Raw genomic sequence first — 57,671 nt, 5'->3', positions numbered from 1 at the left:
AAAGGTTATAATACTCTTCGGGAACGTTTAGTGGACCATGAGGAGCGTTTGTAGAAAGGTATAAAAAGAATGGTTGATCTTTTTTCTCTTCCATATATTTCATGGCTTCATCAAAGAACACATCTGTACAGTAACCTTTGAAACGTTCTGGTTTTCCATTTCTTAAGTACACATCATCAAAGTAGTCGTTGTCCCAGAAATCGGGAGTTTGACCAATTCCGCCAGCACTATGATATAAAGCCGTTTCAAAACCTCTATTCTCTGGTAAATAAGGGTAGGCATCACCCAAGTGCCACTTCCCAAAAAGAGCAGTTGCATATCCATTATCTTGGAAAACTTGAGGCATAGCAGTGAATTTCTCTCTCAATAAATTACAACCTGCAATTGTATGCCAAACACCCGCTCTATGTCCTTCCATACCTGTCATTAGTGCTGATCGTGAAGGAGCACAAGTAGACCCCGCATGGAAATTATCAAAAGCAATGCCTTGATTTTTTAATCGATCCATCGCAGGTGTTTTGATGATTTTATTCCCATGAGCGGCAATGTCACCATAACCCTGATCGTCCGTAATGATTATAATTACATTAGGTTTATCTGTAGGTTTCTTATCATTTGACCTTACTTCTTTATGGAAGACCACAAGAGCAAATAGGCCAAACAAAAGTTTATTCCATGTTCTCATTCGACATTTCATTTCAATTGTTCGAAGAATAATAATTTATGTTGGCAAGGTAGTGTGACAACAACACCTCACTTGTGTACTCTTATGTTAGAAATGACCAATTAATTTTATTACCTCCTAATTTTTAGTTTTTACACCCTTTTTTGCAGAAAATATCCTCATGATTTTCATTTCAAATATGATTATTTACAGATTATCCTTTTTTTTGTATTGAAATTAACCATTATAATTTAAGCAGATTCAACCAAAATGACTCCTAAATATATTATCAGTTCATGCCTTGTAGGTGTAAAATGCAGATACAATGCCACTTGCTCATCCACCGTCAATTTAGAAAAAATGATTGAAACAGGTGAGGCCATTCCAGTTTGTCCAGAAGTGATTGCCGGTTTATCGACACCAAGAGAACCTGTAGAACTTCAGCAAACAGATAACGGTATAAAGGTAACGAGTAAACAAGGGAATGAATACACCCAACAGTTTTTGAATGCGGCAGATGAGGTTTTAAAAATCTGTAAGGAAAATAATATTACGGATGCCATTCTGCAGGCAAGAAGCCCTTCGTGTGGGTTTGGAAAAATCTATGATGGTACTTTTTCTGGTAAACTGATTGAAGGGAATGGGGTAGTGGCTGATAAACTTTTTAAAAATGGTGTGAATGTGGTGACGGATGAGGAGTTTAAATCAGAAAAGTAATGGCTAATTCATAGCTGTCTTAGTTCAATAACAAAGTATATTTACATAATGTATAGAAAGCAAACTCTTAAATGTTATTTAAATTTATTGTAATACTTATTTAAGTGCTATATTTACACCAAATCTAATTTTATTTTTTAGCTAAAAACAAAAATGACAAAATATTTACTTCTACTCTTAAGTATAGGGTTTACATCATGCGTATCGACCTCCCAGAAAAACTTAAAAAAGAATCCCTTAATTCAAGGAGATGTTCACCAGATCATTGAGAAAAAGTATAATACTAAACTTAGTGAAGGCAAGTATGTTTTGGTGGATGAAGGCATTCCCTCACGTTACATTTATACTTACAATGAACAAAATGTGATGACCAAAAGAGAGATAACAAACCAAGATGGTAGAGTCGTTTGGCATATTGATTATATCAATAATGATAATGGTATTGTAAAAACTTCTTCTAGTTTCTATGAGGACTTATTAGAATCAAAATACGAGAATAAGATTATCGATGATAAAATTGTGGAAACAAAGCATTTTGATTTAAATGGTAAACTCACAAGAACTCAATTAAAAGAATATGAAGGCGATAAGCTTTCAAAGCTAACAGAAATAAAACAGAATGGGACTCTATCTCTTACTGCTTTCTTTGAGCATAAGGACGGTTTTTTATCTAGAATTATAGAAAAGGACCCTTCTGATAAGGTTATAAATAGTATCAATTATAATCGTGATAATTTTGGATATATCACGAAAATAGTTGTTGAAAAAAATGGGGTAACTGAAGTGAGAATCTTCCAGTATGATTATGATCAAAAACAGAATTGGGTGAAGAAATATTGCTTTGATGAAGATAGCATTTTACAAGTGGTTGCCGTTCGTGATATTATTTATGCTGATAGTAAAAACCAAAAAATTACTAGTAAGACCTTTTTAGGGGAATGGCAGATTGTAGCTACAGAATCAGATCGACTTGTTTTTAATGAGGATCAAACTTTTAAGATGAGCGAAAAGTGGAATGAAGAGATAACAGGTACTTGGTCCATAGATGAAAAAGCACAACTACTTACGTTGATACAAGAAAATCAAAAGGAGTTGAATTTCAATATTTCTTCAAAAGGTAGTAGCCTTTACCTTGAAAATACAGAGGGTGACATATCAATACAATTGGAACGTAATGCACCTGCCATCGATATGGATTTTGACAAAAAAGTAGAAGAAGCGTTTTTTATGCATAAATGGCAAATGGAAGGACGTGAAAATCAATATATAGAGTTTTTATCAGATAATATTTTGTTAGAATTACGTCCTGATAGGGAACCTAAGGAAGACTATTGGGAATTGGACGAAGAGCGATGTATTCTCCGAATTGGAGAAGGAAGAAGAAAAACGGAACTCCATTATCGTTTTGATGACAATGAATTGAAGTTTTATGATGATAATAAGGAAGTTGTTCAAATCTTTATCAAAGTAGAGAAAGAAATAGCAAATTAAAGTCAATATTAAACTTTCAATGTCGACAGAATTTGAATTAAATCAGAACCTCTTTACTTTCATTTTTTATTTGGAAGTAGGGAGGTTTTTCTGTTATAAAAAAACTAAGTTACTAAACCCTTCATAACATGAAACTTACAATAATACATTAGCTTCCAACCAAAAAGAATTAGATGGTGTTTTATTAAAAGTAATACATTACTCAAAAGCAATAAATCATTAGAACTATGAACTATATTCTTTCAATCTTAATTATCTTTTTAGTCTCAACTTCACTTACTTCTGCTCAGAACCCTATTGATTATATTTCTTCTACTTTCTATAAAATGGACATTTCAGAATACAGTGGTGGTGAATTTCAATTAACGGTTAATGCGAAATCAGATATTTTAGATCCAAGAGCAGGATCTCATCTTTCAGTGAGAATTGATGGAGAGGGGGAAAAAATGCTTTCGTATAAAGGAAGTAATAAACCTATTAAGGGGAATGAATGGAAAAAATATAGTCTTAGGGGTAAAATAGATAGTAATGGCCAATTTCTTTTAGTCTCAACTCAATGTTTTTTTAACGGGAAATTTTACTACACTAATTTCGCTTTAAAATTAAGAAAGAAAGGAGGGAAATGGCAAAGTATTATGATACCTAATTCAAACTTTAAAGTAAATCACGAAAACCATACTACTCAACAATTTACCCAACCTGCAAACTGTAAAATTTCCGTTCAGAATATTGGTTCGGATAGTTCCTTTCTTCTCATCGATGCAAGTGAAATTATATTACATGGCTACAATGATAACGCAGGCCATTTTGTCAATACCAGAAATATAAAACTCTATTATGAAGTTTATGGTGAAGGAGAGCCCCTTCTTTTACTGCATGGAAACTCTCAATCTATTAAAGATTTTGCTGCTCAAATTCCTGAATTATCTAAAAAATATAAAGTAATAGCCGTTGATACAAGAGGTCATGGTCAATCTACAGAAGATGGGACACCACTTTCGTATGAATTATTTGCAGATGATATGCTTGCTTTGATAAATCATCTAAAAATAGATAAAGTCAATGTGTTGGGATGGAGTGATGGTGGGAATACAGCATTAATAATGGGGATGAAAGCTCCTGAAAACTTGAATAAATTAGCAGTGATGGGAGCTGTTTTATACAATGATTCAACTTCAGTCAAACTTGAAATCAATGATGAATTGAATCAATTAATCAAAACTTCAGGCAGTGAGAATTCTTTTCAAAAGCGTTTATTGTATCTTTTGAAAGAAGAACCAAACATTAATCCAGATGAGCTGAAAAAAATCACTTGCCCTACTTTAGTAATGGCAGGAGAGGATGATTATATTTTTGAAAGCCATACGAGACTCATCGCAGAAAAAATTGAAAATGCCACATTACATATTTTTAAAGGAGGTAGGCATGAAGAGCCAATGCGAAACCCTCAACGATTTAATAGTACAGTATTGTCTTTTTTTGATGGGAAAATAAATGAGAATTAAACGTTAAGTACTAAATAAATAGTAGCTTTTATTTTGTCTAAAGTACAGAAAGGATCATTTCTTTTGAATAAATCGGGGAAAAAAGTATCCATACTTTTTTATAAGTTCTTTGGGAGTAATATATTAGCCTTTCTGTGATAAAAACTAAATTATAATGTAACGCTGCAAACTCATTGTGCAGGCTAATTACGAACTTATTTCATGAAATTACTAACTGCTTTTTTAGTCTTTCTATCTGTTTATTCCTCCGCTCAAACAACTCAACAGATAGATAAAGAAATTAACTATGCCTACGATATTTTTAGGGATAGAAAATATCGTGAAGCCTTATCTATATTTTTAAGGTGCGTTGATACTGATCCTCGAATTGAAAAAAGATCACTCTATCAAAATTGTATTGGCCACATTTATGGTAAAGAGCTTTTAATGCTTGACTCTGGTATTTATTGGATCGAAAAATCAATAGAAACGATTGAAAATGATACATCTGGGACACATCATTTTACGTATGTGCGTAATCATAATAAGATATCACAAATGTATTCACATAAAGGGGATTATGTAAATAGGGAATATTATATAAGAAAGGGAGCAAACATATTTCTTGATTGTCCTGAGAAATATAAATACTCACAAAATATTCTGAGAAAATTGAATAATCTTTTTTACCGAAGAAAAGAGTATCACCTTAGTGAGCAAGCAGTGAGTTTGTATTTGGAATTAATTGAGGATGATGATAAATATCCAATACTAGCAGATCACTTGAGTTTATGGGTGAAAATTGATAACCCAGAAAAAATACAGGAAACTCTTCAAGAGATTGAGTATTTCCTTGTTAACGATTATGTGAGAAATAAACACGGTTATAGTGGCATACACTTTTACTATTTAGGACTGTACGCACAGAGCAAGAACAAGTATGAGGAAGCCATTAACTTTTATAAGAAATACCTTGTACTGAAGAAGGATCGAGAGTTAAATAATTACACAGACTATTTTCAATCAATAGATGAATATTATTCTGCACTGTTTTATTCCGCTAGGACATTAAAACGAATCGCTCAATGTTACAAGTTTTTGGGCGATAGAAATAATGAAGGAAAGTACTTGAAAGAGTCATTAGGAGTATTGAGAGAGGGACATCATTATAAAGATGTGGAAATTACTTTTGTAACAGCTGAGATTTATCGAGAATTAGAGCTTTATGAAAGAGAGAACAATGTAGATTATATTAAGAACACCTCTAATCTTTATTTAGACTCAGCTCAGCTTTTTATTGATAGTTTCATCGCTGAATATAACTTAAAAGATACTTCACAATTAATTGTCAACGAGCTTTTACATCAGAAGTATTATTATGCTGTTTTTTCAGAACAGACATCACAAAAAAAACAGTTGTATTGGGATAGTTATTTGCTGTTTAAACAGTTCCTAAAGAAGCAATATTTAGATAAAGACCATCTCTATCAGTTCTCCTCCAGAAAAAAAATACAAGACAATATCATTAGCTTTTTTGCCGAAGAATACCTGAAAGATCATCAAATAGAAGATCTTTTGCGTGTATTGGAAATAATTGAAAATTCGAAATCGAATATACTTTATAAGCGAAGTCAAGGGTTTGGAGATATTACTTTGGAAGAATATTTAGAGGCTGATGATTTGGATCAATTAAGGAACAGAACCAACAACCCTCCTTTACTTTCTTCTTCTGAGATGAAATCATTTTTTGGAGAAAACTATAATGAGAAGGCTTTTGTCAGCTATTACCCCTTAGAAAATCAACTCGTCATTATTTCTTATGTCGACGGGCAGTTTGATCTGGAGTTGAAGCCTTTTCCAGCGAATTGGATAACCTTAATAGCTACAGTTCATAAGGAGTTAAAAACGTCAATTTTAAATTCTAATAACTCGATTGGTAAACAGCTTTCTGCATTGGGATCGTTTTTATTGCCAAAAGCATTATTGGATTCAGAGATAGAAAGAGTGGTTTTCTCCCCTGCAAATGAACTCTCTGAAATCCCTTTTGATATTCTAAAATATCATGACGCTTACTTTCTAGAAAAATGGGCTTCTTCATACAGCTTCTCATTGCATCACGAGTTTGTGACTGATCAGAAAACAGCCTCTGATGATTTAAGAATTATGGGAGTTGCTCCTTACAACAAAATCAATCTACCTTATTCTAAAAAAGAAGTGGATGAATTCTCTGATTTTGTATTGAGTGATACCTCAGCTACATTATCAAATACATTACGGTATAGTAAGGATTATAATGTATTACATTTTGCTACGCATACTACAATCAACGAAAATATTGAGAATTCAAAGATTGATTTCTATCCTACAAATGGTGTAAACGGTGATTTATTTTTGAGTGAAATTGATAAAATAGATCTTTCGCATCTTGACCTAGTCACGCTGAGTAGCTGTCATTCTGCAGACGGTCCCTATATTGGTGGAGAAGGGACTTTAAGCCTTCAAAGAGTATTTGCTTATTCTAATGTAAAAGCAATTGTAGCAAGTAAATGGGAAGTAAATGATCAGGTTTCAGCTTTAATTATGAAGTCATTTTATGAAAATATTCAAAAGGGATATCCTTTAGATAAGGCACTTCAAAAAGCAAGATTGGAACTCCTGGAAGATAATAAAGCCATGAGAGCAAACCCTTTATATTGGGGTAATTTTGTACTCTATGGAAAAACTACTGCTTTGACTTCTTCTGGTTTTGAGAAGTTTTTTGAGGAGCTTTTGGATTAATATTTATCCCTCACTAACCAATCAATGGGTTGATGAGGGATAAAATATTTTACAATTCTTCTTCTTTAAAAGTCACATACCAACCACTGCCATAGGTTGAAACATAAAACTTATCAGGAGTATAATTGTCGATAGCTATATCATTAATACGATCCGATTGCCCGTTTCCTTTATTTATTTTTACCCATGTTTTTCCCGCATCTTTGGAAAGGTAGGTGCCTGGGTTTTTCCTTTTGTTACTAACATTCGGCAAGGTAGAAATGAGGATGACATTGTGATCATAAAGAGCTGTTTCTACTCTGACCGTCCAAGGATAATCAAAGATTTTCTCCCAAGTTTTCATGCCATCAGAACTCCTCCATAAACCACCATCGTTAATACCACTTTTCTTGCATCCAGCGGTGATATAGGCATTCCCCTTTTTATCAAAATGAATATCATTGATACCAAATGCACCTGAAATTTCTTTTGTAGAACCTACTTTTTGCCAAGTGTCACCGCCGTCTTTTGATTTAAAAAGACCGCCATTTTTATTTTGAATGGTAGCGAAAAGGACATTAGCTTTTTTAGGGTGTGTGGCAATAGCTGAAACATCAGGGGCAATAGGAAGGCCGTTATTGATACTTTCCCATGTTTTACCGCCGTCTTTGGAGCGGTGTACTCCAAAACCCGTTTGAGAATCGCCTACATACTCTAAGCCTCTCGCATTTTTTGGAACATGGAAATACATAATATCAGGGTTTTCAATATTGAAAGTGATATTCAATTGATGAACAGATTGATCTCCGCTGTGTGCTTTTACATTCCATTTTAGGATGGCAACTCCATGTGATTGCCATGTTTTACCAGCATCAGTAGTTCTAAATAATTCTCCTCTGTTATGTTGTCTAAAAAACAGTGCGTATCTGATTTTTGTATCGTTAGGATGAATAGCAAAAGTACTTAAAGATTGTTCATGTTCTGTGAATTTATGTACAGAAGCCGATTGTGCACCTTTTCTGATTTCTTTTCCTAGGTCATTGGTGATCCAAAGGCTATTTTCACCTGCAGCGCAAAATACTTGATGTGGTAGGTCGGGGTGTTGGTAGAAACCGTGTCCTGGAAGGTTTGAATTACCACCTCCAACATAATTTCCGTTGCCGATTTCTATATCATCAATATCTACCCAAGTGTCTCCTTTGTCATAAGAAAACAGTGAAATTTTAGCCATTTGAGTATGCAGAATACTTCCATCACAATTAAAGCGGACGAAATTACAGCCCTTACGATCATAAGGATCTCTTGCCATCCATCTTTTAAGGTATTTCAAATCAATATTATTACCAATTGGATTGTTTCTTTTTGTCCAATAGTCAGCATCTTTTGAATCAGCTTCCCAATTTTGTCCATTTCTAAACGTCACAAACCAATGCTTCCCTCCATCTTTTGTTCTCCAAAGTTGCCCAGGCATAAAATTATTTCTTGAGGCATTAGAGTATTCATTATTGACATAAATATTGTTGATGTCATTGGGGTCCACTTCTATGGTATTGAATCGTTGTGTGATAGAAGAAGGTAATTCGGGGAATGCCATTTTAGCCTCTTTATCTTTCATGCCGAAATAATAGGCAATGGCATGATAGTAACTTTTCATGATGGATGAAATTGGCTTGAACTGTCGCATATCAATGGCAATATCTCCACTGATATTTACCCAGCTTTCACCTTCATCATCACTTCTGAAAATACCCCCTTTATCATCTTTTACAGTCTTTTCATCTTTCTTCCAAGTGACATTATTGATTACAAATAATGTGAGCTTTTTTGTTTTGGAATCATAGTGATACGTGAAACTTCTCATCACTTCATGCTCCAAACCTTTTGATTTTTGTTGCCAAGTTTTACCACCATTTGTTGATTTATAAAAACCTCTATTAGTACTTGCATAGATGGTTTTTGAAGCGTTAGGATCTACCAAAATTGATTCTACTTCCGTCTTAGGGTGAATACCGTTGACAATCAGCTTCCAAGTTTTGCCACCGTTTGTCGTCTTATAAATTTGCCCTTGACTTTTGGGGTGAATATTAGCTCCGTGAGGTTTTGACTGAGGAAATAAAGCCCTGCCGAGTTCTCTCATTTTACCTCCGCCTACATACCAAACTTGATCGTCTTTTGGATCTACGGTGATACAGGCCATGAATTTTTTATCAAACTGAGGTTCAAGTATGTTTTGCCAAGTTGCCCCTTTATTATGTGTTACATAAATGCCATTGTTGTTTCTGTCTGTACAAAAACCAAAGTCAGGATTTTGTCTTGAGAAATCAACGCTTCTAAATTCTCTAGGCCCTCTTAAACCTTCATTCAGGCCAGGACCATCGGGATCTAATACACTTTCATACGTAAAACCGCCATCTGTAGATCGATAGGAGTTCCCCATATTTGGACCAATAAAAAGTACTTTTGGATCTGTTGGGTGCCAAAAGGCGGATTTATTGTTGCCACTCATTCCCGGACCAAATTGATACCATTGATAGGAGGGGTCAGATGCGACATCTTTTTCTTTTAGAGAATGGAAAAAGTGTTCCCCATCTTGCCCGAAGCAAGACAGAGAACACATCATCCATAGGATTGGATAGAGTATTTTTCTCATTTTTATTCTTTTAGGAATTTGAAATGTTTTTGATCGTTTTGTGTTTCAATAACAAGCAGATACATTCCTCTAGGGAGTGATTCTGTGTTGATGACTAACTTATTATTATTGATAAATTGATTGCAATTATGAAGCTGACCATTGATATCAAAAATGGTAGCTTTTTGAAGGTATTCAATAGAATAATTTCCTTTAACATAGATTTTCCCAGAAGTAGGATTGGGGTAAACAACCCAATTAATGTCAATTTCATTCGGAATGTTTAGAGGTTCTTCAATGACAGAAATTGAGGTCATGGTTTCTATTTCTGAACCTTTCAAACGAGCATAGATAGTAGTTGCACCTTCACCTTTTCCTTTCACTTTACCTGAAGTAGAAACAGTCGCAACATTTTCATCATCACTAAAGTATTCAATACCTCTGAAGTAAGCGTTTTCTGGGTAAACAACAGCTTTCAAAAGCTTTGTGGCGCCGGGTTTGATTTCAATGTTTTCCTCTTCAAAATAAATCATTTCTGGTTCGATGATTTCTTTAGTATTCAAAGCCATGTACCAACCACTTCCATAGGTAGAAGCATAGTATTTTCCAGGTATAAATTGATCTATAGCAATATCATTGACTCTATCAGATTGACCATTTCCAGTATTGATTTTCTCCCAAGTATCACCGGCGTCTTTTGATAAATAAACCCCAGCATTTCTTCTATTAATAGTAGTGTTGGCCAAAGTAGAAACCATAATGACATTAGGATCATATTGGGCAATTTCCACACGGTTGGTCCATGGGTAATCAAAGATTCTATTCCATGTCTCCATATTGTCTTCACTTACCCAAAGTCCACCATCATCAGCATCTCCATTTTTTGAGCCTGAAGTGATATATACTTTTCCGTTACTGAAGCGAATGTCATTGATGCCAAATGATTTTGAAATGTCTAAGGTAGAAGCCACCTTTTCCCATGTCGTGCCTTGGTTTTCTGATTTGTACAAACCGCCATTGGAATGTTGAACGCAGGCATAAATAGTGGTGGTGTTATCAGGGTCTAATGCAATTCTTGTAACATCAGGCTCATTAGGTAAACCACTATTGACTTCTTGCCAATTCACGCCTCCATCTGTAGATCTATGAACCCCAAATCCTGTTACAGAATTACCGACAAATTCAATATTGTTGGCTCTCTTCGGAACACAAAAATAAAGATTGTCAGTATCGTTAGGATCAATTGTCAATTGCATTTGGTGAACAGATTGATCACCACCTCCTTCTGCGATTTCCCATTCTGGAATAGCCACACCAATTGCTTCCCAAGTGGTGCCAGCATCCAATGATCTTAGGCATTCTCCTCTGTGATGTTGTCTAAAAAATAAAGCATAATGTTTGTCGGTATCATGAGGATCAATAGCATAAGAACTAATCGATTGCTCTGCATCAGTGAGGGATTTATATTGCACTGCTTGAGCTCCTTCTCTGATATGATTTCCTTCGTCATTGGTTATCCAAAGGGAGTTTTCACCTGCCATACAATACACCTCATTCAAATCTGGGTGTTGGAAGAAACCATGTCCTGGAACATTGCTGTTTCCTGCTCCAACAAAATTATTTGAATTGGGAGTTACTTCAATATCATCTATGTCTACCCAAGTATCGCCTTTATCATAAGACATCAATGAGACTTTAGCCATGTTGGCATGTAAAACCGTTCCGTCAGCACTAAAACGAGCAAAGTTGGTTCCTTTTCTTTCATAGTCGTCACGCACCATCCAATGCTTCAGATAGTTAAGACTGATATTGCTTCCCATAGGATTTCCTCTTCCTTCCCAATAGCTCTTGTCAGGAGAGTCGCTTTCCCAGTTTTTACCATTTCTTAGCGTGATGTACCAATGCTCACCACCATCTTTTGTTCTCCAAAGTTGCCCAGGTTTAAAGTTGTTTTTTGAAGCATTTGAATATTCATTGTTGAGATAAATATTGTCCACATCATTCGGATCAACTTCTATGGTATTAAAACGCTGTGTAATTTTTGTGGGAAGATTAGGATACTGTGCTACAGCATCATTATAGGAAAGGCCAAAAAAGTGTGCTACTGTGTTGTAGTAGCTTTTTTTAATGCCTGTATTTGATTCAAATTGGGTTAAATCCAAAGCTAAATCACCATTGATTTTTTCCCAAGTTTCTCCTCTGTCCGTACTTTTAAAAATACCACCTCCGGCGTCTGTGACCGTTTGTCCATCTGCTTTCCAAACAATATCATTGATCACAAAAAGAATGTATTTATTCGTTTCTTTATTGTGGAAATAGGTCATGGCTCTCATCACATCATGATCAAAACCTTCCGTCTTTTTGACCCAGTTTTTACCACCATCTGTACTTTTATAAAAACCACGGTTTGTACTTGCAAATACGATAGCCGAATTCTTAGGATCTACCAAAACGGTTTCAACTTCCGTTTTAGCATGAATGCCATTGTTCATCAATGTCCAAGTCACACCTTTATCAATACTTTTCCAAATTTTACCTTGACTAGCAGGATCAATATAAGTGCCGTGAGGATCGCTTTTAGGGAATAATACTCTACCAAAATCACGCATTTTTCCTCCACCAACATACCAAATATCTTCATTATTTGGATCAACACAGACTGATGAAACATAAACCCCATCAAAAGGATCACCATTGATCAATTGCCAGGTTTTTCCTTTGTTGACTGTTTTATAAATCCCAATATTTCTTCTATCCGTAGCAAAACCAAAATCAGGGTTTTGTCTTGAAAAATCAATGCTGTAAAGTTCTCTAGGGCCACGTTCACCTGTATCCATACCACTTGCATCAGCATTGAGCATGGATTCATACGTATGTCCTTTATCTTGAGTCCTGTATACGTTACCCATATTAGGACCGATAAAAAGTGTGTTTTCATCTGTCGGGTGCCAGAAGGCTACTTTATTATTGCCACTCATACCTGGACCAAACTGCGTCCATTTTACATTAGGGTTTGAGGTGACTGTTTTGGTTTTAAGATCTTGGAAGAAATCATCTCCAAGTTTCTTCACTAAAAAATTATCGAATAATAATTCACCATTTCCGGAGGAGTGAGGGTGAAAAGAAAAAAGTACGTAGCCATTAGGGTCACTAACAGTGGGAGTAAAGCTGAATTTTACTTGTACCCAATCTGTACTTTCCAACGCATCCATATTCACTTGACCAATCTTAGTACCATCGGCCGAGAAAAATTTAATATTCGAATTACGGTTATCTGTTGCGTTTAATGCTTTGTAGTAGAAAGAAACTTTATAAACTTTACCTTCTTCCCATTGTATATTTTTGAAAGTAGTAAAGTTACATTTTTGACCTGTAGCATTGAATTTAATCCTACAACTGTAATTCCCTTCAAATTGATCCGAATCGTATCTTTCAAAAATGGGTAAACCATTGTATATACTCGATTCCCATTCGATATCTACATCGTTTTCAAACCCTGAGAAAAACAAGGTTTTAGGGTCAGATGTAGTAAGTGTAGCAAGTTGAATTCCATCATCGCTCCAAGCAGAAGAGAGTGAAGCCAATGATAGTAGTATAAGTAATAAGTATTTCTTTTTCATTTCATTTGTTATTTTACGTAGGGGCAGACCTATGTGTCTGCCCGCCGAACCACAATCCGTCCATTTCGTCCACAGATCTTCAAGCACGACCTACCCAGTGTACCACAAGTCATCCATTTTTCTCAAATACAAACTATTACCATTATTGATGTATTAGTTTTAATTTGATAGGACAAGTGGTACAGCGGGTAGACACATAGGTCTACCCCTACGTTAGGTTAATTTTGAGAGAACACAAGGTGATCTACTAACAATTGTGGTGTTTCATTGGGTTCAGCAATGAAATCAAACTGTACATTAGCATTAATGAATTCTTTGGAAATTGGCTCATTAGAGAAGTACGTGATTTTCACCCATTCACCATCTACCAATTGATCTTGGAAAGTTTTATTCATTGAACTACCTGAATCTTCATCCTTCAATGTCACTTTTAAAACCTTGATATTTCCAATGGCTTTAGCATAGAACTCAAAAGTATAATTGTATTCTGAAGTGATAGGGAAGTAGCCCTCCTTCATCTCGATCGTTAGCTTTGATCCATTGCCATTATTGTGCTGATAAGGTTCAAAATCAACTTGTAGATAATGATCGCCGTCTACAGCTGTACTACCATCTTTAATGACAGACATTCCACCAGAACCTACCCATTTTCCATCATTAAATGGAGCGTAAGTACCGTTTTCAAAACTTCCATTCGTGAAGAAATTATGCTGATAACCTTCTACCTCTTTGTCTGTAAATTCCTCCAGTTTCACACCATCAACAGATTGTACATCTCCGCTTTGATTGTTATGAGTGTAAGTCACATATAACTTTGAGAAAGTAGGATCAACAAATAGAATTAAAGTATTATTTACTTCTCCTGATGGGGCTAAATGATTAATTGCAATGGCGTTTCCATCTGCATCTTTGATAGAGAAATTATTGACAGTGTTGTCGTTGATTTCATCCAAATCTAAATCTCTATTGAATTTCACGAAGATGTTTCCTTCTTCACTCTGTGTCATTTGATCCACTCTGAATGGGATTGTTGAAGGAACAACTTCAATTAAACTATTTTTATAAAGCGTACTGGCAGTTCCTTTTACAGGTTCTTTACGAGAAGCCGTTAGACCAATGTCATAAGTTCCAGGTTTCACAAACTCCATTCTTGCCACTGAATCAGTAAAGTTCTGATCTAAAGATGTATGCCATTTGAAGGTGTCAGGAGATCCTTTGCTTGTACTTTTGAAAGTGACAAAAGCACCTGATTCCATAATGTATTTTCCGTTGGAAATAATATAATCACCCTCTACATCAATCACTTCAAAATCAGTAGTAATAGCTGAATCATAAACGGTTACATAGAAAGTAGAATCATAGTTTAATTCTTCATTACCAAAATCTAACTTGATTTTTACGGGTACAACACCTGTATTTTCAAATCTCACATGAGCAATATGTTCTGTCAATACAGTATCATCATTGTTAGTGAAATAGGATGGTCCATCAATGGTCCATTCTCTAACATATTCACCTCTAGATGCATCTGTGAAGGAGAAATTTCCTCCCACAGTAGTGACCAGATCATTGGGATCAGATTCTGTACTGAAAACGTAGATATCTGTGATTTTATCATACTCAAAGTCCGGCCTACAAGAGAAGGCTGTCATTAAGCAGAAAAGTATCGTTAAGATGTTTGTTCCTTTTAATTTCATTTTACTTCAATTTATAGGTTAGGATTAGAAAGTACTTCGTCAATTGGAATAGGGAAGTAGTTGTGATAATCTGGCGTATAACTCGCAGAAGCATCTTGGAATTCTTGTATTACTGCTTCACCATTTGGCCCCTCAGTGGCATCTTCAGGTAATTCATACAAGATCTGCTTATTCATGTAGTATTTCTTTTTCGCCAAACGATCATATTGCTCTTTGATTTTACCCCATCTTCTCATGTCAATCCAGCGCGTATCATGACCTTCAAACATCAATTCCAATGGTCTTTCAACATACATGATATGATCCATTAGTTTTTCTGCTGTATTGTACTCATTGTGGTCCAAAGGCATTACTGCCGAACGCGTTCTGATTCTGTTGATATAATGCACTGCTTCGAAAGTACCGGCACTACCGTTATTTTTGATCAAGCATTCAGCATACAATAAATAAACATCAGCTAAACGGATCACTCTTTCATTAATACCTGAAACAGTTTTTGTACCTAGCGCTTCATATTCATCCCACCAATTTTGGAATTTTCTCAAATAAGAAGATTCTTTATTTTTGAAAGTACCATGTACATCTCTAGGTTCTTTTTGGTAATAATCAAAATCATCATCCGCCATGACAATAGAATATTGAGAACGTAATGAATGTGTTAAACCATCATTTCTAGGATCAGTAGGGTCCATTTCATCTTTTTGGAAAAGCATTGTGATCCAATAAGATGGCATAGATAAACGGTTGCCATTGGCTCCACTTGGGGCTAAGAAAACACCTCTTCTTGTCCCTTCAGTACCTGTAGGTCCATCAACAATAACTCCACCACCATTTGGTTTTTGAGTGTCTGAAAAAGAAACTTCAAAGATAGATTCAGAATTGAACTCATGTTCTTTATCAAAGTTCCAGCTGATGTCTGAAGTCAATTGATATAAATCTTCTCTGTCAATGATCATTTTGAATTCATTCTGCGCTTTTACGTATTCATGTTCATTGATATACACCTGACCTAAAAAGGCAGTAGCGGCACCCCAAGTAGCTCTTCCTTTGTACTTGTCTTCCCAAGTTTCAGGCAGTCTTTCTTGAGCATAAGTTAAATCTCTGATGATCAATTCAAGTACCTCTTCTTTAGGGCTCAATGGTTTTGCAATTTCTTCCTTGTTTTGCGCCACAGTTGTATGAAGAATTACGGAACCATGATTATAAGTACTATACAACCAATAGTAGCAAATACCTCTAATAAAGTGTGCCTCCGCCAAGAATAATTCTCTCGACTCATCACTGATTTCAATGATGTCCGGCACTCTATCCAACACCTGATTTGCTCTAAGTATTGTCGTATACAGATCAGCCCATTTCAGTTTTACAATACTTGTATTGTCGTTGAAAAGTAGCTTTGAAAGCTCTACATATTGGTCATTCCAAATACTCGGGCGACCAATATCAGACCTTGTTGGCATTTGAGCGGCAGAGTTGCCACCCATTGAACCGTGATTCTGTAAACCACTGTACGATGCCATCAATCCCATAAATGCTTCTTGTTCATTTTTCCAGAACTCACGTTCTTCTATGGTATTCTTATTTTCTATATCAAACCAATTCTGACACCCGAAAAGGGCGAAAGCAATCAGTAATCCTATATTTATTCTTATTAGATTTTTCATCATTAGTAGTTTTAGAATTGTAATGAAAGACCTGCTCTGTAAGTAGCGGCAACAGGATATTTACCTGTGTCAACACCACGATAGAAGACATTTTTTGAACCGACCTCTGGGTCGTAACCTGTATAGTTTGTAAACACAAATGGATTTTGAGCACTTACATATACTCTGAAATTATTTATGCCCAATTTGCTTACCGTTTGCTGTGGAAGAGTATAACCAAAAGTGATGTTTTGGATTTTCAAATAAGAACCATCTTCTAAGAAGAAATCAGAATAAGTTCTGATGTTCATATGAGATGAACTTCTTCTTGGAGTAGGGATATCTGAAGTAGGGTTCTCAGGTGACCAAGCATTCACCAACTCTTTACTTGTCTTTTGCTGATGTGCATAGGCTCTTGTACCGTTGTAAATTTTAGCACCATATGAACCGAATAGCATCACGCTCAAATCAAAACCTTTATAGCCTAATGCCACTGAAAGACCTGCTTCCCAAAGTGGTGTTCCGCTTCCTTGGTATACTCTATCGTCTTGACCGATTTCACCGTCACCATTTACATCCACATATTTCAAGTCACCGATTTTGGCCGTAGGAATCATTTTTTGATACTCAATCAATTCCTCTTCTGTTTTAATAGTTCCATCCGTTGGGATTAAGAAAAATGCACCTGCTTCATAACCTGGAATTAAGAAAGTAGTAGGTTCAGAAGAATTACCTAAAGGACGTCCACCCGGAACGGATTCCATGGTAGGAGCCAAAGCAGTTACTTCGTTGAAATTTCTTGTGAACGTACCATTTACAGTCAGTTTCAGTTTATTGATATGTGTATTATAACCTAATCCTAATTCAATACCTTGGTTGGTTAAGTTACCCACATTTTGCCACATTTTATTGTAGTTACCTGTGATAGTACCTCCTGCTGAAGGTGGAAGTTCTACAGGCAATAGCATATCTCTTTTTTCTGATCTGTATAAATCAAAATTAAAGAAGAAACGACCAGAGAATAACTCACCATCTAAACCGATGTTTTGTGAAATGTTGGTTTCCCAAGTAATGTTTTCATCCACATAAGTAGGGTTCGTAGCACCAGGGTAGAGAATATCATTTTCTCCAATTCCTAATACATAATCTACTTGTGGTGTAATGATGGAAACGTAAGGTAAATCAGCAATTAAGTTACCCAAACCTTGACCCGCTTTATCGCTACCTGTTTCACCATAACCGGCTCTAAGTTTTAAATTACTGATGGTTGGTTTTAAAGCTTCAAAGAATTTTTCCTCACTGATGTTCCAACCTGCTGAGAATGACTTGAAGTTACCCCAGTTGTTGCTTGGATGGAATCTTGAAGAACCGTCTCTACGAATACTTGCACTGACCATATATTTACCAGCGTAGCTGTATTGCACACGACCTAATAAACCAATGTTAGAACTTGCTGCATAACGTTGGTCTACTCCTCTGACATCTTGTGCTACACCAAGGTTAGGAATATTGTTTGGCATATTCATAGCATGTACCATTCTTCTGTTGGCCTCAGCTGTTTCCCAAGTATTACCGGCTAATAGACTTACATTATGTTTACCCCATTTTTTATTATAAGTGCCGGTATATTCTTGAATAGTTCTCAAGTTGAACGTGTCAATAAAGCGAAGCTCATTCAAAGGTTTTGAAGCACGTGTAATATACTCTCCATTGTTGCTGTAAACATCGAAAGTAGGGCTAAACCAATAATCATTCGTAGTAGAGTACGAACCACCAATGTTGGCATTCAGCTTTAGTCCTTTCAACACTTCATACGTGATTTTAGCATTACCATTATAATTGTTGCCCGTAGTTTCATTCGTTTCATTGATACGAGCCAAAAGGTTGGTCATTCTCTCAGGGTTACTACCTTCAATCACATATTCATCATTTCTGCTGATGCCAGCTCTAAAAGGATCTTGACGAAGTGCTTGATACTGAATGTTATTTGGAGGATTGTCCTTATAACTGTTTTGGTACCCCATATTGATTTGCACCTTCAACTTATCTTTCTCAAAAGTAGTATTCGCTCTCAATGTTTTTCTTTGGTAAGCCGAAGAAATTTGAATACCCTGCTGATCAAATAAAGTACCTACAATAGAGTAAGTAAGATTCTTAGAACCACCCGATAATCTTAAAGAGTGATTTTGAATAGGGGCCATATCTACCTGAAGCTCTCTCAACCAATCTGTATTATAATGCATTGCATTCGGGTTGTTGTCCAATGGATTGGGAGTACTAGGATCACCTTTCCACATCAAATGGTTGATATACATAGCGTCAGTGGTGTTGGCAAGGTGGATATCAGAAGTGATTTTCTGTACACCATAGTAAGAATCAAAAGTCACTGACATTTTCCCTTTCTCACCTCTTTTTGTAGTGATCAAAACCACACCTGCAGAGGCTCTTGAACCATAGATTGCCGCTGAAGCACCATCTTTCAATACTTCAATAGACTCAATCTCTTGAGGTGCAATGTTAGGATTTGTCGTATACGTCACACCATCTACAACATAAAGCGGTTCTGAACCTCCCTCTTGGAAAGAAGAAACACCTCTAATCGTAATCGTAGCGTTTTCACCAGGAGCACCTGATTCTGAACTTACACTTACACCTGCCATTTGTCCTTGAATCGCCGTTGCCAGATCTGATGTTGCCAAGCTGTTAATCTGATCAGATTTCACTTGAGCAACAGAACCTGTTACCTCACGCTTTTCTTGTTGGCCATAACCAATAACCACTACTTCTTCCAATGATTCTGTATCCAACTCCATTTGAAGATTTAGCTCCGCTTTTTTGCTAACCTCAATTTCAACTGGCTTATAACCGATATATGAAAAGACAATGACACTGCCTTTTTCATCCACCATAAGGTTATATCGCCCGTCAAAATCAGTGACAGTACCGGTAGTTGTACCTTTAATCAAAACATTTACTCCTGGTATAGGAGCCTGTTCTTCATCTACAATAGTACCGCTTACCTGAAAGGCTTTTTGAGCATAGAGTTTTGAGGTCATTCCCACAGTCAATAGAATGCCTATCAAAAGCATTTTCCGAAATAGAAGTTGATAAATTACTGATAATTTTCTTTTCATTTCATAAAAAAATTAATTCTTAATAATGACTCAAATCTAAGCGTACATCTGACACCTATTGCGTACGAATACCCCTAAAAAATGGGGGTGGTAAATATCCCTTTGGTAAATAAAAAAATCCCTTTTCAAAAGCTCCAAAAATTATTTCCCCCTACTTTCATGGAAGTGTCCTATGTTGATGTTTAAGTCATTGATAATAAGAATTGTAATTGTTTGTTTTTTGAATTTTCAAGGAACAGAATGGGGTATTAATACAACACCCTATTCCGCTTCTGCATCTTCTACTTCCTCTTCTTTTTTCTTTTTATTGCGCAAGAAATGAGAAGGTGGAACACCAAATTCTTTTTTGAAACAGTTTCTGAAATACTTCAAATCACTGAATCCAACCTCATAGGTGACATCACTAACGCCATACCTTCCCATCTTCAAGAGTTGGGCTGCGCGTTTTAATCGGATATTTCTAATGAATATTTTGGCGGTCTGCTCTGTCAACGCTTTCAACTTTTGATTCAATCGGAGAGGAGTAGTGCCATATTCATAAGCCAACTTCTCAACGGTAAACTTAGGATCGGAAATATTTTCCTCCACAATGGCCACTAAACGATTTAAGAAACGCTCATCAATAGATGTAAAGGTCACTTCACTTGGTTGTGTATCAATATTGGTTCTGAAATTCTTTTGCAGACGCTTTCTGTTTTCCACCAAAGTATTGATTCTCGCAAGCAATACTTCTGTATTAAAAGGTTTAGTGACATAGGCATCCACACCGTATTCATACCCTTTCAGTTTACTATCGTTGGAATTCTTTGCTGTCAATAAGATGATAGGTAAGTGACAAACTTGTGCATCCTCACGGATTTTCTTGGTCAATTCATAACCGTCCATCACTGGCATCATAATATCAGAAAGAATAAGGTTTGGCATCACTTCCTTGGCCAATTGGAATGCTTTCTCTCCATCATCCGCTTTATACACTTTGAAGTTGTCTTTTAGTAATTCATACAAAAGATCAAGAATGGCAGGGTTGTCATCAGCAATCACAATCTTAGGCTTTGTTGTAAGGCTCAATTCCTCTTCTTGTGCTGATAATTCCTCTTCTTCTTCATATTCAATCACAATATCCTCTTCAGGAACCGCTTCAATTTTCACATCATTTTCATAAGCCACTTCATTGAGTGGGAATTGAATTTTAAATGTTGAACCTATATTCTTTTCACTTTCTACTGTTATACTACCATGATGCAATTCCACCAAACTTTTTGTAAACGAAAGCCCGATACCCGTTCCTTCACTTTTACTTTTTTCTTTGGATTGACTTTTTACTTGATAGAAAGGCTCAAATAAGTATTTCAAATGTTCCTCCGAAATACCAAACCCTGTATCTTTCACTTCAATAATAACATCTTCATGGACCTGCTCAATCAAGATTTTCACCTGCCCAGCATACGTAAACTTAAAAGCATTGGAAAGGAGGTTATTCAATATTTTTTTGAGTTTGTCTTGATCAAAGAAACCTCGAATAGAATGCGTTTTAATGTCCAATGAGAAATCTACTCTTTCATGATTGGCAAATTCTTTAAACGAATGATAGATCTGCTCTGTAAACAGTACCCAATCTCCCTTTTTCACTTGCAATGCCATGTGTCCTTGCTCCATTTTACGGAAATCTAAAAGCTGATTGACAAGGTTCATTAAGTGATTCACATTCTTATGAATCAACTTATAATACTTCTCTTTTTCTAAAGAAGAATATGCACTTCCTTTACTAATAAGCTGTTCGATAGGCGTATGAATCAGTGTCAAAGGCGTACGCAACTCATGAGAAATATTAGTGAAGAATTGCAACTTCATCTGACTCAAATGCTCTAATTTTTCTCTTTCAAACTGCTCCAACTCCAATTGATGTCTCTTCTGAACTGTAATTAAAGAGAACCTAGAGAAAAGGTAAACAAAGAAAATTATAGCGATAGCGTAAAGGATTTTAGCCCAAATTGTCGACCACCAAGGAGAAGCAATTTCAATATCTAAGAACAATGATTTAGGGTTCCAGATATTATCACCATTCGAGGCCTTTACTTCTAATGTATAATTTCCGGGAGACAAATTCGTGTATTTTGCGATTCTGAAATCAGCATCCGTTGTGATCCATTCCTTATCAAAACCATTCAGTTTGTACTTGTATTTATTCTTGTAAGGTGAACCGAAGTGCAAACCAGAGAATTGTACTGCAAAGCTATTTTGATTGTGATTCAATTCAATTTTTTGAGTGTATTGAATATTCTTTTTCAATATCACATTACCATCCAATGTATCGTTAACATGTATGGTCTTGTTCAATACGCTTAATTCCGTAAAAACGAGGTCGCCAACCAAATAATCGTCTACAATTTCGTGAGGGGTGAAATAATTAATACCGTTTACGCCACCAAACATCAAATCCCCATTTTTCAACTTACAGCCTGCCAGATCACTGAACTCATTGTCTTGTAAACCATCACTGATATTGTAGTTTTTGATTTCCCTAGAATCTAAGTTGATCTTTGTGATACCATTATTACTACTGATCCAAAGGTTTTGATAATCATCTTCCAAAATTGCTTTGATGATATTACTTGGAAGACCATCTTTTATTTTAATGTGTTCAAAGGAAATACCACTTCCATTGATATTGTTGGGGTTGAAAATACTCAAACCGCCACCCATTGTACCGATCCATATTTCACCATTAGAGGCTTCAAAAACAGGTAATACATAATTATATGAAAGACTATTTTTGACATTTGAATCATGTTGGTAAAGTTCAAATTCAGGTTTTTCCTTCATTTTTTGATCCCTAGAGATAAAAACCAAACCTTCCGAACTGCCTACCCATAAATTACCATACGTATCAATCAGAATACTGCGTATTAATTTGATTTTGCCATTTTGAAGATCTTTTGTATTGGTAATATTGGTCCATTCAATCTTGCCTTCCTTTTTCACTCCTCTTAGCAAACCATTGCCATAAGTACCTATCCAAATCACATCTTTTCCATCGCTTTGAATTGAAAAAGCTGGAGATTCTTCATTAGCAGTAAGGATATTTTCTTTCGTAATATCTTTAAAACCCTTTAAATCTTGGTCAAAATCAAGGCTATATACTTTTCCTTTTTTTCTAATTCCAAAAATCAATTCATTATCCCATTCTGTAATAGCAAAAATGGTATTGGTTTTAATTTTCTCAAACGTCAATTTCTTATAACCATGATCTAGACCTTCAGCAGTATTTTCCAACACATTTAATGCACCACCCTGAGTACCTACCCAAATTCTACCCTTTCGATCTTCATAAATTGATCTGATTTTGTTGTAGGAAATGCTGGTTTTATCGTTGGTTTTGTAGATGTCCTTAAATCGCTTTCCATTCGGGTTGTACTTGATCACGCCCCCGCCTTTCGTACCAATCCAAATCACACCCAATTTATCTTTATAAACTTCAGTAATAATATTGATTTTCAGAGCATCAAAATTCTCACTGTCAATGTGTTTTTTCTGTACATAAAGCCCTGAAGCCTCATCATATTCCATAAACATCAATCCTTTACGGGTTCCTCCAAGCATATGTTTGTTAGGATCAATACAAAGTGTATTAAAACGTGCAGTAGAAACTTTTCTTAAAGTAGATTTCTCTTCATTGAATAACTGAATACCATGTGGCCCGCAAAAAAACACTCCTTCCTCTGACTCTTTAATGTCTTTGATAGGAGGGATTTTAGTATTCGAAATTTCTTTAAAAGTATAAGAAGGTTGGTTGTTGGAAGGTTTGATAGTGATTTGCAACCCTTTCTTGGTACCAATCCAAAGGTTGCCATTTCTATCATTAAAAAGTTTGGTCACATGATTGGATAAAATACTCTTTGAATTATGGTGGTTAGCATAGTATTTTTTTGCTTTGATTTTATCCTTCGTCAATTCCTCTGCAAGTAGACAATTTAGCCCTTTTGTTGTACCTACCCATAAGTTGCCATCTTCATCCAATGCTAACGAATGAACATTGTTAGAGCTCAGTATTTTTGATCCTTGTGAATTTCTAAAAGAAGTCATTTCTCCCGTCTCCAAATTCAAACGACAAATGCCCGAATTCAATAATCCGATCCAAAGGTTGTTGTACTGATCTTCTTGAAAACAACTAATAATATTGGACGTCAACTGATGGGTGTCCATGCTATAATTAGTGAAACTATACCCATCAAATTTACTGATACCGGCATTCGTACCAAACCACATCAAGCCCTTACTATCTTGGTAAATGCTTGTGATGTCATTTTGTACTAAACCATTTTTTGTAGAGTACAATTGAATATCAAAAACAATTTCATTTTCCTCTGCATGTAATTGTAATGTCAGTAACGACAAAAGCAATAGGGTAATTTTAGTAATTATATTCCTGTTGATTATGGAGTAGTTATTTTTCATAAATTCATTTCATTAAGTATGTGCGAAGAACCAAAAAATCTTCTCAGGAGTGGTGTTTAGACCCCTTTTGAAGGAATAACAAATTCAAGTAGTGTAATTATTTACAAGGGTGAAATTAGTATTATTTATCCCTATTATTTGCCCTATCGGGTACTTTTAAAAAATAACACCCGCTAATCAGCAGTAAAATCAAGTGGTTTTATATTCAAGGGTAGTCGTATTTAGTTTAAAAAATGATTCTACCACAAAAATAAGGTTTATGTGATAATATTATCTATTGATGTAATGAATACATAGGTTGTTAAAGGATAATATTTATTAAAAATCAAGTTCATCAGGGGAGATTATTTCAAAAAGGTCAATCTCTTTAAAAAACCGCTTGTTTTTTGGACGATGGATTATTACCCCAATTGGTTTACTAAAATTCTCTAACCTTCCCACCGTATCAATCTACATTTGTTTCAAGCAATACGGAAAATGTATTTCTGATTGTTTTTTGAAATCAAATCTAAGAGTCGTGGACTTAAGTACTAAGACAGATGAAGATGGATGTTTCGTAGACCCATAATTGAAATTATGGGCTTTTGGGAAGACACCTCAATTATCAACTTTAAATGATACTATCAGGCCTATCAATATGGATATAGGAGCTTGTGAATTATTGCAACATTTCAAGTTGATAATTTTAGCTGAAAAGAAGGATAGCTTCCCAAAAGCCCATGACTTCAGTCGTGGTGCACGGTATTTTGCTCCATTTCTTTTGTCCCAGTATTCCACAAAAAAATAAGATAGTATGAAATTAATGAAAACACTTTCGCTGTCTGTCATGTGTGCATTGGGTGCTTGCCAAATGCAACCAAAACAGCAAGAACTAAAATCAACAGAAAAATATACTGAAGATTGGGAATCATTATCGAAAGTAAATAAATCACCAGATTGGTTTAGAGATGCCAAGTTTGGTATTTATACACACTGGGGCCCCATCTCTGGCGCCTTTGTAAATATGAAGCCAAAACAGAAAATGGCAGGGTGGCATGGTATGATGATGTATGGTAAAAACGGGATTCCAAACTGGAGAACGGGTAAACTACCAAAAAATAAAGATGGATCAGTAAATAATAACCCAACGACTAACTATTTGCATCATGTAGAGCAATTTGGTGATCCTGCAGAGTTTGGTTATAAATATTTGATCGAAAATTTCAAGCCTACAGGTTTTGATCCTCAAAAATGGGCTGATCTTTTTGAAAAATCAGGGGCTAAATATGCAGGTCCAGTGGCTATGCACCATGATAACTTTGCAATGTGGGACAGTGAGGCTACACGCTGGAACTCTATGAACTATGGCGGAGTAGATGTTTCTAAAGAATTAAAATCTGAGGTAGAGAAAAGAGGAATGAAGTTTATCGCTTCTTTCCACCATGCTTTCACATGGAAATATTTCGCTCCAGCACATGAGTACGGAGGAGTTGATCCTGAAGATTATGATTTGTATACTGATCCACACGATTATTATAACAATGAGCCAACGGAAAGATTCTACAAAGAATGGTGGGCGAAGTTGAAAGAATATATTGATAACTACCAACCGGATATCATTTGGTTTGACTGGTGGTTGGAAAATATGAATGAGGAAAGCAGAAAGAAATTCTTGGCTTACTATTATAATAAAGGTGAGGAGTGGAACAAGGAAGTAGCTGTTCTTTTCAAAGAAGAGACATTCCCAGAAATCACTGCGGTTCGTGACTACGAAAGAGGTAGACCTAATCAACCTAAAAAAGATGTTTGGATTACTGATACTTCTCCAGGAACATGGTTCTACAGATCAAATGCAAAATTTGTTTCTTCTGATGAGTTGGTCGATATCTTAATTGATATTGTGGCTAAAAACGGTAACATGCTTTTAAATGTACCTCCAAACCCTGACGGAACAATTCCTCAAGAAATGGAAGACCTATTATTAGATATGGGTAACTGGTTAGCGGTTAACGGTGATGCAATTTATGGTACAAGACCATGGACAATTTTCGGTGAAGGCCCAACAAGAATTCCAGCAGGAGGTCATAAAGTGGAAAGAAAGAAAATCAGATACAAAGAGAATGATATCCGTTTCACGAAAAAGAGCAACAGTGAATTCTACGCTTTAGTAATGGATACACCAAAAGGTGACATCAAGATTAAATCATTGAGTACGGCCATTGGTCTATTGAATAACAAGATCGAAAAAGTAACACTTTTAGGTAGTAATGAAGAATTGAAGTGGGAAAGAACAGACGAAGGGCTAGTGATCAAAAGGCCAAAGTCATTCCCAACAGAATTCGCTCATGCATTTAGAATCTTATGCGAAGGCTACAAAGAAACTGAATTGGGAGGAGAATTCGAGCAAACGTTGTAATTGTCCGTACGGCTCGTAGGGGTAGACCTATGTGTCTACCCACCAAATCAAATGTAGGTTAGATACATGTTTCTACCCCTCACGTACCACCACCAAATCAAATATGGGTAGACATATAGGTCTACCCCTACGTCATTAAATATGCTATGAAATGAAAATAAAAATGATCAAGGCTCTAGCAGTTTGCTTAACATTTTTCGCCATTTATAGTTTTTCGATGATTACAACCCATTCCGAAAAACCACAGTATTTTGCTTACGATACGAATTGGGAATCTGTACAGAGTTATAAAGTACCTCAATGGTTTAAAGATGCCAAATTGGGTATTTTTGTCGATTGGGGAATATATAATGTGCCAAAAATCAAAACGCCTTATTATGCTAGATTGATGGATTTTGATAGTGTGCAGTACAATGCCAATGGTAAAGTCATCAATAATGCTCCACATCCTTTACATAATTTTCATGTACAAACGTATGGTCCCACTGCAAAGTACGAGGATTTTATTCCATTATATACTGCACAGTATTTTAATGCAGACGATTGGGCTAGAGCATTCAAAGCATCAGGTGCGAAGTATGTGATCTCAGTGGCTGAACATCACGATGGTTTTGCCATGTACAATTCTCAACATACGGATTTCAATAGCCTTAATATGGGGCCCAAAAGGGATTTGACCCAAGAGCTCATCCAGGCGACAAAAAAGCAAAATCTAAAAGTAGGTTTATCCTCTCATTTTGCTTTCAATTGGAATTTCCATACCTCTAATTCTGACCAACAAAAAGCAAATCAAAAACTAGATTTAGCATCACAATATCCTTCTCAGGCAGTGAGCCAAACTTTTATTGATCATTGGTGGGGTAGAACCAAGGATATTATCGATCAATATGAACCTGATGTGATGTGGTTTGATTTTTATATGAATAAAAATGAGTTCAAACCCTATCATGAAAAATTAGCCCTTTACTATTACAACAAAGGGATTGATTGGAATAGAGAAGTGGTTTTACAGTCCCAAGATAAATACAGCAATGCCCTTCCTAAAGGCACAAATGTGATGAATTTCAATTACTCAAAAGTGAAAGAAATCAAGGAAGAAAAGTGGCAGGCCAATATTCCATTGGTCAAATACATGGATTATGAAACGGGTGAAGGAAAACACAAAAAGACCCGAAGAGTGATTGAAGATTTTGTAGATATTATCAGCAAAAACGGTAATGCACTTTTACATATTTTCCCCAATGCAGACGGAACTATTCCAGACCAACAAATTCAAGTATTAGAGGAAGTTGGAGTATGGATGAATATCAATCAGAAGGCAATTTATGGAGCAACTACTTGGGTAACCTACGGTAAAGGAACGATGACCACCTACAAAGGTGCTTTTTCGAAACAATTTAACCTTAATTATTCTACTCAGGATAGTTACCGTTTCACGAAAAACAATAATAAACTTTATGTCTTTTTGATGAATAATTCTGAAGATGGAGTACTGGAAGTGACTGACCTAGGAAATGAAGACAATGAACTAAATATCAGACATATCAACTTGTTAGGTACTGAAGAGGAAGTGGAATGGAAGCAAACAGAAAAAGGTCTTTCCATTTTTATCTCGAAAAACCGACCAAGTAAATATGCAAGAGTTTATGAAATCGAGTTTGAAAATCAAATTGTATTGAAATGAAAGTGAATTTAATAGCATTACTTTTTCTGGCAGTAACACAATTGGGGTTCTCTCAGAAAAAACAATTTACGCTTACACAAAAAGAATGGGGTAAGGAAGGAAATGAAAAAATCTATTTAGTGGATTTGAAAAGCCCTAATGGAATGCACATTCAATTGACCAACTACGGGGCCGTTTTAGTGAAAGCTGAAGTGGCAGATCGTAATCAAAAATATGATGATGTAGTTTTAGGTTTTGATAATTTGGCTCAATACCAAAAGCCAAATCCCTTATTTGGTGCTACTGTCGGACGTTTTGCCAATAGAATTAGAAATGGTGAATTTGAAATAGATGGCGTAAAATATCAATTAAATACCAAAGGTGAAAAACACTGTATTCATGGTGGTGGAGAGTTTAGCAGTGCAGTGTGGACAATAGAAAAAACATTTAAGGGCAAGCATAAAGCAGGAGTTGTTTTTTCTTATTTTTCGAAAGATGGTTCAAATGGTTTTCCAGGAAATGTACAATCAAAAGTAACCTATACTCTTACAAAAAATAACGAAATCAAAATCGATTTTGAAGCCACCACCGACAAGGATACACATATCAGTATGACCAATCATTCTTATTTTAATTTAAATGGAATGAAGAACAACATTCTTGATCAACAAATCAAAATTGACGCAGATAATATTACCGCAATTGATAAAGATGTGGTCCCTACAGGTCAATTAGAGAATATTAGAAATACAGAAAAAGATTTGACGATACAAAAACCTATTGGTGATAATATCTTCAAACTAGCCAATAATGGTTATCATTTTTGTTATGTTTTCAATAAAGAAAATGGAAAAGCCAAAAAGGTAATTGAAGTCTTAGATCCTGCATCAGGAAGAACATTGACAGTGGTAACAACTCAACCTTCTGTACAATTTTATACCGGCAATTCTTTGGATGGAAAATTCGTAGGTAAAGATGGAATCGCCTATGGAAAACATATTGCTTTCTGCCTAGAAACACAACATTTACCTGACACCCCAAACCATCCTAATTTCCCTTCCTCTTTGGTAAAAGCAGGAGAGAAATACAAGGAAACAGTCATTTATAAGTTCGGTGTAGAGAAGCAATTGAATAATTAATGGGTGATGAAAAAGGAGATTCACTTTTGATTGTGTAAATTAGTATTTCTATCAGACAGGCTGACAGTGTAATTTTACTTAACATTAGGGGAATACCGAAAACTAGCGCAAGTGTTAAGCGAAGCGTCACTTGTGCTTTTTATCCTTAATAAGTCTGTTGACTTATAGAAACACACAAAGCTAAAAGTCTACAGACTTTTTACAGTAATAGGTCCAAGTCACGCTTTCAGCTTAAGACTTGAACCAGTTGAGGTAGCTTTTTTACAAGAGTACTCATAAGTTTCTATCAAACAGACACACAGGGTATTTTTACTATTCATTAGGGGTAAATAACAATTATTGGTCGTTTATAGGTATATACTAATTACGTGATAAAGAAGTGAATAGATAATTTTGATCATTCTCAATTAAATGAAATGAATACTTATTAAGCATGAAATTAAAAACTACTTTATTATTAGCAAGCACACTATTGATTTGCATTTCATCAGTATTTGCAGGTAGCAATGCACCACTTTTTTCGCTTTCTTCTTCAAACAACTTGGTTCCAAATTATCAGTTTAAAGATAGTGACGGAAACCCATCGTTAGAAGAGTGGACTAACACAGTGGCAACGGCCCCTAACACTATAACAGCAGTGGCAGGAACGGGAGAAAATCATCAAGTGCTCATTTCCAAGACTGATGTCTCTGGAAGTTGGAGTGATGTGAAAATGGGAATTACATGGCAAGACATTGCCTTGAGCACTCAAGAAGGTGATGTTCAACTTAACCTTTCAGCAAAAGTAAAAGCCTCCAATGATGATGATGTAAAATTCAGATTCTACTTCCGTTATAGAACGAAAGAGGAAGATGGTTCAATCAAGAACAACAACGTCTATTCAGATATTTTTGACCTTACAAGTACTGAACAAGATTTTGTTGTGCCTATTGAAGTACCTAAAAATGCAGTGCAATGGAACCTTGACGTTCAGTTTGGTGGTAGCAAAAGTGGAGCAGTAGGTGATATTTACTTCTCAGTTCCATCATTGACTTTAGAGACAGGTGGAAGTGATAAGCCAGAAGAGCCAAGCGATCCTGATAACTTGATCCCAGATGATAAATTTGCAGACGCTTTAGGAAATCCTACATTGGCAGTTTGGTCAAACACAGTAGCTACGGCCCCTAACACAATTCAAGCTGTAGAAGGTACCACCAACTACAATAAAGTACAGATCAATAAAGTGGATGCTATAACAGGAAACTGGAGTACTTTAGTAATGGCATTACCTTGGCAAAACATAGATTTACCACAAGAAACGGAGAACGTAAGTTTTGAACTATCCGCAAAAGCACTCGCATCAAATGACGATGGTGCTAAGTTTAGGTTCAACTTCAGATATAGAACTCCTGATGGAGATGGCGGTTTTACAAACCATGATGTCAATTCAAACCAATTTGTATTAACGTCAACAGAAAAAACATTCTTGACTAATTTTGAAATTCCAAAGAACGCTTACCAATGGAATATTGGTGTCCAATTTGGAGGATCAGACAGTGGTGTTCCAGCGGTAATTACTTTCTCTCATCCATTATTAAAAATTGTACAAGCAAGCGGACCAACGGATGATGAATTAGTGGCTGAGGCAAAAGAAAATTTAGAAATCACTTATGCCTCAGGTGAGGATGCTACAAATGTAACACATGATGTGACACTGCCATCAGTGGGTCAGAATGATGTTACTGTAAGCTGGTCCTCTTCAGATGCTACAGCAATTACAGATGCAGGTGTAGTCACACGTCAGGATGAAGATACGGAGGTTACTTTAACGGCAACTTTGACAAAAAATGAAGCAACTGCAACCAAAGAATTCACACTAAAAGTAATTGCAAGAGAACCTACAGATGAAGAACTAGTAGCTTCAGCAAAAGAAAACCTTGCGATCATTTATGCCGATGACGAAGGTGCAAATAGTGTAACGCAAGATGTAACTTTAACTACGACAGGAGAGAATGATGTAACCGTAAGTTGGTCTTCTTCAAATGCAACAGTAGTCACAGATGCTGGAGTTGTCACCCGTCAGGATGAAGACACAGATGTTACCTTAACAGCGACATTGACAAAAAATGAAGCAACCGCAACAAAAGAGTTTACAATTACAGTTTTAGGTGAAGGTACTCCACCACCAACAGATGAAGAATTGGTTGCTTTGGCAAAAGAAAACTTAGAGATCACATTTGCTGAAGGGGAAGATGCAATGACAGTTACACAAGACGTAACATTACCAACATCAGGAGAAAACGCAGTAACAATTGCATGGGCTTCTTCTAATACTTCAGTGGTTTCAGAAACAGGTGTAGTTACTCGTGATGAAGTAGACACTGACGTTGTACTGACAGCGACATTGACAAAAAATGAAGCAACAGCCACGAAAGAGTTCACCATCAAAGTACTGTTAGAAGAAAGAGAACCAACAGAGGAAGAATTAGTTGAAGAAGCTAAAAATGCCTTAGAAATTGTATTTGAAGAAGGTGATGATGCAGATAATGTTTCTCGAAATATTACGCTTACCACTAACGGAATAAACAATACATCAATCACATGGGATGCAAGTGCCCACAGCAATATCACAAATGCAGGTGTGGTAACGATCACAGATAATGCAGTAACGGCATCAATCGTAGCAACAATTTCATTAGGTAATTTTTCAGACCAAAAATCATTTACATTGACTACCGTTCCTACATCAGACGATGTGATTGTAGATAAAGTAGTGGACCGTTTAGCAATTGAATATGCTGAGGGCGATGATCAAAACTCCGTAACACAATCAGTAACTTTACCAACTTCTGATGATGAGTATGAAAACGTACAAATTTCATGGGCTTCCAACAATGAAGCAGTCATCTCTAATTCAGGTGTATTGACAGTTCCAGTTGAAGTAACTGAAGTGACACTGACAGCAACAGTTACACTGAATACATCGACTTCAACAAAAACATTTATCTTGACAGTTCCAAATGATGAAGACGAATTAATTCAAGAAGTATATGATGATTTAGAAATTGTATTTGCAGAAGGTGAAGATGCAGAAGGCATTACAAAAGACATCACATTAGCCACTGAGGGAATGTACAACTCATCAATTACATGGGTCACAGACCGTACAACAATTACAAGTGAAGGTGTAGTAACAAGATCATTCAGAGATGTTACAACAAACCTTACGGCCACTATCCAATTAGGATCTACTACATTGATCAAAGAATTTGAGGTAGTAGTACTAGCAGAAGAGCAAGTAACATCAGTAGATAGAAATAAAGTAGAATTGAAACTTTATCCCAATCCAACATTCGCTGATATTACCGTTGAATCTTCTCAACCCATCCAAGTAATTGAAATCTACAACCTTATTGGTGTAAGCATAAAAGTCATTGAATTTGATCAATATATTCAAAAAACAACTCTAAGTCTGGATGACCTTCCAAGAGGACAGTACATCCTAAGAGTAAACAATCAGCCTATTAAATTTATCAAAAAATAGGCAATCAATGCTAGAGCATAAATAAGAGAGACTTTTAACAGCCTGAGTGATTCATTTCATTCAGGCTGTTTTATTTGCCAGTAGGGGCAGACCTATGTGTCTGCCCGCCGAACCACCACAAGAAACATATTAATTATAACCCTGTGTAAATTCATCAACCCACAATAAGAACTATGATAAATTTAATATGCATTCCCATAAAACGGTTTTGATTGAAATGCCGAATCGATTCCCTTTTTAAAGGAAGAGATATGGGTTTTCAAATGGATATTGTGTGGTGCGTGTTGTGGTACAGCGGGCAGACACATAGGTCTGCCCCTACGGGATTACATCCCGCTAATAAATGTCTCCACAAAACCCACCATTTTATCCGTCACTCTCTGTGCAAGCTTCTTCCGTTGCAACAGTTTTGGTTTGGTCTCAAAAGTTTCAATCACTTCATTTTGCAAGGGTTTTCTATTCGTGAATAAATAGTTGCCGATTACTTTTTCTGCGATTTCTGCTTTGAGTTGTTCGTCCGCTACAAGTTTATTGAAGGCAACTTGCTTTTCTGTTTGCCAGAACTTTTCAAATTCTTCGGGGATATCTTCTTCGTTTTCGATTTGAGGAAGGTTTTCAGCGATAAAGCGTTCTATCAATTCCTTTTTTACTTCGGAGTTGTGCTTCACCGGCCATCATGTCCACAATGGCTTTTCTTTGTTTGGCTTTTTGCTCTTCCGTTAAGGCGTGGAGTTTTCCTAAGAGTCTAAGGATATAGCTGACGTTGATTTCGTCTCTATGGATCAATTCCAATTCAAAGTCCACATCATCCAAGATGGAAACCTTTTCTTTGCCTTGTCCTTTGGTACTGTCATGAATATCCAAGTACTTGCTTTTGTAGTCTTCAAACTCTTGTTCGGACATCTGCAAGTCATCAAAATCAAAGTCTGCGAAACCACCTAATACGTTTTTGAGACGCATCAATTCTCTAAAGGCTTTTACAAATTCAAGCTGATCTTCTTCGCCTAACAGTTCATCTACGCTTTCTACGGTAGGGGCAATGCCTTGAAGTTCTTTTAGAGCCTCATCGAAATACTTAATGTAGTTTTCGTAGGGTTCTAATAAAATGATTTCGTTGGCGTCTTTGTTGGAGAAAAGGGAAATGGCATCGTCTGTGTTTTTCTTCAAGTTGCGGAAGCAGACAATATTGCCTTGTGATTTTTTCTCATCCAAGATGCGGTTGGTACGGGAGAAGGCTTGAATCAAACCATGATATTTCAGGTTCTTGTCTAAATACAGTGTGTTGAGGGTTTTACTGTCAAAACCCGTCAGGAACATATTGACCACTAATAGAAGATCAATGTCTTTGCTTTTGACTTTCTTAGCGATGTCATTGTAGTAGTTGTAGAACGATTTGGAGTCTTTGGTCGAATAGCTTGTGCCAAACATTTTGTTATAGTCATCGATATATTGATCCAAAATCTCACGGGTATGGAGGTTGCCATAAGTTGATTTTTCCTCTGCTACCATTGCCCCTTCAAACTCTCCAAAATAGCCGTTGGCATCTTTATCGTCTTCATTGGCGGAGTAACTAAAGATGGTGGCTACTTTAAGATTGTGTTCTCCCGCTTCTTTTTTCTTTTGAAGAAGATCATAATACTTCATCAATACGGGAACACTACTCACACACATCATCCCCGTAAAGGCCTTATTGTGTGTTTTACGATCATGATTGTGAAGGATATAATCCACTACTTTGGTCAGTCGCTTTTCCGACTCCATCAATTCTTTCGTATCAATATCTTCCACCTGTACATCGGTGTCAATATCAATCTCATTCATAGAGTCCTTCTGACGGTAACGCCCCACGTATTCTATCGGAAATTTTAAAACGTTTTGGTCTTTGATGGCATCCGTAATCACATATTTGTGGAGGCAGTCATCAAAAAGGTCTTTGGTGGTACGTTTGCCTAATTCGTTTTTAGTAGAATTCTCCGCAAAAATAGGGGTACCCGTAAAGCCAAATAGCTGTTTGTTTTGAAAGAAATTAGTGATAGCAAGGTGGGTATCTCCAAACTGTGAACGGTGGCACTCATCAAAAATAAAGATCAGACGTTTGTCTTGTAAGTCTTTCATCTTGGAAGTGTAGCGTTCCTTGCTGATGGCTGTATTCAGTTTCTGAATGGTGGTCACGATCAGTTTGGTATCATCCGTAAACTGTTTTACCAACTTATTGGTATTGTCTGTTCCGTCTATACTTCCTGCAGAGAAGTAATTAAACTCCTTTGTAGTTTGGTAATCAAGGTCTTTACGGTCTACCACAAAAATGACTTTATGTACTTCCGGTAGTTCCATCATAATCTACGATGCCTTAAAAGAAGTCAGCGTCTTTCCCGAACCTGTCGTATGCCATATATAACCGTTCTTGACGCCCTTTTTTACTCTATCCGCAATCGCTTCCGTAGCGTAATACTGATAGGGGCGAAGCACCATTAATATCTTGTCCGACTCATGCAAGACAATGTATTTGGTGATCATCTTGGAGAGGTGACAAGGTTCTAAGAACGCATCAGCAAACTCGGTAAGGTCTGTGATATTTCTATTTTCTTTGTCCGCCCAGAAGAACGTCTGCTTAAAAGACTGCTTACGGTTATTGGCGTAATACTTTGTATTGACACCGTTGGAAATCACAAACAGTTGGATATAATTGAACAGTGCTTGACCTGCACCATAAGAATGACGTTGATAGCGGTTGGTTTGGTTAAAGGCTTCTTTCAGTTCCAAACCTCTACGCTTCAATTCCACTTGCACCAATGGTAAGCCATTGATCAGCAAAGTGACATCATATCGGTTTTTATATTCTCCTTCCATAGTGATCTGCTGTGCCACTTGGAATTCATTTTTACACCACTGCTTCTGATTGATAAAGGCTATATACTCACTACTTCCATCGTCTTTATTGATCTGCATTTTATCACGTAAGATCTTCGCCTTATCGAATACAGAACCTTTGTTTAAGTGGTTCAAAACTTGTTTAAACTCAGCATCAGAGAAGGATGTATTGTTATGCTTTTCTAATTGTGCTTTAAGATTAGACACTAAGGCATCTTCATCAGGTAATTGCACCTGATCATAGCCTAATGATTGAAGTTGTTTGACTAAGTTGTCTTCTAGGATTTGTTCTGGTTGGGTGGTCATTGGTTAGTTGTCATTTTTTTCATAAGTCGTAAAGGTAATGTCATGACCTTCTTTTCTTGCTGCTATAACTTGTTGTTGTAATTCTTCTGGAAGACCTTTAAAATTATAATGTTGTCCATCTATTTGAACAGGTGCATATAATGTATAAAGTTCTTCCATTTTACGGAAGGGGTTATTATCGGCGAGTCTTTGTGTACAAAACTCATCATCATAATAATTCAATTTTAATAACTTACGTATTGTGCCTGCTTTATTCCCTACCGTGGCCGACTTTACACCCATTATATCACATATACTATTTAACGTCATATACGGTTCAAAGGAAGAGTCTGAAAGGAAGTTGATGGAACCAATGGCATGAATAATAGAGGCCGCCCAAATGTCTAATTTTCCTCTAGCAAAAGGGACATCTCGTTTTCTCCCTAGCTTTTGAAGCAATTTTACACATAGCGTTTTATACTCTTCATTAAGATGTTCAGTACAAAAGGCTGAAATCATACTTTCTAATTCAGCTTGTTTTTGTTTGATTTTTACTTTATCCATTGGTTTGAGTTATTAAGTACAAATTCAAAATTATCTTATACTAACTCTATTTATTTTTTTGCGATTACTTCCTTCAAAAAACTTTTAATAGAACCACTATTAATACGTTTTTTAGCGTTCTACTCACAAAAAATAAATTAGAATTAACTATGATTTACTTTTGTCCTGGTACTTAAGCAGTTGCACATTTAAAATGGGGAGAAGTTGGATAATTATTTTTTAATCTAATCAAGGCAAAATAGAAGAGCATAGCCAAAGCTATGTGATGATATTCTAACGCAGAGTAGACTAAAAAAGAAAAACCAAAACTTCCGATTTTAATTGTGCAACTGCTTAGTACTTAGAGTATACTATTTAGTAATTGTATTTCATCCTCACTTGTGGCATCTCTATCAGGGTAACCAATCATATCCAAAATATATTCTTTCCCTGAAGGTTTCTTTTCCGCAATATAAGCGACAACATTTTCAAAGGAATGGATAGATTTCAACACCTTTAAGAAATTTCTTTCTTTTACCGCATACAGTTTCTCTTCACCAATTGTCATTTCCAAAGCGACTTTCTTAGAGCCTTTGATCTTTTTGGTGGTATAGTGTTTTAAAATACCTTTTCCTGGTCTGATTAATACTTCGTCTTCCATTTTTTTAAATTTATATTTCACTCACTCATCATAAGCCCACGATTTAAATCGTGGGTTAATGATGACAGTTATTCGTTTAATTTTACACAAACATCCCCTGCAACAACCCCTTCTTCCATTCCTTAACGCCTTCCAATTCTTTACCAACTACTTCAATCTTCCTATCTAAAGAAGTTAAGAAATTGGCGATTTTTTGTTGTTCGGGAAGAGAAGGTAAATCTAATAATAATCTGTAAAAGTCACCATGATTGAGATCTGGAATAGTCGAAGCTCCTGCATAACTTAAAATCTTATTTTGAGTTGAAGGCAGTCTTAGATAAAATACAAAGAAATCCTTATTCAAGATACTTCTATCAAACTTTATCTTAAAAAAGTTATTATGGAAAGCTCCTTTTACTCCAGTTACAACTTGCCCTGTATTACCAGTTCTTGTCATCAAAACATCTGATTCATCACATATAACATTTTTAGGAGGATTCTGTATATAATAAACTTTATCACTACTAACCTTTAGAAACTCATTTGTTATATAAAAGAAGCTATTTTCTACTTTAGAAGTAAACCTTTTATCAATAGGTATTTGAAGCCCTTGATTAATTTTTGTTAACTCCCCCAACTTCTTCTCTTCCCACTCCTCAAACTCACTACCATCATCCGCTTTAAACCTAATCTCCCTAGATAATAGCTGCTGCATCACTCCTTTCTTGTACTCCTCTAATAGCAATTTTTTCTCCGATAATTGTCCGATTTTTTTATCTACTGAGGATAAGAAGTCGGCGATTTTTTGTTGTTCGGGGAGGGTGGGTGTTTTGATTGAAACGTCTGTCAAAATATCTTGACCAACATTGTATCTTGTACTACCTCCACTTTTAGTTGTAATTTCTTTTCTTGCTGTTTTACCTTTTAAGAGATAATTCATGAACATCGGTTCATAATCAGAAATCTTCTGACCTCTAATTACAAAACCACCAAATGTTGCAGACTTTTCTTTATCTAGATAGACATTTGCTTGACCAACTTCTTCTCTAGTCTCAGAACTTCTTTGAAATAAAACATCACCATATTTCACTTCGTTTTTTAAGAATTCTTTTTCTTCAATATCGACAAGTCCTTTTATATTATCATGAGTAATGAAATTGTTCTCAATAATATCAAGAACATTGATAAACTTCACCCCTCTACCGTACTGCTCTTTCGTCGCATTTACTCCATTTTTGAATGTAAGTAATTGTCCAAGTTTCTTTTTCTCCCACTTCCCACTAAACTCAGGAAACCTCAATACAGGGATATTATTTTTTATTGCTGTCATTTTATTAATTGAAATTGGAAAATTGAAAGTGGAAAATTAATTTTCAATTCTCCATTTTCAACTTTCAATTAGAAAAACTTAAAAAGGTGCTTTTATACCTAATTGGTCACAAAAACCTGATAATGTATCATCGGTGGATTTCATATTTACTTGTAACTTTTTAAGTTTTTCTGAAACAGCCTCTAAGTCTACTGCCTCTTCCTCCTCAAAAGTATCTACATAACGAGGAATATTCAGGTTGTAATCATTTTCTTTTACTTCCTCCAAAGTAGCCACATGAGCATATTTCTCTTCCTCTTTTCTTTCTGCATACGTAGAGATGATTTTGGCCACATCTTCCTGACGTAAGTAGTTTTGATTTTTTGCTTTCTCGAAGTGTTGTGAAGCATCTACAAAAAGAATAGCATCGTCTTTTTGACGGCATTTTTTGAAGACCAAAATACACGTTGGAATACTTGTACCGTAGAAAATATTTGCAGGAAGACCGATCACCGCATCTAAGTAATTGTTCTCTTCAATAAGGTGCTACGGATATGACCTTCAGCCGCACCTCTAAACAATACACCATGAGGAAGTACCACCGCCATTGTTCCATTTTCACCTAAATGATGAATCATGTGTTGTACAAAAGCAAAATCAGCCTTAGAACTAGGCGCTAACTTTCCATACTCACTAAAACGATCATCCGATAAATGTATTTGATTTGCCGACCATTTTGCCGAGAAAGGAGGATTGGCTACGATGGCTTCAAACTGCTTTTCTTTATGCTGTGGATTCTCTAATGTATCTTCTTGCTGTATATCGAATTCATTGTAACGTACACCATGAAGGATCATGTTCATACGTGCCAAGTTATAGGTGGTTCTGTTCAGCTCCTGACCATAGAAATGGGCCACCTCATTGACTTGCTTTGCTACTCGCAATAGCAATGATCCTGAGCCACAAGTAGGGTCATATACGGATTGGAGTTTATCTTTACCCACCGTTACCAATTGTGCCAAGATTTGAGAAACAGATTGAGGGGTATAAAACTCACCCGCTTTTTTACCTGCTCCAGAAGCAAACTGACCGATCAGGTATTCATAAGCATCACCCAATACATCTATTTCCGTATTGCCCAATTGGAAGTCGATTTGGTTTAAGTGGAAAAGCACCTTAGAGATTAACTCATTTTTTGCCTTCTCCGTTTTTCCCAACTTAGAAGAAGTAAGGTCCAGCTCTTCAAATAAACCGCTAAACTCTTCTTCACTATCCGTACCCATTGTACTTTGCTCGATGTGGTTTAATACATTGCGAAGCTTTTCCAAAATAAAAGAGTCCTGTTCTTGACCATCTTTTGCCAACACCCTAAACAGTTCGCTTGGCAACAGAAAATACCCCAAAGACTCTAATGCTTCCTCTCTAATCGCTTCTAAATATGCTGCACCTTCCTCAGAATTTTCCTTAATGTCTGAGAACTTCATTTCATCTTCTGCCAATAACTCATCCCCGAAAAGCTCCATGCGTTCCGAAAGGTATTTGTAGAAGATAAAACCCAATATATAATCACGGAACTCATCGGCTCCCATATTTCCTCTTAACTCATTGGCGATGTTCCATAACTGTCGCTCTAATTGACCTTTATGGTCTAGGTTGTTAGCTATTTCTGACATGATAAAGAATAGAATTCATTTTAAGATTCCCAAGATAATAAAATAATGTTGGTAATACAGAATTGTATTTTACACAATGTTCTAAATAAAATCAAATATTTGTCTCCCCACTCAAAAAATGAATTCGTGAGCAAATGCGAAAATAAATTAGAAGAGGCTGGAAAATAAAAAAGTGCTTCAAGTTTTGACAACCTGAAGCACTTTGTTTCGATAATGAATGACGTTTTGTCTATAATTTTAGGTTTTGGAAATGTGTTTTTAATGGGTGAAGTAGAAAAAGACAATAGGGGTCAAGCCACTTTACGTTTAGGATATTGATGTAAAGTAGAATTAGAAGAATAATGAAGTTGTTTAAAAGAAGCAGTTGTATGGGTTGGAGCAGATAACAAATGATTGTTCTTTAAGTGAGCCATCAACAACTCAAATAATGGAATGTCATTGAGATAATGATGTATCTTTTCCCATCCCAGTCGAATTTTATAGCGTTTGGTTTTCCATGACCACTTTTCCTTTAAAAAGAAATAGCACCTTCTAACACGGGCAGTATCTGACCTCCAATAAATAAAACGTCGATCATCAAACAGCTCATATTTATTTTTTCTTCGGGTCATTGTTTTTCTTTTGATTTTCGACATGCCACCAGCCACTTTCTTTCTCGCTTTCGCAAGTTGATCCGCTTTTATAGCGTTGTATTTCCCATTAAAACTGTTGCGTTTTAACTCTCTGTAAATACTTGACAGATGAACGCCTAAGGCCACTGCAATTTTTGTTTTCTTTACTTTGGCTTCTAATAACGACTGTAATTCAATTCTTTGTGCTTTGGAAAGATTCATGTATTTAGAGGTAAGAAGGAAGAGGGATGAGGTAAGAGGGATATGGTTCGGGAAGTTGTTTTTAGATAGGAGTTTGGGCCAAACTACGAACCACTTTCCTTATCCCTCATCCCTCTTACCTCTTCCCTTTTTTCTCTTTTCACAAAAATAAGGTCGATGGCTGACTCACCGACCTTTTATAAGATTTAAACTACTGCTTCTAAATCCTTGATTGCATAGTCATTCAACGTCCAGCTACTTGTAGTAGCATGATCTTTGATGTGATGCAAAAGTTCAAGTAGAACATAAGTTTCAGCTTCTTGCATTATGTTGTCCAATTGGTTGAAGTATACTTCCAATCCATCATTCTGCTCTAGCTTCAGTTCCAAATCACTGATATCTGCAACAAGTTTGTTTTTCTCCACAATCTTAGCTTTATACTTAGAGTGCGTAGGTTGCATATTCGTGATTTCAGTTTCAACATAATCAAGTTGATTCTTTTTTTCATTGAGTTCCGTTGTTCTGCTTTCAAAACGGTCCTTTTTTCTTTCCGTAGAAATGTCTTTCAGTACGTTAGAAGAATTTTGATACTTGTATTCCTGATGAATAGCATCATAAGTTGTTTGTGTTTCTTCTTGTGAAGTGCATGATAAAGAAACTACACGAGCAAATAGCTCATTTTTGTCTTGCGTATTTAACATGATTTTTAAGTCTTTTATTTAATAAATCGTTCTCAGTGCATGGCATAAATCGTCAGCTTGCTTTTATGTTTGCCTTAATGAGAATAGTTGCTTTTGTAATGTTAATAGATTTAAATGAGTATTGCAAATTTATTTTCAATGAATGGTGTCGGTTGTAATGTATTGGTAACTAGATCGTTTGTTTTTTGTGAGTAATCCCACGTAGGGGCAGACCTATGTGTCTGCCCGCCGAACCACAACACGGACCATATTCATAATGAACCCTGTGTGATTCCATCAAACCACAACACGGACCATATTCATAATGAACCCTATGTGAGTCCATCAAACCACGACAAGAACCATGATAAGTTTAATATTCATTCCCATGAAAAAGGGTTTCGATTGAAATGCCGAATCGATTCCCTTTTTAAAGGAAGATATATGGGTTTTCAAAAGGGTATTGGGTGATGCGTGTTGTGGTACAGCGGGCAGACACATAGGTCTGCCCCTACGGGGTTCGTGGTTAATAAAAAAAATCCAAAAATTCCGATTTTAATTGTACAGCTGCTTATTATTGCATCACAGATTGTCTTCTCTGTATTGGATCTAAGTTTTGTAAAACTTTATTTTTAAGTTTTATATCAATTTTATTTTTTTCTAGATAACTATTGACCCATAGAATAGTCTGCTGTTCTTTTCTTTTTGCAATGGCACTTTTCAAGTAATTGTAAGGGAAGAAAATATCACCGGTTTTCTGAATTTCAGGTAACAATTCTAAAGTAGGACGCACGTACTTTAATGAACTTTTAGCATTGAGTGGGTGGTTTAATAAACTCAAGGCATTTTCAACCCAAGGTTCATTGGCTCTATTCTCCACTTCTTTTAATCCTTCAAAAAAGGCATCTCTTTCTATTTCATCATTACTTGTAGCTGGAGTCACAAAAGCTAGGTATTCTTTATAATAATCAGAACTGATAAGTGCTTCTACTTTTTGAATGGCCACTTCCGATTGATGATAATTTTGAAGTCGTAATTTCATCAATAGGTTAATTCTCTCTCTGTCATTTAAACTAGGTGTAGTTTTTTGGGTAGAAAGAAATGTATTCAGGTATTCCAATTGCTCCGGTTGGTGTTGGAATAAGGTGATCACATTAAAATAGAATGATTGTAAGGCTTTATTCTCGCTTTTGGCAATCTGCTTTTGAAGGAAATGAAAGTACTGTTTACTAATATTTTTACGTTCTTGTTCACTGATATAATACCAATACAACTCATTGAACTGCCCTAATAATTGTTTTTTCAGCAGTAAATCTTCTTCGAGAATCATTCTTTCCCAAATGAAATTAGTGTATCCATCAAGGTAAACATTGTCATGCAGGAAGTTCTCCCAAAGTGTACTGTATGCTATCGCTTTTTCAGTAGGAGCGTATTTTCCAATATTGGCTTTAATTTCATTGATCAACCCTATACTCAATTGAAAATGACCATAGTTTTTACCACTGCGGTCAAGTGGGAAATCCAATTCTTTTAAAGCAACAATCACCTGTTTTTTATCTAATAAGACTTCTTGATTTCCAATGACTACCTTTTGCGATTTTTTAAAATCATTGGTACTGATAGAAAGCTGATTGTTTTTCTTTTCTAATTTATAATAAGGCATTCCTTCATGTTTTACCCAAAGGTTAGCCCAGTCTTTTAGATCTACTTTTGATGTAGAGGAAATTACTTCAATTAGATCATCAAAAGTAGCGTTTCCATAAGCGTACTTTTTAAGGTACATCTGTAAAGATTTTTTCAAATTATCTTCACCTACCAATAATTCAATCTGTGCCATCACAACTGGAGCTTTGCAATAAATAATAGCCCCATAAAGTGTACCTGCCAGATTAAGATTGTCAAGTTTTTGTTGAATAGGGTGGTTGCCTGCAGTTCTGTCTACTTCATACGCTCTGTATTGATGAGAAAGGAAGAACTGTAAATCGTGATTGATTTCAGGATAGGAAGGTGTGATCGCTTTTGCCGCAATAAAGTTGGCAAATACTTCTTTCAGCCACACATCATCAAACCATTTCATGGTCACTAAATCACCAAACCACATATGTGCCACCTCATGTGCAATGAGTTGAGCTCGACGGAGTTTTTCAGAAGGACCAGCATTTTCATCCAAAATCAAAGATGAAGCTCTGTATTGTATGGCCCCAACATGTTCCATTCCACCATATTGAAAAGGAGGAATCAATGCGAAATCGAGTTTATTAAAAGGCAGGGGAATAGCAGTATATTCTTCCATCCACTGTACTGAATTGGCGTGCAGTTCAAAGATTTGATCTTGATTTGCCCTGATTTTATCCTCTTCTTCTAAATGAAGCATGGCATATTTCCGGCCCTTCACCGTTTTTTCGATGCGCTTAAATTCACCCGCTACAAAAGAGAATAAATAAGTGGAAATAGGTTGTGTTTGACCAAAAGTAATCACTTTTCTACCTGTATTAGTGGATTTTGAAGTACCATATTCACCAGCGATGGCATCCCAATTTTCAGGCATATCAAGGCTCAATATATATTTGGCTTTAATGTCAGGTTGGTCGAAACAAGGGAATAAGGTTCTTGCTCTGTCTGGAACAAGAAGCGTATACATATAGTTTTCTTTCCTGTTGAGTGATTGATCACCGGCTACGAAATGAAAGGAAATACTGTTTTCACCTTTCTCCAAGTGATCCGTGGGGATAATAATGTGTTCTTGTTTGTAATAATATTCAGAAGGTTGGTTGTTGACAATTAGGTTGGTGATTTTGGTAGAATCTGTTCTGAAGTCTAAAACAATAGGTTCACTACTGTTTTTTACATCAAACCTTAAATGTAAAGTAGACTGAATTCTTTCTTTTTGAGTTTTGGGCAACACAAGATGTAAGTCATATTCTACATTTGTGATATTATCGAACCGTTGTTGTGCTAATTGTTGAGAGACTCCTTTTTTAAGTGGTAAATCTTCAGGAGATTGACATGCGTTGAACATTAAAAATAAGCCTAGAATAATAATGTATAGTTTCTTCATTTGAATATTTTACTAAAAAATAATCCCAAAGTTGAAAGATACATTATTATAGTTTAAACGTTCAAGCTCACTCTGCATATAATTATATTTTAAACTAATAAATGCACCTACATTAGGAAAAAGATCTGATGTAATGCCTAATTCTGGAGCAATACCAAAGCGGTGTTCTGAAAATTCTTTTGTGATAGTTTGGCCAGGGTAATCTAAGGTATGAATAATTATACCATGCGATTGGTTGTATAAACCAAGTCCAAGACCAATGTAGGGTCTTAAATACTTACTTTTTAGGAAGGAGTATTTAATATGTGCTAAAATTGGAATCGATTTAACATTTTTCATCTGTTGGTTGTTAACACCATACAGCACTGGAATTTCAATTACTTCTTTATTACCAGAGATATGATACCCCACAGATAGGCCTGCTGAGATAGGAAGTTTTTTGAAATGATATTGCCATTCCAGCTGAAAACCATTTAAGCTGAGGTATTTTAAATCACTAACACCTTGAGAACTGGAGTAGGAAAAAAGAAATTTGTTTTCTTGAGCTATAGTTCTGTTATTGATCAAACATAACAACCCTATAGTTAGTAGAATTAAGTATTTACGGTTCATATTTAAAATTAGGCTTATTTAAGTATCAGTAAATAGTTTTTACAAAGGTAAAATAAATAATCCTAAAACAATAAATTATCTTAAAATAATGCTATTTAATTTTGTTCAGAATTTTATTTCTGATTTTTTGTCACAAAACTTAAGCGAAGCTTGTTAAGGTAGTTGTCAGATGAAATGAATTAAATTCATTACATAAATATTTATATTTTTTACAAACACGCACATGACAAAAGAGACAGTACATTTAGTACATAAAATTCGCCAACAAGCTTCAAAGTATAAAGAGAGAGATGCTGTAAGATTTCGTGTAGCAGATCAGATTTGGGAAAGTATCTCATGGAATGATTTTTCAGAAGAAATAGATAAAATTTCATTAAGTCTTTTGTCATCAGGTGTAGGTGTTCAGGAAAAAGTAGGTATTTACGCTCAAAACATGCCTAACTGGACAATTGCAGATTTTGCATCTCAACAAATTAGAGCGGTAAGTGTATCTATCTACGCTACAAGTACATCAAAACAGGCTGCATACATTGTGAATGATGCTCAGATTAAAGTACTTTTTGTAGGGGATCAAGAACAATACGACAATGCGGCTGAAATTGCTGAAGAGTGTCCATCATTAGAGTGGATCGTAGCGATGAAGCCGAGTATTCATAGAAGAGGACATAAATTGGGTATCCTTTGGGATGATTTCATTGAAAAAGGTGAAAAATCTCAAGAAGCTGAATTATTAAAAAGAGTAGAGGATGCTTCATTGACTGATTTGATGACCTTGATTTACACTTCAGGTACTACAGGAGAACCAAAAGGTGTAATGATGGATTATCATAATTTCGGAAAGCAATTTGATGCACACGATGAGTTCATTGAATTTACAGATAAAGATATCAACTTAAGTTTCCTTCCGTTATCTCACGTTTTCGAGAGAGCGTGGTCAACTTATGTTTTATATAAAGGTGGAGTAAACAACTATTTGGAAGATACTAAGCTGATCAAAGAGGCATTAGTGGAAGTAAAACCAAATGTAATGTGTGCTGTACCTCGTTTCTACGAGAAAATCTACTCTACAATTCATGAAAAAGTAGCGAAAGCAGCACCTTCAAGACAGAAGTTGTTCCACTGGGCTATTGGTGTGGGTAAGGCAGTATTCCAACACAAACTAAAAAATGAAACTCCATCGGGATTCTTGAAATTCCAACATAAGATCGCCAACAAATTGGTGTTCAGTAAATTCCAGAAGTTGATGGGTGGCAACATTAAGTTTATGCCTGCAGGTGGAGCTAAACTTGATCCAGAAATTGGTGAGTTCTTCCATGCTATTGGTATTCCTGTAGTATTAGGTTACGGTCTTACTGAGACTGCCGCTACTGTAACTGCGTGGTACATTGATCGTGCTTTCAACCCGAATACAATTGGTACAAAAATGCCAAATGTTGATGTGAAGATTGGTGAGAACGACGAGATCTTAGTAAAAGGTGACGTAGTGATGAAAGGTTACTACAACAAACCAGAAGAAACTGCTAAAGTATTTACAGAAGACGGTTACTTCAAGACGGGTGATGCCGGTAAATTTGATGAAGACGGCAACTTGATGATTACTGATAGAATCAAAGAGTTGATGAAAACTTCAAATGGTAAGTACATTGCTCCTCAAGTTGTGGAAGGTAAGATTGGTAAAGATCACTTTGTAGAGCAGATAGCTGTTATTGCTGATGGCAAAAATTTCGTTTCAGCTTTGATCGTTCCTACGTATGAAAACTTAAAAGAATACGCACAGGAAAATGGTATCTCATATGGTTCTGTTGAAGAATTGGTGAATCATCATGATATTCAGAAGTTGATTGAGAAGAGAGTGGAGGCACAGCAACATGATTTGGCTCCATTTGAAAAAGTAAAACGTTTCACGCTTCTTTCTCAAGAATTCTCTCAAGATAAAGGGGAAATGACTCCTACGTTGAAATTAAAGAGAAAGACAATCAACGAGAATTATAAAAATGAAATCGCTGCGATGTACAAAAAATAATTCGCAACAGATTTCAGTATTAAGCCACTATCTATTTTTTTTAGTTAGTGGCTTTTTTCATAAGAATTTATTTTTAAAATGTAAATCTAAAACGGATAATACACAATAACGTGATCTAAGGCCTTTTAATCCCCAACATCTTCATTCTAGCTTCTAAAGTCGTTCTATTAATATCTAAAATTTTGGCAGCACCACGTTCACCGCTGATTCTCCAATTCGTCATTTTCAATACCTTAAGAATATGTTTTCACTCGTTGTCAGATAAGGTCAAGACTTCACTTTTTTCCTCTTCTACGTTGGTCGTTTTTAATCCTTTAATTTCCAACTTCGAACTATTAGAAATGATGACAGCTCTTTCAATTACATTTTGAAGTTCACGAACGTTGCCCGGCCATTGGTAATTTTTCAATTTGTTCATTGTACCGATTGTAATAGATCGAATGTTTTTACTGAACCTCTCGTTATATTTTTTCAAAAAGTGCCTAGCCAATAAAGGTACATCCTCCAATCTTTCTTTCAGTGGTGGAACATGAATAGGGAAAACATTCACACGATAAAATAAATCTTCTCTAAACTTTTTCTCCTTTACTGCCTTTTCGAGATTGACATTGGTTGCTGCTATTATTCGAACATCAATTTTTATGGTTTCAGTACCACCTATACGTTCAATCTCTCCTTCCTGTAATACTCTTAATAACTTCACTTAAGGTCAAGAGAAATTTCTCCAAATTCATCCAAAAACAGTGTGCCACCATCAGCCATCTCAAAGCGTCCAATTTTTCTAGCAACAGCACCAGTAAATGCACCTTTTTCATGCCCGAATAATTCACTTTCAATTAAGTTAGCAGGCAAAGCAGTACAATTGACTTTAATCAAAGGTTTATCTTTTCGAGTACTATGATTATGAAGAGCTCTAGCAATCAGTTCTTTACCTGTACCTGATTCTCCCAAGATTAATACGGTGGCATTTGTAGGAGCTACTTGTTCAATTTTAGCAAGAATATTTTCTTTAAAAACATCACTTTCACTAATTAATTCCTCAAAATTATTATTGAGTTTGATTTCTTCCTGCAAGAATTGATTTTCCTCTTCTAGGTTGTCTTTTAATTCTTTGACTTCTTTTAATGCTCTTGTTAGTTCAAGATTTGTCTTTTTAAGTGCCTTTTCCGTTTCTTTTCTATGCGTTATATCTTTAAAAGTAACCACAGCCCCAATCAACTCATTATTATTGTCAAAAAGTGGTGTGCTTACATACTCTACAGGAAAGGAAGATCCATCTTTACGCCAAAAAACTTCATCATCACTATGGTGTACTTTACCATCTTTAAAAGAGGCATAAATATTACAGTCATGTTTGTGGTAATGAGAGCCGTCAGGTTTTGTATGATGAATTAAGTCATGTTGAGAAACATTGATCATTTCTTCCAGTGAGTAACCAACTAATTTCACAGCGGCTTCGTTGGCAAAAGTGGTTCTTCCTTGCGTATCAAGTCCATAGATCCCTTCACCGGCAGATTGAAGAATGGACTCATGATGTCTTTGCAAATCATGGAGTTGTTCTAAGAGTGCTTTTTTCTTTTCTGAAGTAGAAACATGATCTTTATTCTGAGCACTTTCACCGGTATTGATTTCACCAATTACTTGTAAAGCTTCATTTAGTTGTTCTCTTAATTGAACGATCTATGTTATTTCATGACACTTTGTAAAACAGATAATTCCATTGCCAATATTTACCCCTGTAAAACTTATTTCAACATCCAGATAACGATCATTTTTATCTATAATCGTTGTTTCAAAACTTGTTGTTTTATTTTCTTTTAACTCACTCCATATCTTTTTCCATTCACGTTTAGAAAGGTTTTCATCAATATCGAGAATAGATATTTTACCTAAGTCATTTTCACAGTAACCACATTTTTCATGGAAAGAATCATTGCATTTATCGATGTGTCCATCTTCAGTTAACCAAAATATTAGATCTGAAGAAAAGTTTAATGCTATCTCGGACCATTTCTCATCCCAGACTACTTTTTCTAGCATTTCAGAAGTCATTAAATAAATGTAAATATAGTTATAGATTTTTGAATTACTTTATGTTTTTGCCAAAATAATGGCATTTATGAAGTTTAGGTTTTTGTTTTAATGAATTTTATGGGGATTGGTTCTATTCTATGTTATAGGATTAGTGAAATTCTATTCTTCATAGAAAGTTATTTTAAGTAATTACATCAATTATTCAACTGAAATTTATTATTTTAATAATTAGAAATTTCTCATTTTAAATATATAAGTACTAAGACAAAAGAAATGGAATGCTTTGAATGATGAGGGAAAAATGAAGAATTATGGATCTTGTTATGGTTTAATAACCACCTAATAACCATGATTCTACATTCTTAATTCTTCATTAAAAAAGGTTCCTAACTTTTTTTCTAGTACTTAAAATACCCACGCTAATGAAAAAAGTAAAACTAGTAGAAGTAGCTCAACTCTCTGAAAAAACACCTGAAGCATTTCAAGTAAACGGTTTGGATCTAGTTGTTATAAAATATGATGACAATGTTTCTGTATTGTATGGAAGGTGTCTGCATAGGGGAGCATTAATGGCCGATGGATCTATAGTTGGTCATAATTTAATCTGTGGATTGCACGGTTGGGACTACAGATATGATACTGGAGTGAGTGAGTATAATAATGAGGAAGCTTTGCATAAATTCACCGAAATTATTGAAGACGGAATATTGTATGTTGATGAAGAGGAAATAGATGCTTATTTAGTAGCGTTCCCTCAACCTTTCAACAGAGATGAATATTTAGGTCAATATGCAGATACACATCCAGAGGATACAGAACCTTACACAGGTTATATTCGACAATTGGCAAAAGAGGGGTTAAGTAAAATTGGTAAGCATGGACCGTCTTCTTCTATGGGTGTGGATCGTAATACCTTGCCAAAATGGGAACAAATTCAGTTTCTTCCTGCCCAGCTCTCTAAACGCCCATTATTAGATGGGGAAGAAGTCACTACTACAACTGTGATCGGAAAAAAAGCGATAAAACCGCTTGTCCTTGATATACCTGTTTTTGTTTCAGATATGAGTTTTGGGGCACTATCAAAAGAAGCTAAAATTGCATTGTCGATGGGAGCAGAAAAGGCAGGTACAGGCATTTGTAGTGGAGAGGGCGGTATGTTGCCAGGTGAACAAGCTGAAAATTCTAAATATTTTTATGAACTAGCTTCAGGTAAGTTTGGTTTCTCTTGGGAGAAAGTAAAAAAAGCACAGGCATTTCATTTTAAGGCAGGGCAAGGAGCAAAGACAGGAACAGGGGGACATCTGCCAGGAAGTAAAGTAACGGAAGAAATCGCCAAAGTAAGAGGGTTAGAAAAAGGACAATCGGCTATTTCTCCTGCAGCATTTCCTGATTTTAAATCTGTAGATGACTTTAAAAAATTTGCCGAAGAAGTAAGAGAGAAAACAGGAGGAATTCCTGTAGGTTTTAAAATGGCAGCTTCAAGAATTGAAGAAGATATTGATTTTGCGTTAGCAGTTGGTGTGGATTATATTATCCTTGATGGTAGAGGAGGAGGAACTGGCTCTGCACCCAATATTCTGAAAGACAATATCAATGTACCTACAATACCGGCATTGGCAAGAGCACGCAGGCATTTGGATAAAGTAGGTGCAAATGATGTCACTTTAATAATTACAGGTGGTTTGAGAGTAGCAGATGATTTTGTGAAAGCATTAATGTTGGGAGCTGATGCCATCGCCATTTCAAATTCAGCAATGCAAGCCATCGGTTGTTTAGGAATGAGAGCTTGTTCTACGAATAACTGCCCCGTAGGTATTGCCACTCAAAAAGATCATTTGAGACAAAGAATAAATATTATGAAATCTGCTAATCAACTTTCCAACTTCTTTGAAGCTTCTACAGATCTTATGAAAGTAGTAGCAAGGGCCTGCGGTCATAATGATTTTAAGGGTTTTAATTTCTCAGATTTATCGACTTTAGATTATAAGATACACCAACTGACCAATATTAGATTTGCGGGGTATTAAGAGGTAAAATTAAGTCTATGAAAGTGATATATTAGGAAATACTCATTGCAGAAAGTAATAAAACTGTAGAAGATTGCGGTGTAATTTATTTCCCTCCTTCTTCTGTGAAATTTGAATACCTAGTGGAATCTGATTTTCGAAGTTCTTGTTTATTCAAAAATACAGCAACTTATTATCATATTAAGGTAGGAGAAAAAGAGTTTAAAAATGCTGTTTGGAGTTATAAAGATCCTGATCCTGAGGTAGATAAAATCAAAGGGTGTTTGGCATTTGCTGATGAGTTGTTGGAGCCATAAATAACAGTAGCCCATCATCATTAGCCCATGAATTAATTCATGGGTTTATGATGTTGGATATCTATTTTATATCAACTTCACATCAGCTGAAATTTCAAGCAATCCAGCACCTTGATGAGAGAATAATTGTTGATAGGCTTCCGATAGCTTTTCTTTATCAGTTACCTTAATTCCTAAAGCACCACAACTTTCAGCATAAGTGGCAAAATCAGGGTTTACCAAATCGGTCGCCCATTTATCCCAACCACCTGCTCTCTGTTCTTTAGAAATTTTACCTAGCTCATTATTATTAATAACAATTACTTTGATCGGCATATTGTACTTGACTAAAGTGGTAATTTCCGCAAGATATTGACACAAACCGCCGTCTCCAGCAACAGCTATAATCGGTCTGTCATCACCAACAGCTGACCATGCCCCCATACTTGCAGGTAGTGCAAAACCAATGGAACCAAGATAACCCGACATCAAAAATGTGTGCTCTTGGGTTTCAAAGTATCTCCCGAAAGAGTAAGCATTATTTCCAACATCCACACACATAATGGCATTTTTAGGAGCAGTTTGAGTAAGTTGAGAGAATATTTCAATGGAGCTAATACCATGACGATTATCTTCCAGTTTTCTTCTTTCTTTTTCAGCTCTCCAAATCGACCATCTTTCTGAAATTTCGTCTATTCTTGATATTTTATTCGATTTGAAATCATCCAAATTATCCAACAGTAATTCCACTGTTCTAGAAATTTCTCCATACACCGGAATATCAACAGAATGGAACTTTGCCAAAGCAAGTGGATCAAAATCGATTTGGATCGTTTTCAGTTTTGGAGTGATGCCCGTATGATTTGAAAATGAGGCACCAATGACAATCAACAAATCTGCTTCATTCATAAACCAAGAAGCAATAGGAGTACCACTTCGGCCTAAAACACCACAACCTAAGGGATGTTGATCAGAAATTTGTCCTTTTCCTTTAAAAGTCGTCATCACCGGACAAGATAAACCTTCCGCCAAAGTTGTGATTTTATCCATATCAAAACGTGCTCCATGACCTACGATGATAACCGGTTGTTGGGCTTCTTTGATGGCTTCAATTGCTTCTTGAAGACTTTCTTCAGGAGGAGCTATTTTGAGAGAGGCGATTCTTCCTTTTGGAGAAGAAGCCTTTTGATTTCCAGCAGGGATAGTTTGTACTTGATCCGGAAAGGTAAGATGGGAAACATCTCTGTTTAAAAGAGCATGTTTGATGGCGAGGGTCATCAATTCAGAATGCTTACTTTGGGATTCTACCCTTTGGTTAAAATCAGCTACATTTTGAAAAGTTCTGACTAAATCCACCTCTTGAAAATTTCCTGTTCCAACTACTTGTGTAGCCACTTGACCGGATAATGCTAATAAAGGTGCTCGATCCACTTTCGCATCCCATATTCCCGTAAACATATTGGTACTGCCAGGACCAGCTATTCCAAAACAGGCGGCAGGTTTACCCGTCAATTTTCCATAAGCTGATGCAGCAAATGAAGCCGCGCCTTCGTGCCTTACTCCAAAAAATTTTAGTTGTCCACTGTCCTCCAATCGATGAAAGGCATCTGCCAATCCCAAATTAGAATGGCCAACCATACCAAATACCCGATTTACTCCCCAATTGACCATAGTTTCAGCCATAATATCAGTGACTGTTGTTTCATGAGGAGCCTCTTCTTCTACTTCCACATAAACAGCATCATTCTCAATTTTGGTTTTAAAAGAAGCAAGACCATCATCAAATCCATCAGAATCACCACCGCAAGGGCTGAAATCCCAACCATGCCATGGGCACCTTAATTTCCCATTTTCGATAGAACCTTCTCCAAGCGGTCCACCTTGATGAGGACATTTATTGGTTATAGCATTAAATTTCCCCTCAAAATGTGTAAGACATAATTGTTGATGTCCAGCATCAACTGTCATTACTCTGTTTTCATTCAGTTGAGAAGTGTGGTCTAAAACTTTATACCATTTTTTTTGAGCCATGTGAAATAGTAGTTAAGTGGGTGATGAAGTAAAGCACTAAGGCATGTGATGTTACCACATGCCCTAATCCTCGTTATAATTTACTACTTTATTTCCTTTTTTTCATGTCTTAATAGACAAACCGGACAAGTTAAACTGTCTTTTTCTCTGATAAGTTGAATTCCCTCAAGGTTATTGACCATAAATTCTTTAATGAAAGAATAGTTCTCCTTATGATTATTGACATTGATCTGTTTATCTTCTCTTAATTCTCTAAACTTATTATCATATTCTTGTTTCCCCCAACAGTTCGGGCATAATCCCTTTGGCACTTGACCTTCTGTTTCTGATTTTGGCTTGCTAAAGAAATTGATTAATGAGTTGATAATGCTTTTGTTTTCTTTTACTTTGATGATTTCCATGATAGATAGATTTTTTATTGATTAGAGGTTAAATTTTAAATTTTATGGATCTAAGAATCCTGTTTTTGTCTTTATCTATTTATTGATGAATGTAATTCACCTCTTCAGTAGCATTATTTTTTTGACTTGTTTTTTGTTCATCTTGATGCTTACAGTAAAAAGCAATCAACGTCATAAAAATACCTGCGGCTACTAATTTTAGAATTGGACTTTTGATACAACACATAATTGAGATTTTTTGATTAAATAATAAATTGTTTTAAGCGACTTGATTAGTTTGAAAGAAATTTCCGAGTTTTTCTTCCCATGAGTAAGGGTTAAATTTCACTTTAAAACCTTCAATGTCTACCATTAGTGTCTCTGAGATGATTTTCCTTACATTATTGATACCTCCAAAGTCTCCCAAAAACCATAAAAACAGGCGGGTTATATTGACTGTATTTTTATCATTATCAAATGAAGTCTCTGCCTCAAGGAAGGCAACCATCGCCATTTCAAGTTGATTGTCGATGTCAATCGGATCATAAAACAGGATAGGAGGGCAACTTGTAGCACCGCAGTTTAATGCAAAGTGAATACGGTAATCTAAAGATACTACTGCCAATCTTTTGAGGACCTTTGAAGGGAACAATTGAGGAAGATAACCTAAACCATATTTGTACTTGAACCTTCTCAAAATGCCGTGTTCTACGTCGTCTAAACTAAATTCGTGTCCAGCGATCATAAATAATTTGATAGAATAGATTAGACTTTTTTCATGTCTGAAATTTCTTGCAAGGATTTGATAAAAAGCATTGTAAATGTTGATCCAGAATGCCTTCTTTCTATCCTCACTGTACAACTGTTTTTGTAATTCTGTTAGATCAATATGTTTTAAAGCAAACTCAAGTGTAAAAGTAGGCTTGTTTAATTTTACAGCACGAAGAAGATCTTCAGATAATTTTATAGCGTCGATTTTTTGAGAAACGTACATGATATTTGAATAGATTAAATTGATAAATAAATAGAGATTGTTGAAATTATTTTTTTGAGGCTTTTAATGTCTCCTCTAATTCTTTTGTAGAGTACACATGACTTGAAATCATTCTGAAGTTCGTTTGTGCAGCTGCATTTCCATCAAAACCAGGAACCTGTGCAGAGGCTGTAGCATCACCAATTACAGCTACCTCAAATCCGTCTTCAATTAGTTCACGCATATGAGATTCTACACATAGATTCCCTGACATTCCACAAAGAATTACTTTATCGATTTTCTTTTTTCTCAACTGTAAAGAAAGGTCGTTTTGTTCTGGTCCAAATATTTTATGAGGAGTGGCTGCAGTCACATAATCCTGCTCAATGTATTGCTTATAACGATCCAACCAATCCGCTCCAGAACCTTCAAACCCTTCCACTTTCAACTGATCTTCTCTATCAAACATGTGGATGTGATGCATCAATTCTTCAAGTGCACCTTCAAACTTCCATGAGTGATCGTGTTCATAATAATAATGTGGTGATACAAACACTGGCAACCCATATTCCTTCGCTAGTTGGAATATTTTTTCAAGATTTTCTACTGTATTATTCTCAGTAACACTATTTCCAACAACATCCCAAGCAACCCCTTCAGGACTTAAGAAATCGTTTTGTGGATCAGTCATTACTATGGCAGTGTATTCGTCGATTTCAAAACCAGGATCTGGTAATTGAGCACTGATAGAAAAAACGATGAATAAATTGCTTAACAAAAGAAGTGTAGTTTTGAATAGATTTTTCATGATAAATTGTTGAGATTAAAGTGAAGGGTGTATGATCTCACCCTATATATTTTTATATAGATTGAATATTAGATAACGATAAGTTGTATTCTTAATTATAAGAACAAGAACACTCTATTTTATATACCCATTATCTTGATAAGAAATAAACGAGCTGTCAATAGTAGGTGATGTAGATAGATGTAGAGTATTCATAATTTTAAAACTTAATGTTTGATGTCAATGGAAATACAAGAGGTGTGTCGTAGCTATGTAACTAACTGGTAAGTAGAGTTTTAAAAGTTTAAATATATATAAAAATTGATCATTATCATTAAAATAATGTCAAAATACTATAAGAATGCCAATATATTGGCAATTATGAGTCTTTGGGTTGTGAAGTTGTCCATTGAGGCTCAAAAAAATGAATAGTTGATGGAGAAATCTTCTATTTTTATTCAAAAACCGCCTAATATTAACATTAGTTTGGAATTAAACTTCCTTTTTCATATCTGGAGTTTGTCCACTAGGTAATTTACTTAATCATGTCAATTAAGAATAACTCCAATATTACATATAGAGCAATCCTCTACCTTTGTATCATCAATAAAACGCTCTCAATCACGATCACTCTCTACCTAACAATCTATTCATAGTGAATGATACAATGTGAATTGAAGGTTTGAAAAATTTATAACCTTAAGAAAAAAGAAAATGAACAAATTAGTAGTTTCTGTCTTTGACAATCAATCGAAAGCATTTGAAGGATTATCTGCAATTAAAGAGTTAAATAATAATGGTGATATAACGCTTTATGCTGCTACAGTTATCAGTAAAAATGATGAAGGTGAAATCACTGTAAATGAAAAATCTGACCAAGGTCCAATAGGAACAGGTGTGGGTATGCTGACAGGAGCATTTATCGGTATGTTCGGTGGTCCAGTAGGCATGGTTGCAGGAGCAATGGCAGGTTCTGTTGGTGGATTAATTTATGATTTTGATAAAGCGGGAGTTGATACTTCATTTATTGAAGAGGTTTCTGATGCTCTGGATAAAGGAAAAACGGCAGTGATTGCTGATATAGAAGAAGGTTGGAATGCTCCTTTGGATACCAAAATGCAAGAATTAGACGGTATGTTGTTCCGAAGAAATAGAGCTGAAATTGAGGAAGAACAATTCAATCGAGAAGCGGAAGCTATTCAAGCAGAGTTAGATGAGTTAGAACATGAATTAAAAGATGCCTCTGAAGAATCGAAGGAAAGTATAAAGCAGCAAATCGATAATGTGAAAAAGAAAGCAGTGGTTCTGGAAGATGTCATCAATCAAAAAATCATTGATTTGAAAATTGAAACAGAAGCAAAATCTTCTGAATTGCAACAACAGTTAGAAAAAGCAAGCGAGAAGAAACAAAAAAAAATAAATAAGCGTAAGGAAGATCTGGAACTGAAATTCAATAAAAGTTTGAAAAAGCTTTCAGAGGCATCCAATAAGCTTACAGAACATATTTCATAGTTAAGTTTGGGTTTGTTAATTTAGTTATTAAAAGGTAGAAGCGTGCTGAATTTTGTTCAGCATGCTTTTTGTTTGCCCTGCATGCAAACTATCCCGACAGCTTGAAAGAAAGCTGTTTCGCCCCTCGGAGGGAAG

37 protein-coding genes and 2 pseudogenes (1 of these 39 running past the window's edge) are annotated in these 57,671 nt (G+C 35.7%); 12 read left to right on the top strand and 27 right to left on the bottom strand.

Annotated elements, in window-relative coordinates:
• Window positions 1-685, bottom strand: the 5' end (the start) of a protein-coding gene (locus HHU12_RS18040; protein WP_169658134.1) for an arylsulfatase. Its footprint begins 1,142 nt before the window's first position; the window shows 685 of its 1,827 coding nt (coding positions 1-685); its start codon is at window positions 683-685; the stop codon falls past the left edge of the window.
• A gap of 249 nt (window positions 686-934) precedes the next feature.
• On the opposite strand from HHU12_RS18040, the gene HHU12_RS18035 reads away from it, so the two are divergent.
• From HHU12_RS18035 to HHU12_RS18020, 4 genes are all read left to right on the top strand, one after another.
• Window positions 935-1,381 (top strand): DUF523 domain-containing protein, encoded by a 447-nt coding sequence (locus HHU12_RS18035; RefSeq protein ID WP_169658133.1) that lies wholly within the window; start codon window positions 935-937, stop codon window positions 1,379-1,381.
• A gap of 153 nt (window positions 1,382-1,534) precedes the next feature.
• Window positions 1,535-2,872, top strand: a complete 1,338-nt coding sequence (locus HHU12_RS18030) for a glycoside hydrolase family 43 C-terminal domain-containing protein (protein ID WP_169658132.1) — start codon at window positions 1,535-1,537, stop codon at window positions 2,870-2,872.
• 227 nt (window positions 2,873-3,099) lie between these two features.
• Window positions 3,100-4,377, top strand: a complete 1,278-nt coding sequence (locus tag HHU12_RS18025; RefSeq protein ID WP_169658131.1) for an alpha/beta fold hydrolase — start codon at window positions 3,100-3,102, stop codon at window positions 4,375-4,377.
• Between the two features lie 201 nt (window positions 4,378-4,578).
• The gene (locus HHU12_RS18020; RefSeq protein WP_169658130.1) at window positions 4,579-7,134 is read left to right on the top strand and encodes a CHAT domain-containing protein; all 2,556 of its coding nucleotides are present in this window, start codon (window positions 4,579-4,581) and stop codon (window positions 7,132-7,134) included.
• Window positions 7,135-7,183: 49 nt separating this feature from the next.
• Here the strand turns inward: HHU12_RS18020 and HHU12_RS18015 are convergent, their stop codons facing one another.
• The 6 genes from HHU12_RS18015 to HHU12_RS17990 form a co-directional block, all read right to left on the bottom strand.
• A complete protein-coding gene (locus HHU12_RS18015; RefSeq protein ID WP_169658129.1) occupies window positions 7,184-9,763 on the bottom strand; it encodes a WD40/YVTN/BNR-like repeat-containing protein in 2,580 nt (859 codons plus the stop codon).
• Window positions 9,764-9,765: 2 nt separating this feature from the next.
• Complete coding sequence (locus HHU12_RS18010; RefSeq protein ID WP_169658128.1) at window positions 9,766-13,362, bottom strand: VPS10 domain-containing protein; 3,597 nt, start codon at window positions 13,360-13,362, stop codon at window positions 9,766-9,768.
• 218 nt (window positions 13,363-13,580) lie between these two features.
• Window positions 13,581-15,059 (bottom strand): carbohydrate binding domain-containing protein, encoded by a 1,479-nt coding sequence (locus HHU12_RS18005; protein ID WP_169658127.1) that lies wholly within the window; start codon window positions 15,057-15,059, stop codon window positions 13,581-13,583.
• A gap of 11 nt (window positions 15,060-15,070) precedes the next feature.
• Window positions 15,071-16,723, bottom strand: a complete 1,653-nt coding sequence (locus HHU12_RS18000) for a RagB/SusD family nutrient uptake outer membrane protein (RefSeq protein ID WP_169658126.1) — start codon at window positions 16,721-16,723, stop codon at window positions 15,071-15,073.
• An 11-nt stretch (window positions 16,724-16,734) separates the two neighbouring features.
• Entirely contained in the window at window positions 16,735-19,836 is a 3,102-nt protein-coding gene (locus tag HHU12_RS17995; RefSeq protein ID WP_169658125.1) for a SusC/RagA family TonB-linked outer membrane protein, read from the bottom strand.
• 261 nt (window positions 19,837-20,097) lie between these two features.
• Window positions 20,098-24,291: a hybrid sensor histidine kinase/response regulator transcription factor gene (locus HHU12_RS17990; protein WP_169658124.1), complete on the bottom strand. Its 4,194-nt coding sequence runs from the start codon at window positions 24,289-24,291 to the stop codon at window positions 20,098-20,100.
• A 793-nt stretch (window positions 24,292-25,084) separates the two neighbouring features.
• Here HHU12_RS17990 and HHU12_RS17985 point away from each other — a divergent pair.
• The 4 genes from HHU12_RS17985 (at window position 25,085) to HHU12_RS17970 (ending at window position 33,011) form a co-directional block, all read left to right on the top strand.
• On the top strand, window positions 25,085-26,686 hold the full coding sequence (locus HHU12_RS17985) for an alpha-L-fucosidase (protein ID WP_169658123.1): 1,602 nt from the start codon (window positions 25,085-25,087) through the stop codon (window positions 26,684-26,686).
• 163 nt (window positions 26,687-26,849) lie between these two features.
• Window positions 26,850-28,370 (top strand): alpha-L-fucosidase, encoded by a 1,521-nt coding sequence (locus HHU12_RS17980; RefSeq protein WP_169658122.1) that lies wholly within the window; start codon window positions 26,850-26,852, stop codon window positions 28,368-28,370.
• Window positions 28,367-29,488 (top strand): aldose epimerase family protein, encoded by a 1,122-nt coding sequence (locus HHU12_RS17975; RefSeq protein WP_169658121.1) that lies wholly within the window; start codon window positions 28,367-28,369, stop codon window positions 29,486-29,488. Before HHU12_RS17980 ends, HHU12_RS17975 begins: the two co-directional genes overlap by 4 nt.
• Window positions 29,489-29,921: 433 nt before the next feature.
• Entirely contained in the window at window positions 29,922-33,011 is a 3,090-nt protein-coding gene (locus HHU12_RS17970; protein ID WP_169658120.1) for an immunoglobulin-like domain-containing protein, read from the top strand.
• A 326-nt stretch (window positions 33,012-33,337) separates the two neighbouring features.
• Here the strand turns inward: HHU12_RS17970 and HHU12_RS35835 are convergent, their stop codons facing one another.
• The 11 genes and pseudogenes from HHU12_RS35835 to HHU12_RS17925 all read right to left on the bottom strand — a co-directional run bounded on the left by HHU12_RS35835 (window position 33,338) and on the right by HHU12_RS17925 (window position 45,494).
• Complete coding sequence (locus HHU12_RS35835; protein WP_317170496.1) at window positions 33,338-33,649, bottom strand: type I restriction endonuclease subunit R, EcoR124 family; 312 nt, start codon at window positions 33,647-33,649, stop codon at window positions 33,338-33,340.
• The gene (locus HHU12_RS35830) at window positions 33,627-34,178 is read right to left on the bottom strand and encodes a type I restriction endonuclease subunit R, EcoR124 family (RefSeq protein WP_317170497.1); all 552 of its coding nucleotides are present in this window, start codon (window positions 34,176-34,178) and stop codon (window positions 33,627-33,629) included. The genes HHU12_RS35835 and HHU12_RS35830 overlap by 23 nt, the downstream gene beginning before the upstream one ends.
• Before the next feature lie 9 nt (window positions 34,179-34,187).
• Window positions 34,188-36,188 (bottom strand): annotated as a pseudogene (locus tag HHU12_RS17965) (type I restriction endonuclease subunit R); the annotation flags it as partial.
• Window positions 36,189-36,191: 3 nt separating this feature from the next.
• Window positions 36,192-36,731, bottom strand: coding sequence for a DUF6398 domain-containing protein (locus HHU12_RS17960; RefSeq protein WP_169658119.1), 540 nt, complete (start codon window positions 36,729-36,731; stop codon window positions 36,192-36,194).
• 340 nt (window positions 36,732-37,071) lie between these two features.
• Entirely contained in the window at window positions 37,072-37,371 is a 300-nt protein-coding gene (locus HHU12_RS17955; protein WP_169658118.1) for a hypothetical protein, read from the bottom strand.
• An 82-nt stretch (window positions 37,372-37,453) separates the two neighbouring features.
• On the bottom strand, window positions 37,454-38,680 hold the full coding sequence (locus tag HHU12_RS17950) for a restriction endonuclease subunit S (protein ID WP_169658117.1): 1,227 nt from the start codon (window positions 38,678-38,680) through the stop codon (window positions 37,454-37,456).
• Between the two features lie 78 nt (window positions 38,681-38,758).
• Window positions 38,759-40,332 (bottom strand): annotated as a pseudogene (locus tag HHU12_RS17945) (type I restriction-modification system subunit M).
• Between the two features lie 290 nt (window positions 40,333-40,622).
• Window positions 40,623-41,165: a helix-turn-helix domain-containing protein gene (locus HHU12_RS17940; RefSeq protein ID WP_169658116.1), complete on the bottom strand. Its 543-nt coding sequence runs from the start codon at window positions 41,163-41,165 to the stop codon at window positions 40,623-40,625.
• Between the two features lie 185 nt (window positions 41,166-41,350).
• A complete protein-coding gene (locus HHU12_RS17935) occupies window positions 41,351-41,845 on the bottom strand; it encodes a hypothetical protein (RefSeq protein WP_169658115.1) in 495 nt (164 codons plus the stop codon).
• A gap of 553 nt (window positions 41,846-42,398) precedes the next feature.
• Window positions 42,399-44,882, bottom strand: a complete 2,484-nt coding sequence (locus HHU12_RS17930; protein ID WP_169658114.1) for a M1 family metallopeptidase — start codon at window positions 44,880-44,882, stop codon at window positions 42,399-42,401.
• 12 nt (window positions 44,883-44,894) lie between these two features.
• On the bottom strand, window positions 44,895-45,494 hold the full coding sequence (locus tag HHU12_RS17925) for an outer membrane beta-barrel protein (RefSeq protein ID WP_169658113.1): 600 nt from the start codon (window positions 45,492-45,494) through the stop codon (window positions 44,895-44,897).
• Window positions 45,495-45,717: 223 nt separating this feature from the next.
• Here HHU12_RS17925 and HHU12_RS17920 point away from each other — a divergent pair, with 223 nt between their 5' ends.
• Window positions 45,718-47,517, top strand: coding sequence for an AMP-dependent synthetase/ligase (locus HHU12_RS17920; protein ID WP_169658112.1), 1,800 nt, complete (start codon window positions 45,718-45,720; stop codon window positions 47,515-47,517).
• 115 nt (window positions 47,518-47,632) lie between these two features.
• Here the strand turns inward: HHU12_RS17920 and HHU12_RS35065 are convergent, their stop codons facing one another.
• The 4 genes from HHU12_RS35065 to HHU12_RS17910 all read right to left on the bottom strand — a co-directional run bounded on the left by HHU12_RS35065 (window position 47,633) and on the right by HHU12_RS17910 (window position 49,557).
• Window positions 47,633-47,740 (bottom strand): hypothetical protein, encoded by a 108-nt coding sequence (locus HHU12_RS35065; RefSeq protein WP_205959923.1) that lies wholly within the window; start codon window positions 47,738-47,740, stop codon window positions 47,633-47,635.
• 24 nt (window positions 47,741-47,764) lie between these two features.
• Window positions 47,765-48,220 carry a sigma 54-interacting transcriptional regulator gene (locus HHU12_RS35665; protein WP_205959922.1) on the bottom strand — a complete coding sequence of 152 codons (456 nt, stop codon included), beginning with the start codon at window positions 48,218-48,220 and terminating at the stop codon, window positions 47,765-47,767.
• Window positions 48,217-49,062: a sigma 54-interacting transcriptional regulator gene (locus HHU12_RS35055; protein WP_205959921.1), complete on the bottom strand. Its 846-nt coding sequence runs from the start codon at window positions 49,060-49,062 to the stop codon at window positions 48,217-48,219. Before HHU12_RS35055 ends, HHU12_RS35665 begins: the two co-directional genes overlap by 4 nt.
• 135 nt (window positions 49,063-49,197) lie before the next feature.
• Window positions 49,198-49,557 carry a PAS domain-containing protein gene (locus HHU12_RS17910; RefSeq protein ID WP_169658111.1) on the bottom strand — a complete coding sequence of 120 codons (360 nt, stop codon included), beginning with the start codon at window positions 49,555-49,557 and terminating at the stop codon, window positions 49,198-49,200.
• Window positions 49,558-49,973: 416 nt separating this feature from the next.
• Between HHU12_RS17910 and HHU12_RS17905 the strand changes: the two genes are divergently transcribed.
• On the top strand, window positions 49,974-51,578 hold the full coding sequence (locus HHU12_RS17905) for a glutamate synthase-related protein (RefSeq protein WP_169658110.1): 1,605 nt from the start codon (window positions 49,974-49,976) through the stop codon (window positions 51,576-51,578).
• A 38-nt stretch (window positions 51,579-51,616) separates the two neighbouring features.
• Window positions 51,617-51,874 (top strand): DUF427 domain-containing protein, encoded by a 258-nt coding sequence (locus HHU12_RS17900; RefSeq protein WP_169658141.1) that lies wholly within the window; start codon window positions 51,617-51,619, stop codon window positions 51,872-51,874.
• Between the two features lie 66 nt (window positions 51,875-51,940).
• Here HHU12_RS17900 and HHU12_RS17895 read toward each other — a convergent pair whose 3' ends face one another.
• The 5 genes from HHU12_RS17895 to HHU12_RS17875 form a co-directional block, all read right to left on the bottom strand.
• Window positions 51,941-53,884: a thiamine pyrophosphate-binding protein gene (locus HHU12_RS17895; protein ID WP_169658109.1), complete on the bottom strand. Its 1,944-nt coding sequence runs from the start codon at window positions 53,882-53,884 to the stop codon at window positions 51,941-51,943.
• An 83-nt stretch (window positions 53,885-53,967) separates the two neighbouring features.
• A complete protein-coding gene (locus HHU12_RS17890) occupies window positions 53,968-54,285 on the bottom strand; it encodes a hypothetical protein (RefSeq protein WP_205959920.1) in 318 nt (105 codons plus the stop codon).
• Between the two features lie 79 nt (window positions 54,286-54,364).
• Complete coding sequence (locus HHU12_RS17885; RefSeq protein WP_169658108.1) at window positions 54,365-54,511, bottom strand: hypothetical protein; 147 nt, start codon at window positions 54,509-54,511, stop codon at window positions 54,365-54,367.
• A gap of 33 nt (window positions 54,512-54,544) precedes the next feature.
• Window positions 54,545-55,258 (bottom strand): DUF547 domain-containing protein, encoded by a 714-nt coding sequence (locus HHU12_RS17880; RefSeq protein ID WP_169658107.1) that lies wholly within the window; start codon window positions 55,256-55,258, stop codon window positions 54,545-54,547.
• A gap of 46 nt (window positions 55,259-55,304) precedes the next feature.
• The gene (locus HHU12_RS17875) at window positions 55,305-56,045 is read right to left on the bottom strand and encodes a cysteine hydrolase (RefSeq protein WP_169658106.1); all 741 of its coding nucleotides are present in this window, start codon (window positions 56,043-56,045) and stop codon (window positions 55,305-55,307) included.
• 693 nt (window positions 56,046-56,738) lie between these two features.
• On the opposite strand from HHU12_RS17875, the gene HHU12_RS17870 reads away from it, so the two are divergent.
• Window positions 56,739-57,536, top strand: a complete 798-nt coding sequence (locus tag HHU12_RS17870) for a DUF1269 domain-containing protein (RefSeq protein ID WP_169658105.1) — start codon at window positions 56,739-56,741, stop codon at window positions 57,534-57,536.
• Window positions 57,537-57,671: the final 135 nt, after the last annotated feature.

Source organism: Flammeovirga aprica JL-4 (assembly GCF_012844305.1).
GTDB classification, from domain to species: domain Bacteria; phylum Bacteroidota; class Bacteroidia; order Cytophagales; family Flammeovirgaceae; genus Flammeovirga; species Flammeovirga aprica.
Note: the sequence above shows the minus strand (reverse complement) of the source record. Positions and strands in the feature narration are given on the sequence as shown.

Excerpts from the sequence above, each read along its gene's own strand:
- HHU12_RS18035 (WP_169658133.1), top strand. The coding sequence starts at position 935 with ATGACTCCTAAATATATTATCAGTTCATGCCTTGTAGGTGTAAAATGC.
- HHU12_RS18030 (WP_169658132.1), top strand. The coding sequence starts at position 1,535 with ATGACAAAATATTTACTTCTACTCTTAAGTATAGGGTTTACATCATGC.
- HHU12_RS18025 (WP_169658131.1), top strand. The coding sequence starts at position 3,100 with ATGAACTATATTCTTTCAATCTTAATTATCTTTTTAGTCTCAACTTCA.
- HHU12_RS18020 (WP_169658130.1), top strand. The coding sequence starts at position 4,579 with ATGAAATTACTAACTGCTTTTTTAGTCTTTCTATCTGTTTATTCCTCC.
- HHU12_RS18015 (WP_169658129.1), bottom strand. The coding sequence starts at position 9,763 with ATGAGAAAAATACTCTATCCAATCCTATGGATGATGTGTTCTCTGTCT.
- HHU12_RS18010 (WP_169658128.1), bottom strand. The coding sequence starts at position 13,362 with ATGAAAAAGAAATACTTATTACTTATACTACTATCATTGGCTTCACTC.
- HHU12_RS18005 (WP_169658127.1), bottom strand. The coding sequence starts at position 15,059 with ATGAAATTAAAAGGAACAAACATCTTAACGATACTTTTCTGCTTAATG.
- HHU12_RS18000 (WP_169658126.1), bottom strand. The coding sequence starts at position 16,723 with ATGAAAAATCTAATAAGAATAAATATAGGATTACTGATTGCTTTCGCC.
- HHU12_RS17995 (WP_169658125.1), bottom strand. The coding sequence starts at position 19,836 with ATGAAAAGAAAATTATCAGTAATTTATCAACTTCTATTTCGGAAAATG.
- HHU12_RS17990 (WP_169658124.1), bottom strand. The coding sequence starts at position 24,291 with ATGAAAAATAACTACTCCATAATCAACAGGAATATAATTACTAAAATT.
- HHU12_RS17985 (WP_169658123.1), top strand. The coding sequence starts at position 25,085 with ATGAAATTAATGAAAACACTTTCGCTGTCTGTCATGTGTGCATTGGGT.
- HHU12_RS17980 (WP_169658122.1), top strand. The coding sequence starts at position 26,850 with ATGATCAAGGCTCTAGCAGTTTGCTTAACATTTTTCGCCATTTATAGT.
- HHU12_RS17975 (WP_169658121.1), top strand. The coding sequence starts at position 28,367 with ATGAAAGTGAATTTAATAGCATTACTTTTTCTGGCAGTAACACAATTG.
- HHU12_RS17970 (WP_169658120.1), top strand. The coding sequence starts at position 29,922 with ATGAAATTAAAAACTACTTTATTATTAGCAAGCACACTATTGATTTGC.
- HHU12_RS17960 (WP_169658119.1), bottom strand. The coding sequence starts at position 36,731 with ATGGATAAAGTAAAAATCAAACAAAAACAAGCTGAATTAGAAAGTATG.
- HHU12_RS17955 (WP_169658118.1), bottom strand. The coding sequence starts at position 37,371 with ATGGAAGACGAAGTATTAATCAGACCAGGAAAAGGTATTTTAAAACAC.
- HHU12_RS17950 (WP_169658117.1), bottom strand. The coding sequence starts at position 38,680 with ATGACAGCAATAAAAAATAATATCCCTGTATTGAGGTTTCCTGAGTTT.
- HHU12_RS17940 (WP_169658116.1), bottom strand. The coding sequence starts at position 41,165 with ATGAATCTTTCCAAAGCACAAAGAATTGAATTACAGTCGTTATTAGAA.
- HHU12_RS17935 (WP_169658115.1), bottom strand. The coding sequence starts at position 41,845 with ATGTTAAATACGCAAGACAAAAATGAGCTATTTGCTCGTGTAGTTTCT.
- HHU12_RS17930 (WP_169658114.1), bottom strand. The coding sequence starts at position 44,882 with ATGAAGAAACTATACATTATTATTCTAGGCTTATTTTTAATGTTCAAC.
- HHU12_RS17925 (WP_169658113.1), bottom strand. The coding sequence starts at position 45,494 with ATGAACCGTAAATACTTAATTCTACTAACTATAGGGTTGTTATGTTTG.
- HHU12_RS17920 (WP_169658112.1), top strand. The coding sequence starts at position 45,718 with ATGACAAAAGAGACAGTACATTTAGTACATAAAATTCGCCAACAAGCT.
- HHU12_RS35065 (WP_205959923.1), bottom strand. The coding sequence starts at position 47,740 with ATGACGAATTGGAGAATCAGCGGTGAACGTGGTGCTGCCAAAATTTTA.
- HHU12_RS17910 (WP_169658111.1), bottom strand. The coding sequence starts at position 49,557 with ATGCTAGAAAAAGTAGTCTGGGATGAGAAATGGTCCGAGATAGCATTA.
- HHU12_RS17905 (WP_169658110.1), top strand. The coding sequence starts at position 49,974 with ATGAAAAAAGTAAAACTAGTAGAAGTAGCTCAACTCTCTGAAAAAACA.
- HHU12_RS17895 (WP_169658109.1), bottom strand. The coding sequence starts at position 53,884 with ATGGCTCAAAAAAAATGGTATAAAGTTTTAGACCACACTTCTCAACTG.
- HHU12_RS17890 (WP_205959920.1), bottom strand. The coding sequence starts at position 54,285 with ATGGAAATCATCAAAGTAAAAGAAAACAAAAGCATTATCAACTCATTA.
- HHU12_RS17885 (WP_169658108.1), bottom strand. The coding sequence starts at position 54,511 with ATGTGTTGTATCAAAAGTCCAATTCTAAAATTAGTAGCCGCAGGTATT.
- HHU12_RS17880 (WP_169658107.1), bottom strand. The coding sequence starts at position 55,258 with ATGTACGTTTCTCAAAAAATCGACGCTATAAAATTATCTGAAGATCTT.
- HHU12_RS17875 (WP_169658106.1), bottom strand. The coding sequence starts at position 56,045 with ATGAAAAATCTATTCAAAACTACACTTCTTTTGTTAAGCAATTTATTC.
- HHU12_RS17870 (WP_169658105.1), top strand. The coding sequence starts at position 56,739 with ATGAACAAATTAGTAGTTTCTGTCTTTGACAATCAATCGAAAGCATTT.